We start from the raw sequence: 41160 nt of genomic DNA, 5'->3' as shown, positions 1-41160 counted from the left end.
TCTGGTTGGCTAAACCTTGGATAAACCGGAATCCCACCGGCTTGACTACACACCCTTAGCTGGGCGCACAACTGGAATTGAACAAAATCGCTGCGCGATGGCCTACCAAGGCTATGGCATAGCGATTTTCTTTTTTCTATAACAAAACAGTGGAAAGCAAGTCCTAAAAGTAGTATTGTTAAGTCACCACAACGAAACAATCAAACAGGATCGACCTTCCCACTGCCTATGAAAAGAATACCACCCTTCCGCTTGGTTGGCAAGCGGTTTTATGACCCAAATGCACCTCCATATAAAGCAGTGTTCTGGATAACTACTGATTTTATATGGAGGATTTTATTATGTATGAAAAATATTTAGAACAGCTTGAGGAAGCCGGAAAAATCCGTAACCTTAAAGAACGTTCCATCAACTGCTATAAAAACTATGTCTCTTATTTTCTGAAATATCAGAATAAGAATCCTGAAGAGCTTACCTGTCAGGATGTCAGGACTTTTTTGCTTGCGAAAAAAGAGGAAGGACTGAAAGCCACAACCTTGAATCTCTATAATTCTGCTATCCGTTTTTTCTATCGGAATGTCCTGCATATCCTTTGGGATGATATCACGGTTCCGCGTATGATCCTGGAACATAAACTTCCGACTGTACTGACCGCCTCTGAGATTGACCGTTTGTTATCTGCTGTTGACGATATCAAATATAAGGCTATGTTCGCAATCATGTATTCTTCTGGCATGAGGGTTTCTGAAGTGATCCATCTTCACTATGATGACATCTCACGTTCAAATATGCAGATCCATGTCCGGGATACGAAAAACCGGATGGACCGCTATACCATTCTCTCTAAGCGTTGTCTGGATATCCTTACACAATACTGGTTTGAGAAAGGTCGTCCCCGTGGCATCCTGTTTCCAAATAAATTTACCGGTAATTACCTGACAGTCAGTACTTTGGAACAGGTCATGCGGCGGGCAGTAGCTGATGCTGAACTTCCGAAGACAGCAACCCCGCACTGTCTGCGCCATAGCTTTGCAACCCATCTGATGGAACAGGGCATAGAACGGCAGAACATTCAAGCTCTACTTGGACACCGTGATCCGAAATCCACGGAAGTATATCTTCATGTCAGCAACAAATCCCTGATGGGCATTCAAAGCCCTTTTGACAGGAAAGAAGGTGCCGGCCATGAATAAACCCACCGTCCAGGATATTTTCCGGCATTTTTATCCGGCATACCTTGAAAGCTGTTCCCCATCCCCGGAACAGGCAAAAGTTGCCCGGAACATCCTGAAGTGCAAAACAGGAGCTTATGGTGCGAATGTCAGTGTATGCGAAGACTGTGGTGCTGTCCAGATCCATTATAATTCCTGCCGGAACCGTTGCTGTCCCATGTGTCAGGCTGTTCCGAAGGAAATGTGGATGGATGCTCGCAGAGAGGATGTGCTTGATGCCCCTTATTTCCATCTGGTGTTTACAGTCCCTGATATTCTGAACTCTGTCATTTACAGTAACCAGAAACTGTTATATGACACGCTGTATCATGCGGCTTCCGCTACCATTCAGGAACTGACATCCGACCCAAAGCACCTCGGGGCTTCTGTTGGTTATATCTGCATCCTGCATACATGGGGCTCAGAAATGAATTTTCATCCCCATATCCATACGATACTGCTTGGCGGCGGCCTGACACCGAAAAATGAGTGGAAAGACAATGGTACGGAGTTTTTTCTACCCATATGGGCTATCTCCAGAGTCTTTCGTGAGAAATATATGGATGAGTTGAAAAATCTCTGGAATACAGATCAGCTTGAGTTTCATGGAACAGCAGAAAAATACCGTAATCATTATGCTTTCAAAAAGCTGATAGATTCCTGTTATGATATAGAATGGGTTCCTTACTGTAAGAAAACTTTTAACGGTGCACAATCTGTGATTGATTATCTCGGAAAATATACCCATAGGATCGCTATCAGCAATCACCGCATCATCCATATGGACAATGAAAATGTTACTTTTTCTGTTAAGGATTACCGGAAGGAAGGACAATGGAAGGAACTGACCCTTTCTGGTGTTGAATTTATATGGCGTTTTCTGATGCATGTGCCACCCAGACGTTTTGTCAGAATCCGGCATTATGGGCTTCTATGTTCCCGCAGCAAACACAAAAAGCTCACTTTATGCCGAAATCTCCTCGGATGTAAAAAATATCTTTCAAAGCTCAGGGATAAGGAGATGCCAGAAATATTGAAACAGCTATACGGGATAAACATCTATGTATGTAAATCCTGCGGTGGACATCTTGGGAAACCACAACTGAGAATACCGCAAAGGTGTTAAAATCCAAATCTTTTATATGTTTTCTAAGCCTCAAAATCCTGAGGTTTAATTGTTATACCTATTTATCTGAAAATCCTTGATTTTTGTAGCGTCAGCATAGGAAATCCTGTATAATCATGGATAAGAACAAAAGATTAAAAGTCCATAGGTAGTAGCTACTCGGACGCTCACTTTGTTCAATTAGGTCAAATCGAAAATGGAGTAAACGAAGGGGCAGTTCACTGAAATGTCAAAACTGCTTTTTCGTTTACTCCATCATCGATTCTAACCTAAAGAATTTGGCTATTTCGTTGCAACAATACTTATCCAATGATTTTTTGCATTTGAATACGTTTTGATCTCTGTAAAACCCGCTTCTTTCAAAGCGGCAACAAGTTGTTTAGATGTGTAAATCTTCATACCATTGATCATCTTTGTCCATTTTTCATCTGCGGCATTCGTTCCGTCACTCTCGTTACAAATCAGGAATATGCCTTCGCTTTTCAGCACACGGTTGACCTCGGAAAAGCATTTTACTAATCCTGGCCAAAAGTAAACTGTTTCGAAGGCAGAAACATAATCAAAAGTCGCGTCAGAAAAGGGTATAGCAGATACATCTCCTTGAACTACATTACATTTCCCTTGTTTAATGGCGAGGGCGTTCAATTTTTGAGATTTTGCCACACTAACCTCAGAATAATCCATTCCTGTCACGTGGCCATTTCTACATCTATCAAGCCAGACCGCAATATTTGCTCCGCCGCCACAGCCGACGTCAAGAACTTCAGCATCAGACTTCGTGGAGATATTTGAGAATCCCCATTGCGATAATTTGGCGTGACCGCTGTTCATCATCTTCGTCATCAATTTTCCGCCGAAGCCTTGTGGCTTACGGGTATTTTCAAAAAATCTCATTACAGAATTCCTCCTCCACAAATACCGGTTTTCTTAATTCGACAAACCGGTATTGCTCAATCGTTTTTCTCCGTTAGGAAAATATACAATCCATAAATAAAAAGAACAAGGAATAAAACCGTAGGAATCAATAATCCATTTTCTAAAATACTTATAATCATTCTTCCAGGTGGCGTTACCCATGCAGTTGCTGGATTTTGCATTGCCGCTATTATCATTCCTACAATACCAACAACACTACTTAATGTTAAAAAACCACCTTTTATATTTCTACTCATAATCATTACCTCCTCGTTAAATACCGATTTATCTCTTACATTTTATCATATTCTATCCCAAAACTCTATTCTTAGATTGCCAAAGAGCAGCCTTCCGACTGCTCTTTCTGGCTCCCCAGGCAAGTCTTTCGTGAATACTTCCTGTTGGCATTTGCTCCATTTGTCGCTTTTCTTCTAATGCCTTCTGCTCCTGTATATCCTGTTGTACCGCATCATCTACAGCATTTTCTCCAAGAACACGCACTACCCGGTCATATCTATCAGAAACATCCTGCAATTGTTGTTTTTCATCAAATAACTGCTCTTTTTCTTCACGCACTGCATCTAACTCTCTTTGTATTTGGTTATATGCTTGCTTTGTTTTCTGATATTTGTGTTTCCATTTTTCTACTTCTTCGGCAAGTTCTTTAACCTGTGCAGCCATCGCAGCAATTTTATTTTTCACCTGAGTAAACAGTGGTTTTATTTTCTTATCCCGGTAGGTTGTTGCACGTTCCAATGCACCAGCTTCTGGAAGTAGAGTTTTCACTGTTCCATATTCCTTTATTTCTTTGCTGACATTATCCATTACCGGCTGTAACCGTTCTCTGCGTTCTTCCAGGCTATGCAGATCTTTCTCGGCTTTTTCCGCACACTTCTCAGCTTCCTCTTTATCTTTAACTGCCTGCTCCTTGTCATCTTTTAAAAGCTGGATATTGTGGTAACAATCCGTCTGAAACTGCAATATCATCGTGATCCGGAACGTGCTGAACAGATCAAACAGATCAAAGGCTGGTAAAAAAATTACTCCTGTGAATAGCAAACATTCGCAGGAGTTTTTTTGGCACCGTTTTGGCACCGCTGGTCTTATTTTTCAATTTTAAATTTATCTTTACTTAGTCTTATTGATAAATTTCCTTTAATCTCCGCATTGAAAATTCATAGATGATTTTACTTTCCACCCAACAGAAAAACCCCGGAAACCTTACGGTTCCGGGGTATCTTACGTTTGGACACAATGTACCTTGCGGTACTCAATATATATTAAATTAGGATGTTATACTAATTAACGATTACTCGATGATTGTAGCAACACGTCCTGATCCTACAGTACGTCCACCTTCACGGATAGCAAATGTAAGACCCTGGCTCATAGCGATCGGATGAATCAGCTCGATTGTCATCTCGATGTTATCTCCAGGCATGCACATCTCTGTTCCCTCTGGAAGGTTGCAAACACCTGTTACGTCTGTTGTTCTGAAATAGAACTGCGGACGATAGTTGTTGAAGAATGGTGTATGACGGCCACCCTCGTCTTTAGTCAGAACGTAAACCTGAGCTGTGAATTTTGTATGGCATGTAAGTGTTCCTGGTTTAGCAAGAACCTGTCCACGCTCGATCTCGTTTCTCTGAACACCACGAAGAAGTGCTCCGATGTTATCACCAGCCTGAGCCTCATCAAGAAGTTTACGGAACATCTCGATACCAGTTACAACAACTTTACGAGTCTCCTCTTTGATACCAACGATCTCAACTTCCTCAGATACGTGAAGAACACCAGCCTCAACTCTACCAGTTGCAACTGTACCACGTCCTGTGATGGAGAATACGTCCTCTACAGGCATTACGAACGGTTTATCTGTGTCACGCTGTGGGTCCGGAATGTACTCATCAACAGCATCCATAAGCTCCATGATCTTGTCTCCCCATGGGCCAGCCGGATCCTCAAGAGCTTTAAGAGCAGAACCCTGGATAACCGGAATGTCATCTCCTGGGAAGTCATACTCGGAAAGAAGATCACGGATCTCCATCTCTACGAGCTCAAGAAGCTCCTCATCGTCTACCATATCACATTTGTTCATGAATACAACGATGTAAGGAACACCTACCTGACGGGAAAGAAGGATATGCTCTTTAGTCTGAGCCATAACACCGTCTGTAGCAGCAACAACAAGGATAGCACCATCCATCTGAGCTGCACCTGTGATCATGTTCTTAACGTAGTCAGCATGTCCTGGGCAGTCAACGTGTGCGTAATGTCTACGCTCTGTCTGATACTCAACGTGAGCTGTAGAAATTGTGATACCACGCTCTCTTTCCTCTGGAGCTTTATCGATATCCTCAAAGTTCTCTACTACGTTTCCTGGAACTCTCTCTGCAAGAACTTTAGTGATAGCTGCTGTTAATGTTGTTTTACCATGGTCAACGTGTCCGATGGTACCAATGTTACAATGCGGTTTTGTTCTCTCAAACTTAGCCTTTGCCATTTTAAAATGTCCTCCTTAAAACTTGGCTCTATCAAAATTAGAGCATTTTTTCAGATTTAAACTTGCTAACCTTGATTATATTGCAAACCAAGGTTATTTGCAAGCATTTTATTATTTTATATCAGATCAGTCCTTTTTGGAAAGGATCTTCTCCTGTACAGACTTCGGAACCTGCTCATATTTCTCGAAGAACATAGAGTAGTTACCACGTCCCTGTGTTCTGGAACGAAGGTCTGTAGCATATCCGAACATCTCGGAAAGCGGAACATATCCACGGATCATCTTACCGCCGCCGATATCTTCCATACCCTCGATACGTCCACGACGGGAGTTGATATCACCGATAACGTCACCCATGTAATCCTCTGGTGTAGTAACTTCGACCTTCATGATTGGCTCAAGAAGAATCGGAGCTGCTTTCTGCATAGCATCCTTGAATGCAAGAGAACCTGCAATGTGGAATGCCATCTCAGAAGAATCGACTTCATGGTAAGAACCATCGTATACATTTGCATGTACACCAACTACCGGGAATCCTCCGAGGATACCAGCTTTCATAGCTTCCTCGATACCTTCGCCAACTGCCGGGATGTATTCCTTCGGAATAGCACCACCAACAACTGTGGACTCGAACTTGTACAGCTCTTCTCCGTTGGCATCCATAGGCTCGAATTTAACTTTACAGTGGCCATACTGTCCACGACCACCAGACTGTTTAGCATACTTGCTGTCTACATCAACAGGCTTGGTGATTGTCTCTTTGTAAGCAACCTGAGGTGCACCAACGTTAGCCTCAACCTTGAACTCACGAAGAAGACGGTCAACGATGATATCCAGGTGAAGCTCACCCATACCAGCGATAATGGTCTGTCCTGTTTCCTGATCTGTATGAGCACGGAATGTCGGGTCCTCCTCAGCAAGCTTAGCAAGTGCCTCACCAAGTTTGCCCTGTCCAGCTTTTGTCTTAGGCTCGATCGCGAGCTCGATAACTGGCTCCGGGAACTCCATGGACTCAAGGATTACCGGATGCTGCTCGTCACAGATTGTATCACCTGTTGTAGTGAATTTGAATCCGATCGCTGCAGCGATATCACCGGAGTAAACCTTATCCAGCTCCATACGTTTGTTAGCGTGCATCTGAAGGATACGTCCAACACGCTCTTTTTTATCTTTTGTGGCATTCAGTACATAAGAACCGGAGTTCATTGTTCCTGAATAAACACGGAAATAAGCAAGTTTTCCTACGAATGGGTCAGTCATGATCTTGAATGCAAGAGCGGAGAACGGCTCATCATCAGATGAATGTCTCTCAACTTCGTTGCCGTCAAGGTCAACACCCTTGATAGCCGGGATATCTGTAGGAGCCGGCATATACTCAAGGATTGCATCCAGAAGTTTCTGAACACCTTTGTTTCTGTAAGCGGAACCGCAGCAAACCGGTACTGCTGTACACTCACATGTAGCTTTTCTGAGGACAGCTTTCAGTCTGTCTACAGAAGGCTCATCTCCCTCAAGATACTCCATCATGAGGTCATCATCCAGCTCGCAGATCTTCTCGATCAGCTCTGTATGATAAAGTTCTGCATCTTCCTGCATATCCTCCGGGATATCAACGATAGAGATATCGTCGCCCTTGTCATCATTGTAGATATATGCTTTCATCTCGAAAAGGTCGATGATTCCTTTGAAGTCATCCTCTTTTCCGATCGGAAGCTGAAGGCAGATAGCGTTTTTACCAAGACGAGTCTTGATCTGCTCTACTGCACCGTAGAAGTTTGCACCAAGGATATCCATCTTATTGATGAATGCCATACGAGGTACATTGTAGGTATCAGCCTGACGCCATACGTTCTCTGACTGCGGCTCAACACCACCCTTAGCACAGAAAACGCCGACAGCACCATCAAGTACACGAAGGGAACGCTCAACCTCAACAGTGAAGTCTACGTGTCCTGGTGTATCAATGATGTTGATACGATGCTCAAGAGCACCTGGCTTTGGTTTGCAGTTCTCCTCAAGAGTCCAGTGACATGTTGTAGCAGCGGATGTGATTGTGATACCACGCTCCTGCTCCTGCTCCATCCAGTCCATTGTCGCTGTACCTTCATGAGTATCACCGATCTTGTAGTTAACACCTGTGTAATAAAGAATACGCTCTGTAAGAGTTGTTTTACCAGCATCGATATGCGCCATGATACCGATATTTCTGGTTCTCTCTAATGGATATTCTCTTCCTTCTTTTCCAGCCAATGAATTTTCCTCCTCGAATTAGAAGCGATAGTGAGCAAATGCTTTATTTGCCTCAGCCATCTTGTGCATGTCTTCTTTTCTCTTAACGGATGCACCTGTGTTGTTCATTGCGTCCAGAAGCTCATTAGCCAGTCTTTCTTCCATTGTCTTCTCGCCTCTCTTACGTGAGAACATTGTAAGCCAACGAAGAGCAAGTGCCTGACGTCTGTCTGCTCTTACCTCGATCGGAACCTGATAAGTAGCACCACCGATACGTCTTGCTTTTACCTCGAGAACTGGCATGATGTTGTTCATAGCCTCTTCAAATACTTCAATTGCTGGTTTACCAGCTTTTTCCTCTACTCTGGTGAATGCACCGTATACAATTTTCTGAGCAACACCTTTCTTACCGTCTAACATGATGTTATTGATAAGCTTGGTAACCACTTTGTTATTGTACATCGGGTCAGCCAGAACGTCTCTTTTCTGAGTATGTCCTTTACGTGGCACGTTACTTCCCTCCTTAATCATATTGATTATATCATCGGTACTCACGCAGTAAAACTATTGCATGTTCGCACTGGTAAGGTCCTATATTTAACCCGCAACCGACAGGGTATATGGAATACCGTACAAATCTTTATAGTCTTCCGCTGTAATACATTAGATGAATAATATCTTTGTAATCCTCCTGATTATCTGCAATCAGGAAGCGGCGTAGATTTCTGATCTACAAAAATTATTTTTTAACTTTAGGTCTCTTAGCTCCGTATTTGGAACGAGCCTGTTTTCTGTTAGCGACACCTGCGGTATCAAGAGTACCTCTGATGATGTGGTATCTTGTACCAGGTAAGTCCTTAACTCTTCCTCCACGGATAAGAACAACGCTATGCTCCTGAAGGTTGTGACCCTCTCCTGGAATATAACTTGTTACCTCGATACCGTTGGAAAGACGAACTCTGGCGATCTTTCTAAGAGCTGAGTTAGGCTTTTTAGGAGTAGCTGTTTTAACAGCAGTACAAACACCACGTTTCTGTGGAGCAGCCTGATCAACTGCTTTCTTTCTTAAAGAGTTGTATGTTTTCTGCAGAGCCGGTGCTGTAGATTTTTTAACAGCTGTCTGACGGCCCTTTCTTACTAACTGGTTGAATGTTGGCATTCCATTTCACCTCCCGATTTATTTCTCCATGGGCTTTCCCATGGGGCCTTGCGGTTGCTATTTACAAATTACGGCATGCGAAAATATAACGTTTCATTCGCACGCTTGCTCATTATAGACCGTAAATACAGGGCTTGTCAAGGTGTTTTATAAAGAATTTTTGCTGATTTTACAGGGGTTTTACACGGTTTTCTACATAGATGTCACAACCTGCCGGAAATACCCATTTTTCTTCTGCTGATATACCAGAGTATTCCCAGTATTCCTGCTATTAATATAGAAAGAACTGCTCCCGCCTGCAGCCCCGGAGTCCGATATTTCATAGTAACCGTATGTGTCCCGGCCGAAAGCTTTACACCGGTAAGCCCCTGGATGCTTTTCCCATTGACCTTTTTCCCATCTACATAAATCTGCATATCAGGATCATAAAATATGCTGAGAAGGAGCATTCCATCCTTTGCTGCAGCTATGGTACCCTTTCCATTCTTCAGATCCATCTGCCGGGAAGAAAGCATTTCATAGATCTCATCCAGGTCCGATTCCCGGTAAGTTCCCAGAACCGCTTCCTGCATTCCGGTTTCCGCAGTTACATGCACAACCGTATCCGTATTATAAGTGCCAAGATCCAGGAAATTATTATTCCAGTAATCGGATTTCTGCTCCTGGCCGTTGATCGTTACAGTTTCCGGCTCTGTTCCCGGGATATAAAGATACCCATGCTCTCCTTCTTTCAGCGAAATATCAAAATCCACAGTCCCGGCCCATACTGCTTCTGAAGACACCGTCTGCATTTTGTACAGTCTTTTTCCCGCAATACCGCTAAGTAGCCGGTTCTGAACCTCAAGTGGATCTGTTCCTTCCATTGCATAGTCCAGTACGGAATCACTGACCATATATCCTGCTTTCAGTGCTCTCGAATTCTCATAGAGATCAAAGGACTGGCTTTCTCCGATTTTTTTATAAACAGTATGAAGCTTTCTTGTATTCCTGCAAAACAGATATCGTATTCCCAGAAGCATATCCGTCACTTCCGTGGATCCTGCATACTGAAAACGATTTTCCAGATTTTCAAAGCCCATGTTTTTTACAAAATCCCACATTTCCTCTGTATTAGTAGAGGAATACATAGATATCCCGTTCAGCTGATACAGCATCTCTTCATTCCTCACAAGAGGATTTACGATGGCGGCACGGTAATCCACCTGATCCACACCGGCAGATTCCAGTAATCCACAAACCTCCTGCTCACTTTCCACATAAATATCACGGTTTGCGGTTCCATTATCTGTAATACTGACGATTCCGTGAATTCCTGTCTCTGCAAGGATCAGCACTGCCAGCACCAGACATCCCAGCTTTCGGATCTCCACACAGCAGAAGGCATGACCGGACAGTTTTCCACAGATACACCGTTCCGTCCACATAACCAGAAAGAATACTGCAAGAACCCCTGCTGTAAGCAGAAGTCCCCAGATATTTCCACTTTTGATCCCCACAACGATACAGAAGCCCTCTGCAGCGATCAGTCCGGCAAAAATTCTTCCTGTGCTTTCATTTTCCACATTTCCCCATGCATCACAGGACATTTTCAACAGCAGAAATATCAGGATGAACACAAAACGATTGGGGATTCCCACAGGTTTATGCAATCCGTGAAAAAGCAAATTCAGCGCTGTGATATGGATCCCCGCAAAATACAAAACGATCAATATACCTGTTACGATTTTTTCTGCTGTGCGGATTTCTTTATTCAGAAAATAAATTCCGGCAAAAAGCAGCACTGCACAGCCACAGTAAAGGTTCACATCTCCCTGGTCGCCGGATTTTACAAAGGACAGGGAATCCTCGAATAGTGCGCCCAGCTGTTTCCAGATATCTCCGTACACTCCCGAAAGTCCGGTGCCTGCCTTTTCCGCCGCTGCAGTTCTGGATACCGCAGCAATTCCGGGGATCAGTGTGATTCCTGCAAGTCCGGCTCCGGCAACAGACGCCCCGGCAAATTTCAATAATGAAAAACGGATTTTCTCCGGCCGCCGACCGGATTCTGCCGCAGCCAGCTCTGCCAGATAATAAAAAGCAGCAAATGTGCATAACATAAATCCCATATAATAGCTGGTTAAAATACAGTACCCCAGCACCAGACAATACCCTCGCCATTTTCCGGTATGCACCAGCTGTTCAATAAGATATGCAAGCACCGGAAGAAGCATGATACAGTCCAACCACATCACATTGTTGTAATAGCCTATAAGAAAATCAGACAGTGCGTACATACAGCCAAGAGAAACTGCCATACTTCCTCTGCCCGGATATTTTTTTCCGGAATACCATGCCATGGATACGCTGCAAAGCCCTGCCTTGATCAGGATCACCGCAGTGACAGCCTCGTTTACATACATGAATTTCATAAACAGCAGTATTAGGAAGCTGAACGGACTGCAGAGATAATAGCAAAACAATCCGTAAAAATTATATCCCATGGCATGTGCGGACCAGGTCCAGCCCGTTCCCTTTCCAAGCTGCTCTGAAAGTTCCCTGTAAAAGGCTGTATACTGATGGACTCCATCTACCACCAGCGCCGAATTCTCTCCAAAAGGATAAACACCCTTCAATGCAAAGCCCAGCGTAAAGATCAGCACCGGAAACAGAAACGCCAGGAGATAGATCCACCCTCTGTTTCCCTGTTTTTTGTTTTTTTCCGCTTTCTGTATTCTTATTGGTCTCATTTCATTTCCTCGTCTGTCTGCAGTAATTCTAGGCCGTTCTGTTCTGGACAGCTGAATTATCTATCGGCTGTTATTTTCTGAAATACTGTTATTTCTTTTCCGTCGTTTTTTCCTACTGTATCATGTTTTTGTGAAATTACTGCGAATTTTTCAGAGCAAAAGAAAAAAGCTGTCACATCATTGGAGACACAGAAAACTCCGCCGACGTAACAGCTTCTTTCTGAAGGAATCTGTGTACGCTGATCCACAGATCTCTTCATGGGTGTAATTATTAACTTTATGTGATGAGTTTTTTAGTTCCCGGCCTGTATGATACGGATATTCACATATCCTGAGGTGGCTGTTTACAGGTTAAGAACTATTATGGATATATGATAGCATGGCCATATACATTTGTAAAATTGATATTTCGTGTTTATAATATAGAATATTTTAATATTTATCAAACGGATAAAAGCCTCTACCACACGGTAAAATCCTGTTTTTATAAAACGGTATAGCCTCTGGATTTCAGGCAGGATCTCACTTCCATGATATCCTCGGTATGGAATACCATGATCGGCTTGCCGGAATCACGGTTAAAGGAGAGGTACAGATAATCCACGCTCACATTACTGTCCTTCAGTGTAAGAAGCAGATCATTCAGATTTCCAGTCTTATCCTCAACCTCCACTCCGATCACCTCGATCACGTGGCAGAGATATCCTGCAGCGATCAGAGCCTCCATTGCCTTATCCGGCTCCGAAACTACCATTCGTACGATTCCGTACTCTGCGCTGTCATTGGTCACAGAGCCCAGAATGTTGATATCCTCGTCCTTCAGGATACCGGTAATGTTCTGCATAACACCCTTTTTATTTTCTGCATAGATGGATAACTGTTTCAGCATGATAAAATCCTCTCTTTCCTATGTGCTTTATTTTGCTGTTCTATCGTATGATAAATCTTCGCACATCTTATCAGGTATGTCAACCAGAGCAAGCCGGATAATAACACAGACATTCATATTTTAGTTTACCCGGCTCCATAAACACTGATATTTTATGATCAACATTTAACCCGGCCCGCCTGTTCACCGCATGTGAGCATGGAGATATTTTTCCCTAGTAGCGATACCTCCCCGGATATGTCGCTCCTGCTTGTTTACATCCAGTACCTTGCGAACTTCTATGGCCAGAGCCGGATTGATCACTTTCAGGCGTTCTACGCAATCCTTATGTACCGTACTCTTACTGATTCCGAATTTCTTAGCTGCCTGCCGCACCGTAGCCTTTGTTTCAACAATATATCCTGCGATCTCAACTGCACGTTCTTCAATATAATCCTTCACTGCCAAGCCCCCGAAGACGCTTTTTTACAGTGTATGCGGAGGCTTTTTCAGGTATGAGCCCTATTCTGCGCAAAGCTCCTTATAATAATTTAATTCTTTTTCGCCTGCTTATAAAGCACAAGACAGACGATCACAAACACAACCGTAACCGCTACGGTAAGCGGAAGGATCATAGAAGAGCCCGCCCCAAGCAGAAGGCCAAATCCCTGTCTCAGCGTCAGGATTCCAAAGATGGAAAAAATAACAAATGCAACTATATTGAGGATTCCCTCCGGTGCCTTGCTTTTCAGAAGATATCCGATCAGAAGTCCGATCACATCCGCTGCAAAAAGTCCCAGTGAACAGGCAAGCCATACCAAAACCGCTGAACTCAGTCCCTCATTGGCACCAAATGTAATTGCGGTAAGCTGTGTCTTATCCCCCAGCTCCGCAACAAAAAATGTGCAGAATACAGACAGCGGTGCAAATCTGATCTTACGATCCTTAACATTCTCTTCCTCATCATCGTCACCCTTCAGCGTTGTCACCGCAAAAAACAGGAACGCTGCACCTGCGATCAGACGGATCAGCCAGGTAGGGACCACGGTACTGATAATACCTCCTGCAAGCACTGCCAGTCCGTTGAGCACCAGGACAGCAACACCGGTTCCAAGCAAAATATCCTTCAGCTTGAACCTGGAAGTCATTGCCACCAGCATCAGCTGTGTTTTGTCACCCATTTCCGCAATAAACTGGGTAAAAAGCACTTTCATAAATAACAGCATTTTTCTTCTCCTTTGCATATTCATCCGCTCCGGAGCCATAAAAAAAGACCCACGTATACTCTATCTCTGTAACAGAAATAAAATATACATGAGTCTCATTCTTTAAGATTTGCCAGGTGCATGCACCAGTATGTTGACAAACCACGTCTACACGCGAATTACTCCCTCACGGAATTGATTTTCGTCATTGTAGCAAAGTTGAGAAATTTTGTCAAGAGCATTAGAAAGCTCCGCCTGTGCTGTACAAGAGAACCGGCGATTCATGCCGACACCACTAGAAATCCCTGCCTGCACCGCCACCGCCGAAGCTTCCTCCGTCTCCGGAGCTTCCGCTGTCGTAGCTGTCATAATCATCATCTCTGTCATCGTCATTACCGGAACTTCCGCCGCTGCTTTTTCCCCCTCTTCCCAGGAGCCAGCTCAGCGGAAACAGGGAATTAAAGAGCCGGTGCAGTACACTCATACGGCTGAAATTCTTTTTCCAGTAGTCTGCGGTATCCTTTCCCGACAATTTCATTATCAGGCCCTTCAGAACCAGAACCATAGTTACGATAAGAAATACAGGCAGCATCACGCACAGCAGATATGCACCCACCATGAGCAAAACGATCATCACAAGCCCCAGCGCGATCTCCTAGACAGTTCCCTCATCGTCGTCCACATCCTGCTGCACCTTCTCATACCTGGGAGCTGTTATTTTCTCCAGACCGTATTCCTCACGGATCTCATTTAGCAGTGCATAATAAAGCTCCACGGTACCTTTTTCAAACTGATTGTCTTTATAGGAAGGAACTGCATATTCATCCAGAAGTCGTCCGGTCTTTGAATCAGGCAGCTTTCCCTCAAGACCGTAGCCGACAGATACCCAGACTTTACGGTCCGAAACCGAAAGGACGATCAGGACACCATTATTTTTCTTCTTTGAACCAATTCCCCATTTGCGGCCGGTTTCCACTGCATAATCACTGATGTCTTCCCCATCGGTGGTATCCACGGTAAGGACAACCAGCTGCGCTGTGGTATCCTCATACAGCTGCTCACCAGCGTTGCAAAGCTCTTCCTTCCAGGTATCGCTGAAAACCCCTGCATAATCATTAACATAGAATTCTTTTGTGGCAGACGGGATCTTCCCGAAAGCTGCCAGCGTACTTCCGGACAGCGTCAATACAAAAGCCAGCAGCACAGCCATCCGTCCGATCCATTTTTTCATAGGATATTCTCCCTCTATCCGTTCTTTCATTTCATCAGAACAATGGTCTGATCTTATCACTCTGCCAGCATATCCCCTACATCCGGCGTATCTGCTGCTGAATCATCGGCCTCAAAATATAACGCCTTCTCAAAGCCAAGCATGGAACCAAATACATTCCCGGGGAATTTCACAAGCCTTGTGTTATAAGCTTTCACAGCCTCATTATAATCTTTTCTCGCCACAGAGATCCGGTTTTCGCTTCCGGACAGTTCATCCATCAGGCCCACATAAGTAGTATTGCTTTTCAGTTCCGGATAATTTTCCACCACAACCTTCAGACCGGAAAGTGCACTGTCCATCTGCTGATCTGCCTCAGATTTCTCTTCCACGGTATCTGCATTCATCAGCTGGTCCCGCGCCTCCAGAACCCTGTCAACAACCCCCGTCTCATGCTTCGTGTAACTTTTTACCGTGCTGACGAGATTCGGGATCAGATCTGCACGTCTCTGCAGCATGGTATCCACATCAGCCTCTGCAGTTTCCACAGCTTCTTTACTTCCGGCAAGCCCGTTGTAACTGAGCATAAGTCCTCCGGCAAGGACCACGATCACTGCAATAACAGCCAAAAATATTTTCTTCATCTCTTTTCCTCCCTTCCGATATCACAGATAACCTTTCAGCCTGCGATACAGGATTTTTTATATCCCCATTGTACCAGAGCATACAGGATTCCACCAGGAAAACTCACCTTTTCGGTCAGAATTTTTCTGCCATTTCCATAAGTCCCTGATATATTTTTTCGGAAAGCGGAATGGAAACACCAAGTCTCTTCGCTTCTTTCACAATATAGCCGCTGAAGGTTTCCAGCTCCGTCTGTTTTCTCCGGATGCGAAAATCTCTCTGCAGGGAGCTGGTTGCATTATCTGCATGTACATGGCGGAATTTATGAATCACCTCATTGATGTGCTCATCCGTCAGCGCAACCCCCTTGGCCTGACCTACACTGGCAGCTTCCCATACAAGCTTCTCATACTGCTGCGCTTTCACCGGATCTCTGCGGAGCTCCCCGATGGTATTATCATAAAAAGCAGTCATCACATTAAAGGCACAGTTGAGGATATACTTTCTCCAGATCTCCACCTCAATATCCCCCTGATCCTTATAGTCAATATCCGCACCTTTCAGGATCCCTGCCACTTCTGCAACTTTCTTCTGCTGCCGTTCATCCGCATCTTTGATTCCAATACAAAGCCACGTAAACGTATCCTGCTGGGAAATGGAAAAATCCTCATTGGCAAAAGCCACCGTATAGATCAGCGAATCCACAACCGTTCCCTTACCAACCAGACGGCGGATGTTTTCTCCCGGGTCCACACCATTCATCACAGGAATGATCACGGTGTCATCCGTGACCATGTCCCGGATACTTTCGCACACCTCAGCCAGAGAATAATTTTTTACACAGATAAAAATATAATCCTGCTGTCCCATATCCTGAATTGGAACTACCCGCTCTGGCTTTGCCACGATCTCACCCTTATAATCACTGTGAAGCACCAGGCCTTTTTTCCGGATGCTCTCTGCCCTGGCGCCACGTGCAACCATCGTCACATGCGGATACGCCTTCGCCAGCAGCCCGGCTATGTAGCCGCCAACACCACCAATTCCGATCACTGCGATCTTTTTCTCTTCTGTATTCATATTTTCTGTTTCCTTTCCTGCTGTTTCTCCCTGAAAACTTACCCGCCCCGGGAAAAATGTGGATATTCACGGTCCACATTGACAAACAGCATGGATATTCACAATCCGCATTCGCTACCTGCTCATTGTATCAAATATTCCCATACATTTCCAGAAAGCAATTTTCAGTAATATCCTATTCGAAAAAAATACAGAAACTTTTTATCTCGTCTTTTTTTGTCCCGGATTCTGGTGTATACTGGATATAAATTTTTTTCGAAAAAAACAAAAATGTGAGGTGACAAAAATGGATACCAAACCCGTTTTTCACGGAAGTGATATAGAAAAGATCTGCAGCTACTACAGTCTGAAAAAAGAAAACATCGTCAAATTCGGTGCAAATGTCAATCCACTGGGACTTTCCCCAAAAGCCGGCAGAGCCATTGCAGAACACGTGGATATCCTTTCCTCCTACCCGGACAGAGAATACACATCCCTTCGGAATACGATTTCCAGCTACTGCAATATTCCCGCTGATTTCATCCTTCCGGGAAACGGCTCCAGTGAGCTGATCTCCCTTCTGATCCAGGAGCGTGCCCCGAAGCACACTCTGATCCTTGGGCCTACCTATTCTGAATACTCCAGAGAGCTCTCCTTCTCCGGAAGTACCCAGGAATACTACCACCTTCAGGAAAGCAATGATTTCGAGCCGGACATTCCGGATCTCTGCCGAAAGCTGGAGCAGGGCTATGATTTTCTCATCCTCTGCAATCCCAACAATCCGACCTCCTCTGCCATCACCCAGGAAGAGCTTCGCAGACTTATCGGTTTCTGTGCAGAAAAAAATATCTTCGTGATGATCGACGAAACCTATGTGGAATTTGCCCCGGATATCAACGCCATCACCGCAGTTCCGCTGACACGGGAATTCACCAATCTCATGGTACTCCGCGGCGTATCCAAATTCTTTGCTGCTCCCGGAATGCGCCTGGGCTACGGCATCACCGGAAATATGGACTTTCTTGCAAAAATGCGCGAAAAACAGACACCATGGTCACTTAACAGCCTTGGTGCCTTTGCAGGAGAGATCATGCTGCAGGATGAAGATTATATTAAAGAAACCAGAAATCTGATCCTTTCCGAACGCGACCGGATGATCCGAGAACTGAGGGATACAGACACCTACAAAATCTATCCCGCCTATGCAAACTTTATCCTGCTCAGGATCCTGAAAAACGGACTGACCTCCTATGACGTATTTGAAGCCTGCATCAGACAAGGCATGATGATCCGTGACTGTTCTTCCTTCCAGTGCCTGGACGGGGAATTTGTACGATTCTGTATTATGATGCCGGAGGATAATTCACGGCTTGTTAAAGTGCTGAAATCGCTGTAAAAGCTGTACAATACGATCCGGGATTTCTGGATCACCTGTTTTATGCCTCCGGTGCCTGACAGACATTTCTGTCAGGCATTTTTTACCTGCATATTTTTCTGTAAGGATCACTCCAATATGGTGCGCTCATATATGCGCACTTGTCATTAATTTATTTTTTCTAAATATAAAAAAGAGTTGTTTCCGAACAGATGATCACTCACACCTGCCATACAACAGCTCTTTTTTCATTTCATATCTTCAAAATCAATCCGTCATTCAACTATTTGCTCATAACAAAGCGCTTTTTCCCGAGTTTATCAAATTAAATTCAACACCTTCATCGCATTACTCTCCGTCACAGCCACAACCTCCTCGCAACTGATTCCCTTAATCTCCGCAATGGTCTTCACAACCTCCGGCAGATACAGGGAGCTGTTTCTTTTTCCACGGTTCGGCACAGGTGCCATGTAGGGGCAGTCGGTTTCAAGCAGGATCTGATTCAGCGGCGCATACTCTGCCACCTCTTTCAGCTTCCGGGAATTCTTAAAAGTAACCACTCCGCCGATTCCAAGATAAAGTCCCATATTCAGATACTCTCTTGCAATTTCCTTACTATAGGAAAAGCAATGGATAACTCCGCCGTACATCCCATCCTGCATATATTCTTTCACAATATTCAGCGTATCCTCTGCTGCATCACGGCTGTGGATCATAAACGGGAGCTTTTTCTCACGGGCGATGTCCATCTGCTGGCGGAATACCTTCTGCTGGAGAAGATGCTCTTCCTTCTCCTTATGCCAGTAATAATCCAGGCCGATCTCGCCTACAGCTACCGTTTTTTCCATGTCACAATATCTGCGGATCTCATCCAGCACAGCTGCATCCACCTTATCCGCATCATCCGGATGAACACCCACTGCGCCATAAACAAAAGGATACTTCTCAACCAGATCATAAACCCGGTCAAAATGTCCCACAGAAGCACACACATCCACAATATGCCCGATCCCGTTCTCCTGCATACTATCCAGCATGGCAAAACGATCCTCATCAAAAGCCTCATCATCGTAATGTGCATGAGTATCAAAAATCATAGCTTTATCCACAGTCATCTCGTCACCGACGGAAACTTTTCCACCTTTCAGCACTCTTGTAAACACACCTTCCCGGGGCATGATGCACTCACCCATCTTCTGAAAAATAGCACAGCCATTGTGGCACTCCTTTCCGATCTGAGTCAGCTCCAGCACAACCTCACCACAACGAAATCTGGTGCCAACCGGAAGCTTTGCAAACTCAATCCCTTCCACAACCAGATTCTCACCAAAAGCACCATCCTCAACCTCTGCGCCCTTTGCACGAAATGCATCGATCTTTTCACCGGAAAGAAGACTCACCTGCCGATGCCACTTCCCAGCATGAGCATCCCCCTCAAGCCCCCAGTCCTCCACAAAAACCGCAGACCCGACATTCTTCTTCTGTGTTCCTTTCTTCTCACTGATACAAACCGCAAGTACTTTTCCCATAGCAAACTCCTATTAATCACACATCATTACCAAATTTATTCCTATATCACACCAGCAATATTGATTTCCAAAACCTACCACATGTAACTCTCAAGCCTCAGGAATTATGAATCGCTGGAGATGAATTTTAATCATAAAACCTACCACATCCAACAACCAGCCCAACGGAGGCAGGGCCAGTACGGTGACGTTAGCGGAGCGGCCGTCGAGAGGCGAGTATAGCTGCTGCCACCGAGCGCCCTGTTTGAGCCGCAGGCGAGTTGGCGCGAATGGCAGCAAACCAGCGACGCAGCCGAACAGGCCGCGCAGCGTGTCACCGTACTGGCCCTGCCTCCGTTGGGCGTCCGTTCGTTAGTCTAAGTATACCCCACACACTACCGTCCGCATTCTCCAGCATCGCCGGTCAAAATCTCAATCCCATGCCCCAACGCCTCAATAATAACCTCCAGGCACTCCCTGACAGCCTTAGGGCTCCCCGGCAGATTAACAATCAACGTCCCCTTCCGGATCCCGGCCGTAGCCCGGCTCAGCATCGCCCGCTTCGTGATCGTCATACTAAACGCCCGCATCGCCTCCGGAATCCCCGGCACACGCCGCTCGATCACATCCTCCGTAGCCTCCGGTGTCACATCCCTCTGAGAAAACCCGGTACCACCCGTAGTCAGGATCAGCTCCGCAAGCCCCCGATCTGCGATCTCAGCCATCCGGCTTCCAAGCATCCCACGGTCATCCGGCAAAACATCCACAGAAACAACCTCATACCCGGCCGCCTCCATAATCTCCTTCACAGCAGGACCACTAAGATCCTCCCGCTCTCCTCTGTACCCCTTATCACTAGAAGTGATCACAGCAACTCTCTTCATCACTCAACCTCCGATCTGAGCCATACAAAGCTTCTCCGTCTTATCATCCTTCTGTTTCTCCAGACCTCCGCCAAAAACATGCCCGTCCGGTTTCTCCGCCAAAGCCTCCAGGATCACAGCCTTCAGCACCTCATCCGAACCACCACTGCGGATCACCTCCCGAAGATCCCTTCCCGCCGCATACTGCAGACAGGTCTTCAAAAAGCCCTGAGAAGTCAGCCGGATCCGGTTACACTCCCCACAGAACTTATGGCTCACCGCGCTGATAAACCCGATCTTTCCGGAAAAACCATCCACATCATAATAATGACACGGTCCATTCCCAAGGGGCTCCCCAACATACGGCGAAAACCGCGGAAGCTTTTCCCCAAGGATCCGAAGCAGTTCCTCCTCCGACACCCCATGAAATTCTTTTCCCATCCCAATGGGCATCATCTCAATAAACCGCACATGCACCCTGTGATCCCTGGCCAAAAGCGCCACCCGGCAAAGATCCTGCTCCGGGATCCCAAGAGGCACACAATTGATCTTCAGCGAAATCTCCGGATACTTCATTGCCTCCGAAATCCCTTCCAGCGTCCGCCCCAGTTCATCCCGCCGCGTGATCCGCCTGCTACAGGCCTCATCCAGCGTATCCAGGCTGATATTCAATCCGTCCAGCCCCGCCCGGGCAAAATCACTCATCTGATCTTTCAGAAGCACACCATTTGTAGTCAGAGTCACCTTCTCGATCCCCGGCATATTTTTCAGTTTTTCCACCAGCTGAGGCATCCGCGGCCGTACAAGCGGTTCCCCGCCGGTCAGCTTGATCTTCCGGATACCCAGCTCTGCCATCACCCGGCAGATCCTCAAAATTTCCTCTTCCTGCAAAATGAGGGAGCGCTCCACATGCTGCACTCCCTCCTCCGGCATACAATAAATACACCGCAAATTACATCTGTCAGTTACGGAAATCCTGAGATAATCAATATTTCTTCCGCACCTGTCTATCATTATTTTTCCTCAAAACGGAAATCTCCGCTTTTGCCTCCTGTTTTTTCTTCCAGATGGATATCAGACATGACCATGTGCTTGTCAATTGCCTTGCACATGTCATAAATGGTAAGAAGCGCCACCTGAACACCTGTCAGGGCCTCCATCTCCACGCCTGTTTTTCCCTCTGTTTTTACCGTGCAGAATACACGGATCACTCCCGCATCCTCATCGGTCTCAAAATCCACAGAACACTTCTGGATGGGAAGTGGATGGCACATGGGGATCAGCTCAGAAGTACGCTTCACACCCATGATACCTGCCACACGGGCCACACCAAGTACATCACCCTTTTTCACATTTCCGCTTTTTACCGCGGCCATGATCTCCGGGCTTACCTGAATGGAACCCGTGGCTGTTGCCGTACGGTGAGTGACCGGTTTGTCGGACACATCCACCATAACAGCATTGCCGTTTTTATCAAAATGATTCAATTCCATATCTGTCTATACTTAGCAGATCTCAGCGCCTGCAGGCATCTCTTTCTCCGGTACCATCAGGGAAAGATTTCCGTCTGCATCCTCTGCACAGAGGATCATACCCTCGCTGAGGATTCCTGCAAGCTTGGCAGGCTTCAGGTTTGTAACGACCATAACCTTTTTGCCCACCATTTCCTCTGCGGAATAATGAGCCTTGATTCCGGATACGATCTGACGAACCTGGCTTCCGATCTTAACCTGAGAGCAAAGAAGTTTTCTGGATTTCTTAACCTCCTCACAGGCGATGATCTCACCAACCTGGAACTGCAGCTTCTCAAAATCATCGAAAGTGATCTCCGGCTTTGCCTCGATATCGATCACATTCTCTGTTTTCTCCTCTTCTACCTCTTCCTTCGGCTCTTCTTTCTTCGGATGAAGCTTCTCAATCTTCTCAAGAACCTCTTTCAAGTCAAGTCTCGCAAAAAGGATCTCCGGTTTGTCGGTTACGCGGTTTCCTGAAGGATAAAGACCAAACTGCTCCATCTCCTCAAGAGTTCTCTCGTTTGCGTTGAGCTGTACAAGAATACGCTCTGTTGTACGCGGCATAAAGGATTTCAGAAGAGATGCACCGATGCAGATTCCCTCAACCAGGTTGTAGAGAACTGTTGCAAGACGATCCTGCTTTGTCTCATCCTTTGCAAGTGCCCATGGCATTGTCTCATCGATATATTTGTTGCAGCGTTTGAACAGAGAGAATACCTCTGTGATAGCATCTGCCACACGAAGCTTGTCCATTTTTGCGGAAACGTTCTTCGGAACCTGAAGGATGAAGCTCTTAAGATCCTCATCAACCGGCTCAGTAACATTCTTATTCTCAACGACTCCGTTAAAATATTTGTTGGACATGGAAATTGTACGGTTTACAAGATTTCCAAGTGTGTTTGCAAGGTCGGAATTCAGTCTCTCAACCATCAGCTCCCATGTGATCACACCGTCATTCTCAAATGGCATCTCGTGAAGTACGAAATAACGGACAGCATCTACACCGAAGAACTCAACCAGCTCATCTGCATAGATTACATTTCCTTTGGATTTACTCATTTTTCCATCGCCCTGAAGCAGCCATGGATGTCCGAATACCTGTTTCGGAAGCGGAAGATCCAGAGACATCAGGAAGATCGGCCAGTAAATGGTATGGAAACGAATAATATCTTTTCCGATCAGGTGAAGATCTGCCGGCCAGTATTTGTTGAATTTATCGCTGCTGTTTCCGTCGCAGTCATAGCCGATACCTGTGATATAGTTTGTCAGGGCATCCAGCCATACATATACAACGTGCTTCGGATCGAAATCTACCGGGATTCCCCATTTAAAGGATGTTCTGGATACACAGAGATCCTGAAGTCCCGGAAGAAGGAAGTTGTTCATCATCTCGTTTTTACGGGACTCCGGCTGGATGAAATCCGGATGTGTGTTGATGTAGTCAATAAGCTTGTCTGCATATTTACTCATTTTGAAGAAATATGCCTCTTCCTTAGCCGGTACGCATGGACGTCCGCAGTCCGGACATTTGCCGTCTACAAGCTGGGACTCTGTGAAAAAGGACTCACATGGTGTACAGTACATTCCTTCATAATGACCCTTGTAGATATCTCCCTTTGCATACATTTTTTTGAAGATTTTTTTGACCTGCTCTTCATGGTCTTTATCTGTTGTACGGATGAATTTATCATAGGATGTGTTCATCAGATCCCAGATGCGTTTGATCTCACCGGAAACGTTATCTACGAATTCCTTTGGTGTAACACCAGCTTCCTCAGCCTTCAGCTCGATCTTCTGGCCATGCTCATCAGTACCTGTCTGAAAATATACGTCATAACCCTGCTGTCTTTTAAAACGTGCGATCGCATCCGCAAGAACGACCTCATAAGTATTTCCGATATGCGGTTTACCGGATGTGTACGCAATGGCAGTGCTGATATAATATCTCTGCTTTTCCATCTTTTCTTTCCTCCATAAATATAAAAATAAATTGTGTACTTACTCATAACGGACTGAAAATATATTCCGTCAAAACAGGAAATTTCCTGTCCGGGGACATTGGAAGATTACCAAGTAATTCTCAGCGACATAAAAAAACGCCTTCTCATACCATAACGATATGAGAAGACGAGTTATTACCCGTGTTACCACTTCTTTTCGTTCCTGCCTCGCGGCAAAAACCTCATCAGGTACAGCAAGCTCTATACCCTTCCGCTATAACAGGCGGTCCTGTCACTGCCTGCCGGTGTCCGTTAAATCGGACATTCACATTTCGCTTATCGCGTTTAAACCGGTTCAGCAATGCCTCTCCGAAGCCATCTTCCATCTGTGCCTGCACATCCCTCTCAGTCTCGGAACTCCTGCATAAAGTGAACCTTTACCATTCACTCTGCCGCAGATCTATGACCGCAACTGCGTCACAGCCTGCATCTAAAAAGTCCTCCGGGGATTTCCCTGTAGTACGGTGTACACATGTACTCTCTTCTTCCATGAGTTTTCCATATGGGAAAATCGTAACACATTTCCGATGGTTTGTAAACGGGGAATTTCGATACTGTATTACATTCTCCTCTGCCTGTACATCCACCGCCACGCCATCCGGAACGCAATGGTTGTCAGCGTCATTCCTGCTGCCATGCTCACCGCAAAAAGGATCGTATAGATTCCGTCTTTCTGGAATTTCGCCCAGTCCTTCATCAACATCCAGTTCATTGTCCGGTAAAGTGCTGCTCCCGGAATCAGCGGAATTGTCGCGGAAACCAGAAATACAGTTACTGGCGTTTTATGAATTCTTGCCATACATTCTGCATACAAAGTAATAGCTACTGTTGACCAGAAACCGCACACATACGGACTTGGCGTTATGAACTCTACTGCCAGATATACAGCCCAGGACAGACATCCACCCAATGCCGCAAACCAGAGTTTTTTTCCATGGATATTAAATAATGCCGCAAAGCCGAGGGATCCTGTGAAGGATACGACCAGCTGTATGATTTCCCGCATATTTTCCTCCTGAATAAATCATAACTACTATCAAATGCTCCCATTATCTGCTGCATTTCGCTACTCCGCAATTGATACAGTATGTAAACTCCTCATTCACTGCTTATTGCTTTTCGTAACCTTCAAGAGAACTTCCCTGATTCGGTTAAAACAACAGATTCGCCACCGTAAAACCAAGGCCCACGACCAATGCCAGCAAAAGTGCCTCCATACATCGGATCAAACCTGTAATGGTATCTCCTGAAAACATATCACGCAATGAATTGGTAAATGCAATTCCCGGTATCAGAAGCATGATATTTCCGATACTGATCAGATCCGCATGATGTCCAAGCCCGATTAGAACTGTAAGATTGGAAAGTACTCCGCCGGCTCCGCAGCAAAGAAGCACTGTCAGTAGCGAGTTTAATGCACCTTTTTTTACAAAAGCCTCAAACAGCTTCAGGGCGATACCAATCAGCGCAGAAGCAATCATATCGTTGACATCTCCTCCAAAAAACACGGAAAAAGAACCTGAAATTACAGCATAGATCAAAATCTGCGTTTTAAAAGAATATCCTTGTTTATCCCGGATCTTTTCCAGCCCCTTCTGGATCTCCTCCGGCTTCGGCCGATACTCACAGATGTATCTGGAAAGCTGGTTCAGGTCATCCAGCCGTCCCAGATCATTGGACATTCCCGGCACACGCCGCGTCTGGGTGCAAATACCGAAATCCTCTCCATAAATAGTCGTCACAATACTGGATGTGATAGAAAAAACATCTGCCCGGGTGGCTCCATATGCCAGGCAGATCCGCCGTATGGTATCTTCCACACGTCCAACCTCTGCTCCGCAGCAAAGAAGCTGTTCACCAATTGTCATCGCATAATATAAATACTGTTCCGCTTCCTCCCGCGTCATCCGGCATCCCTCACTTTCCTGCTTTATTTCATTTTTATCTATTTTAGGACACGTAAATATTAAAATCAACAAGGATTTTTTGTCTTAATATTCATTTCTTCTATATTTCCTCAAAGTAATAAGCAGATATTTTCACTCAAAATAAAACACCACCCGGACAAAAAAGATATCTATCCCTTCTGTCCGGATGGTGTTTGTGTTTGAAAATCCAATGCTCTGCTCAGTTTTTATTTATTTGAAATCTAATAGATCTTATGCAAGTTTTCCGCCAAGTTCACGGCAAGCTGCAAGTCCTTCATCATCAGGTGTGTTGTTTACAATGAGTCCTTCATCATCAACAAGCTCTGCGCCTGCGTCTTTTGCTCTGCCGCACCATGTTCTCATCCACTCTCCGTCGCCCCAGTCATAGGAACCGAAAAGCGCAACTTTCTTACCGGAAAGTTTGCCTTCCAGATCAGAGAAGAATGGCTCGAACTCACCCTCCTCAAGCTCCTCATCTCCCATTGCCGGACAACCAAGTGCCAAAACATCATAAGAGAGAGCTTTATCTACATCTGCATCTGCAACTTCCATGATCTCAACATCCGCACCAGCTGCTTTTGCACCTTCCTCAACAGCCTGTGCCATTGCCTCTGTGTTGCCTGTGGAAGACCAGTAAATAATTCCTACCTTGCTCATCTTAAAAACCTCCTGTTTTTAAACTTTATATTATACGCACATCTGAGATGTACAGAGATGCTTCATACCAACAACCTGCAAAATCGAATACCCCGCACGGATCTGCGCCGCAGTAAACTCCCGGCACTTATCATAGCTGTCAAAAATCCTGCGAGCCTGCTCCACATCATCATAAACCTTCCAGTAACCACACATCTTGCAGCCACTGCCTCCGAACTTCCGGAAGCCCTTCACGTCTTCAATGGGATAACCCAGGAAAAGTCCGATCTCATGAGGAAACTCCGTCTTATGAAAAAATCTCTCCTTCAAACGGGCGATCATCTCATCCAAAGAACTATCTATATTATACCCATCCTGAAGCAAAAGTTTCCTGACTTCATCCTGCTTAAGATATTCCTGCAGCATATCCGGCCGGTACACCAGAAGAAGATAATGCTTCCTGCATCCACAGATGATCTCCATACGGATGCCTTCCCGTTCAAGACTCTCCTCATAATCCGAAATGATCTCCGGCAGCTCCGGCATTTTTTCCTTGGAAAAGGAAACAAGATTCGCCGGTTTCATTCCCATTAATACAGGGGAACAATGATAACCCATGACAGATTCAAATTTTTCACAAGTCATTTGCATTCTCCTTTACATATTAGTTAGATTTCTCTAACTGTTGTAAATATACTACTAAAGTTAGTCTCTGTCAACTTATTTTTATAAATTTTCACCGAGAATTTTTACTGATAAAATCCTATCATTAAGGGTACAATATTCCTTATAACAAACACTCTGTCAGACATCCGACTGCCAGTTCTCACCATTTAACCGAATCAAGTAAGTCCTCTGCAGGGTTGCAAATATCCCCTACACCTGCAGCGTAAAAATACTCATTTACATCCAACTCATAAAATGAAAATATTTCAGGATAATCATATCCAAACCTCTTGACAAATCTCCCTCTGTCATGTATTATAATATCAGTAATAATTACTATTACTGATAGGAGGAAACATTATGGCAGCACTTAAATACAGCCGTCAGCGAGAGTCCATCAAGGAATTTCTGAGATCCAGAACAGATCATCCAACGGCAGATACAGTATACGAGAATCTTCGACAGATCTACCCGAACATCAGTCTCGGAACTGTCTACCGTAATCTTTCTCTTCTCAGTGACATCGGTGAGATCCGGAAGCTGACCAATTTCGGAAGCGCAGATCGCTACGATGGAAGGGTCGCACCACACTCACATTTCATGTGTACCAGATGCAACCGGGTGATCGATATGCAGTCAGACAGCCTTAACGGAATTCTTGAACAGGCAGCTGCAGAATTTATCCACGGAAAAGTCTTTGACGTAGATGCAAGCTTCTATGGGATCTGCAAGGAATGCCTGAAAAAAGAAGAAAAACAAGCTTGACAAAACAAAGATCACATGATATTATAAAATAGTAATAATTACTATTATTAATTTAGAAGAAACAAAAACAAACAATATATTTCAAAAAAGAAAAGGAGATCATTACTATGGCTAAATGGGTATGTACAGTATGTGGATATGTTTATGAAGGCGAGCAGGCACCGGAAGCCTGTCCAGTATGTAAAGCACCAGCTTCTAAATTCCAGAAACAGGAAGGCGAGCTCTCATGGGCAGCTGAGCATGTTGTAGGTGTAGCTAAAGGCGTTAGCGAGGACATCCTTGCAGACCTGAGAGCGAACTTCGAGGGTGAGTGCTCTGAGGTTGGTATGTATCTTGCAATGGCTAGAGTTGCTCACAGAGAAGGATATCCGGAAGTTGGTATGTACTATGAGAAAGCAGCTTACGAGGAAGCAGAGCATGCAGCTAAATTCGCAGAGCTCCTTGGTGAGGTTGTAACAGACAGCACAGAGAAGAACCTTCAGATGCGTGTAGAGGCTGAAAACGGCGCTACAGCAGGTAAATTCGACCTTGCAAAACGTGCGAAAGCAGCTGACCTTGACGCAATCCATGACACAGTACATGAGATGGCTAAGGACGAGGCAAGACACGGAAAAGCATTCGCTGGTCTGCTTAAAAGATACTTCGGCAAATAAGAAATCCGCATAAAATAAGGATTTTTTAAGGGGGAATCACAGAAGTGATTCCCCCTTTTTTCGTACAATTTTTATTTAACTGTAACTTTACAGGTTGTCCTCTTTGAGCCGCTTCGGATTGTGATCGTTGCGTTTCCTTTTTTCAGACCTTTGATCACACCACCGGATGTTACTGTCACAATTTTTTTGTTGGATGATGTGTATGTAACTTTTTCCTGGCTGGTTACAGGAGTAACTTTAACTGAAGATGCCAGTTTACGGTAAGTAGTTCCTTTTTTGAGTGTCACAGATTTAGTGCTTACAGTAATTTTCGAAGTTTTTACTACCCCTCTCTGTACGGTAACTTTAAAAGATGCTGACTTTTTGCTTGCAAGAATAACCTTAACTGTAGTACTTCCTGCCTTTTTACCTGCTGTCAGTCTGAAAGTTCCCTTCTTTGTCACAGAAGATACTTTTACGATTCCTGTATTTCCGGATGTCACTTTTGTAACATAATCGCCTTTCGCCAGTCCGGCTGCTTTAAATACAGTGGTAGACTGACCTGCTTTCATTTTTAGGGAAGATGCAGTCAGGGAAATCGTCGGTTTCAGTTTGGCAACTGAAGCTTGTTTTCTGAGCACTTTGCCGCACACTTTACAATGACTTCCTTCCGTCTTTCCTGCTTTAAATACTGTCGCTGCAACTGCTGCATCTTTTACAGCGGTATGTTTTGCCGGAAGTGTTACGGTTCTTACACCATCACAGGAAGTACATTTATCGGTTCTGCTTCCTTTTGACGTACAGGTTGCCTGAACAGTTTTTACTGCTTTCCAGCTGTGACTGTGTTTTGAACTGTTTTCTCCAATCTCAAAATGTTTTCTTACAAGCCGCTCCCACTCCCCGTTTTTGTTTTTTCGCATGGCAGACAGTGCAAGCCTTGTATTATCATCGGACTTTCTCGTCATGATCGGAAGCTCCTGGCCGGAAACTTTCTGCATGTTCCATGCTTCATCATCGTAATCATATTGCAGTTTACCGGATTCTGTATCCTTCCAGCTCATCACTACGATTTTTATATCATTTCCTGTAATCTCAACGGGATCACCTTTTCCGTTTATATACTGAACCAGTTTTACTTTTAAATTGGCGAGATTAATGGATTCTCCAACAGCCGGATTAAGCAGCTTTCCATTCTTATCTGTCAGATTCTCCGGTAACAGCATAAATTCGCTGACTTCAAACCATATATCTTTTCTGAAGGCTTCTTTATATTCACCGGTTTTATCCAGAAGTTTTACTGCTACATAACAGCAGCCAACACCGGTTTTATCGTTGGATTTAATTATAAGCTTCTTTCCATCCGAAGAAACTGTAGCTTCTGCCAGTTTTGATTGTTCTATGATTTCCAGCTTATAATCTTTTACCGGATGCTGGCCACTGGTTTTATCCAGTATGTCTGTCACAATGGTCGTTTCATTGTTCGGCAGCATGGCTTCATTTCCTGCTGTGCCTTCCAAATCATATGTCAGATTATAAAAGCTTTTTTCCTCACTATCATCACTGTCATGACCACTGTCACCGAAGTTTCCACTGTCGTCGCCATTATAACCGGGCAAAGTATCCAGCTCATACATCCGTCTTGCAATCTGGTGCCAGTTTCCATCTGCACTTTTTTCCATTGCAGTAAGCCCAAAATATGTACCATATCCTGATGTTCTCTCAAGGATTGGGAGCTCCTGGCCTGGAACATCGATCCATTTCCAGCCGTCTGTATCATAATCATGGTACACTGTGCCTGTACTTTCATCTGTCCATGAAGATATTACGATTTTATAATTATCTCCTGTTACCGGAATCGGATCTCCTTTTCCATCTTTGTAACGGACAAGCTGCGGCTTCATGTCCTTTGCTATATCCAACTGCTGACCTACTTCAAGGTTGATTTCATTACCACTTGTATCTGTGATTTTTTCCGGCAGGATCACATACTCACTGACGCTGAACCACATATCTTTTCTGAAGGCTTCTCTGTATCCGCCTTTTCCATCCGGTATCTGTACAGATATGTAACAGCAGCCCTGACCGGTTTTATTGCCAGATTTAATAACAAGTTTTTTTCCATCTGCAGAAACTGAAATATCTGCCAGCTTTGACTGTTCCAGAATTTCCAGTTTATAATCATCTACTCTCTGATAATCCTTTGTTTTGTCCTCCAGATAAGTGGTAGCTGTCATCTGACTGTTCGGCAGCATGGCTCCGTTTCCTGTTGTATCCTGATAATCATATATCAGTCTGTAGGAGCTTTTCTCTTCGCTGTCATCATTATGACCATTGTCATAATCGTTGCTGATCAAAGAAGTAAGTTCATAATGATGTCGGGTAATATAATGCCAGTCTCCATTTTCTGATCTCTCCATAGCCAAAAGTGCAAACCATGTAGAATTCTCTGTTGTTCTCTCCAGGATTGGAAGATCCTGTCCCGGAACCTCTATCCATTTCAGGCCATCTGCATCATAATCACGAAATTCTTCACCTCCAGGACCTGTCTGTGACATGACGATCTTGTAATTGTCCCCTGTTAACGGAATTGGGTCTCCTTTTCCATCTTTGTAACGGACAAGCTGTGGTTTCATGTCTTTTGCTATATCCAGCTGCTGACCTACTTCAAGGTTGATTTCATTACCACTTGTATCTGTGATTTTTTCCGGCAGGATCACATACTCACTGATGTTAACCCAAAATTCCCTTTTTGCCACTTCAGTTCCATTTATGAATGCCGTTGCGGAAATTCTGGCGTCTCCGGTTTTATTGTAAACATCCAGCACAATATCCTGGCCATCTAATGATACGTCTGCCATTTTGGCACCATTTCCACCCGTTACCGGAGCAACTTTCAATTCATATGCAGAAACATCACTATAGCCAATTGTATCAACCAGACGGGATTTTATTCTGACACGGCTGTTCGGCAGTAAATCCTGGCCTCCACTGGCACCTTCAAATATCAGATTAAGCTGATATTGTTCATTTGCTGCGGCAGACTCTCCACCTTCTGAACCGTCATTGAAAACCTCCTGATTTTCGGTGTTATCCCCGAATAGCTCCGTAATTTCTGATGTGTTTTCTTCTTCTGCAATTTCTTCTTCCGCATTCTCTGCATCATCCTGAAGACTTAATTCCTCATCGTCTTTCAGATCAGGCACTGAAGCTGCTTCCCCTGTTGTTTCCGAGTCATCGTTCTCCTGAACTGATTCTTCTGTCTCTGCAGTTTCCTGTCCGGTATCTGCTGTCAGTTCCTCAGCTGCTACCGGTATGACCGCGCCCATACTCTGTGAAAACGTAAGTGTTGCGACCAAAAGCATTGCAATCCTCTTTTTCTTCATATGATTCTCCCATTTTCGTTTTTTCTGCCATAATTATACTATATTCACTGAAGCACTGGCTATCATATTCTTCCTTCTACTGGTTTAAAAAAATATACTCCTAAAAAATCACCCAGTGTGCTAATATAAAGCAAATAAAAACATTCCAAAAAGCCTTGAAATACCAGCACTCAGAGATGTTCTGAAATCACCAAAAAAGGAACCGGTCTCCCGGTTCCTTTTTTCGTCATCTCTACATACTATATCCATCCAGATATACCGATGATACATAATTTTTGCTGGTATTCTTATACAATATCTGCAGATAATGTTCTCCATCCAAAATGACTGTGCTTCCATTTTTGATCTTTCTCTGTCTTCCGGTTCCGTGTTCACTGTAATATATTGCAACTATCTTGTAGCCCTTCTTTGCAGTGATACATACTTTTGCCTTTCTGGGATAACCTTTTGCAACCGGGACCATGGTCTTTTTATCAAAGGATTTTTTATAATCTTTTCTTCCGAATTTGCACACGTTTAACGGATTTGAATAATTATGTACCGTAACTTTAGATTTGAAAGAATATGTTTTTCCATTCTTTCTTTTTACTTTGAAGGATATGATAGAAGTTCCTGTTTTTTTTGCCTTCAGCGTAAGGGTATAATCATCCAGAAACGGCATTTTTTTTACTGATACCACACTGGTATTACTGGATTTCAGTCCCAGAACTTTGTCGGATCTGACGGAGTTTATGATTCCATATCCGATTTCCTCACCTTTCATAAGAGCAACAGACTTAGTAAATTTGAGTGTACCCGCCGCCTGCGCTGTGACCGGTGCTACTGCAAGATCTGTCACGATAAATGTAAGTGCCAGAAATAACACCAATAATCTCTTTACTGCTTTTTTCATTACTTTTTCCCCCTTTTATAAGCATTTTGGACTTATTCCATACATATTAGTATACATGAGTTATTCATATTCAACAACCTTTTTTCTGAATTTTCTGTATACTATCTTCCCGAACCTTTGCGCGAAGCTCTGTCAGATATTCTGAGAATTTCACCTGCTCATTTCCGTAAATCATCTGCAGATCATACTCCAGCGGAATCCAGGTTTTAATATCGGATTCATTGTGCTGAATCAGGGCTTCCAGCTTGTCCAGCGCTTTATAAATCCTGGCCTCCAGAGTTCGCTGCGCTTCCATCTCCTGATATAGTTCCGCCATCTCTTTATCGAACGGCTCCGGCAGAGTCTTCACCCATTCTCCCAGCACATCGGCTTCTTTCTCCGAATCCTTATCCGTTTTTTCAAAGGCTGGGATATCCCCGGTAAAAGCTTCTCCCAGATCATGGATGAGGCACATTTTCATAATTTTCAGAAGATCTGCCTCAGGAAACTCATCACTGACAAAATATGCCATCAACGTGATCCTCCAGGAATGCTCTGCAACGCTCTCCCGCCTGCCACCGGAAGTATAACTATGACGCACTGCATCCTTTAACCGCTCTGCAACGGAAAGTACTTCGATCAGTTTTTCTGGTTTCATATATATTACGCTCCTCTTCTTTTTATTATGTCAACCATCTAAATCAACTATTTTCAGCCTATCTTATAGCTGTCCATAAAACCGTTATAGCGTTTTCACTTTACTATACCATAATTTCCCAAAGAACAGACCCCCAAAAAACATTCTCCTTACTTCTGCGCGCTGACATTTCCCATCCCAAATAAATTTGTCCAAGCTAATTTCTAAAAAAACTATAAACCATATTGCATTTTTCTCCATAATCGTCATAATGAAATTATAAACAAAAGAAAGAAGGTGATTGCCGATGGATATCACGGTGTCGGATGAGGTCTCACAGGAATATCATACGCTTGTGAAGAACATCCTCTGTAACAGAGAGTTCCTGAAGCTGAGCCTGTACACCCACCACCAGTGGACCACACGGCTCATGCACAGTATCAATGTTTCTTACCTCTCCTGGTTCATTGCCAGGAAGCTGGGATGTGACGAGAAAGCCGCCGCAAGGGCAGGACTTCTCCACGATTTCTGTCCCTATGACTTCAGGGCGAAGACACCGACCGGTGAGCATCAGGCGTTTTATCACCCGAAGGCTGCCGCAGACAACAGTGCCGCACACTTTGATGTCACAGACAGAGAGCTGGATGCGATACTCTCACATATGTTCCCTCTGGGACCTCTTCCACGCAACAGGGAAGCCTGGATCATCAGCTTTGCCGATAAAGCCTGCGCCATCGCGGAAGGCTGCCATATCGCCATTGCACTGGCCAGGCGGAACCGGATCGTCATCAATCCGGCATAATTTCCACACAAAAAACAGGGCCGTCGCCACTTCTGACGCGCCCTGTTTTTGTGTGGAAATTTATTTTATAGTAATACTTTGCAGATTACTTTCTATATCTTAGTTCTCTTTCACAACAACCTTATCCAGATGCCAGATATCATCTACATACTCCTGGATAGTTCTGTCGGATGTGAACTTACCGCTGCATGCTGTATTAAGAAGTGCCATCTTAGCCCAGCGTTTCTCATCCTTATATGCTTCCTCAACACGCTTCTGTGCCTCTGCATAGGAACGGAAGTCGCCAAGGATGAAGTACTGGTCAGGTCTCGGCATGTTGCGTTTGTCGAGAAGTGAATTGTAGATATCACGGAACATCTCTGTATCGCTGGAGAAGGTTCCGTTGATCAGCTGCATCAGTACCTGACGGATCTCCGGATCTGTGTTGTAGATGAAGTCCGGATCGTAACCGCCGTTGTTCTCATAGTTGATGATCTGGTCGGAGCTCATACCGAAGATAAATGCATTCTCCTCGCCAACCTCCTGTACGATCTCAACGTTAGCACCATCCATGGTTCCAAGTGTCGGAGCACCGTTCAGCATGAATTTCATGTTACCTGTACCGGAAGCCTCTTTACTTGCTGTGGAGATCTGTTCGGAAACATCTGCTGCCGCAAAAATGATCTCAGCGTTGGATACACGGTAGTTCTCGATGAATACAACCTTCAGCTTGCCGTTGATGGAAGCATCATTGTTTACAACATCTGCCACACAGTTAATCAGCTTGATGATCTTCTTTGCACGTGCGTAAGCTGCGGAAGCTTTTGCACCAAAGATAAATGTTCTTGGATAGAAATCCATCTCCGGATGTGCCTTGATCTGGTTGTACAGATAGATCACATGCAGGATGTTAAGAAGCTGACGTTTGTACTCATGAAGTCTCTTAACCTGGATATCGAAGATAGAGTGCGGGTCAACCTCAACACCATTGTGCTCCAGGATATATTTTGCAAGACGCTCTTTGTTCTTGAACTTGATGGTCATGAACTCCTGAAGAGCCTTCTCATCGTCTGCGTAAACTTTAAGCTTGGAAAGCTGGGAAAGATCTGTGATCCAGTCCGGTCCAATCTTGTCTGTTACCCAGTCAGCCAGAAGCGGGTTTCCATGAGCAAGGAAACGTCTCTGTGTGATACCGTTTGTTTTATTGTTGAACTTCTCAGGCATCATCTCATAGAAATCCTTCAGCTCCTGATTCTTGAGGATCTCGGTATGAAGGCGTGCAACACCGTTTACAGAGTAGCCTGCAACGATCGCAAGGTGAGCCATCTTAACCTGTCCGTCATAGATGATCGCCATCTTCTTGATCTTCTCGAAGTTTCCAGGATATTTCTGCTGGATCTCAAGAATGAAACGACGGTTGATCTCCTCGATGATCTGGTATACACGCGGAAGCAGTCTGGAGAACAGCTCGATCGGCCATTTCTCAAGTGCCTCGGACATGATGGTGTGGTTGGTGTAAGCACAGCATTTTGTTGTGATATCCCATGCCTGATCCCAGCCAAGACCTTCCTCATCGATAAGAATACGCATCAACTCTGCAACTGCAACTGTCGGATGAGTATCATTCATCTGGAATACAACCTTCTCATGAAGCTTGGTAATGTCGTCGTGTGTTTTTTTGTATTTGGCAATCGCTGCCTGAAGGCTGGCAGATACGAAGAAGTACTGCTGTTTCAGACGAAGCTCTTTACCTGCCATATGGTTATCATTCGGATAAAGCACCTCTACGATAGTACGTGCAAGGTTCTCCTGCTCTACTGCGTTGTGATAATCACCCTTGTCAAAAGAGTCAAGGTTGAAGTCTACGATCGGCTCTGCATCCCAGATACGAAGTGTGTTTACAACATCGTTGTTATAACCTGTGATCGGCATATCGTAAGGAACAGCCTTAACTGCCTGATATCCTTCATGGATGAATTTATTCTCGTTCTTCACCGGATCCCACTCAACGCGTACATATCCGCCGAAATGAACCTCTTTTGCATACTCCGGACGACGGAGCTCGAAAGGATAGCCGTTCTTCAGCCAGTTATCCGGTGCCTCTACCTGATAACCGTCACGGATCTCCTGCTTGAACATACCATAACGGTAACGGATTCCGCATCCGTATGCACAGTAGTTGAGAGTTGCAAGAGAATCCAGAAAGCATGCTGCCAGTCTTCCAAGTCCACCGTTTCCAAGAGCCGGATCCGGCTCCTGGTCTTCGATGCAGTTAATGTCAAGTCCAAGCTCCTCAAGAGCCTCCTTAACCTCGCCGTATGCACCAAGGTTGATCAGGTTGTTTCCAAGGGCACGGCCCATAAGGAATTCCATGGACATATAATATACGATCTTCGGGTCCTGTTTTTCATACGCCTTCTGGCTCTTGAGCCAGTTGTCAATGATCACGTCCTTCACAGTGTAGCTTACAGCCTGAAAGATCTGCTCCTGTGTAGCCTCTTCCAGTGTTTTTCGATAAAGGAATTTTACGTTTTCTTTTACACTTTTTTTGAATTCCTCTTTCTCAAACTGCTTGTCAATCATTAGTTTTCCTCCTGTACTTTGGATACTCCCAGTGTTACAGCCTCTTTGTTGATGTTCCACTCCTTGGTGTAACCCTCTGCTTCTCCCAGAATAATGTTTTCTGCCAGTACTTCACGTTTGATCTCATCCTGGTTTGCTTTCATGATATCCATGATCTTATCGTTATCTTTTGCATAGACAATGATCTTGTCCATGACTTCGAAACCAGCCTCTTTACGCATGGTCTGAACCTTGCTGATAATCTCGCGGACAAAGCCCTCCTGGATCAGTTCAGGTGTAAGGTTTGTATCAAGGACAACGGATGTCTCACCGTCTGTCTCTGTCACATAGCCCTCGCTCTGGGCTGTTTCGATCAATAAGTCTTCCTCTGCAAGCTCGACTCTGTTTCCGTCAATGTCAAGAACGAGAACACCATTATCTCTCAGCTCTTTCATTGCTGCGGTTCCGTCGATCTCGGAGAGTGCGGTACGGATGCCGTTCAGAAGCTTGCCGTATTTCGGTCCTACTGTACGAAGCTGCGGCTTGAAGCTGTAGGAAATGAAGGACTCTACATCATCTGCGAATTTCACTTCTTTTACGTTAAGCTCATCTGCGATGATATCTGTGTAGAATTTATCCATAGCTTTCTCAGCCTTTACATACATGGTTCCGATCGGCTGACGGTTCTTGATGTTTGCGGTATTTCTGCATGCACGTCCGAGAACAACGATCTCAAGAAGCTCTTCCATGTTTGCCTCAAGATCCTTGTCGATCCATGCCTCGTTTACCTCCGGGTAATCGCAGAGATGGATACTCTCCGGAGCGTCTGCATCAATGCTTCTTACAAGGTTCTGGTAGATATCCTCAGTCATGAACGGGATCATCGGAGCTGCAGCCTTAGCAACTGTTACCAGTGCTGTGTAAAGTGTCATGTAAGCATTGATCTTATCCTGCTCCATGCCCTTTGCCCAGAAACGCTCACGGCTTCTTCTTACATACCAGTTACTCATATCGTCAACAAATTCCTGGAGTGCTCTTGCAGCCTCCGGAATCTTGTAGGAATCAAGATCCGCATCGACAGTCTTCACCATGGTATTCAGCTTGCTAAGCAGCCATTTATCCATAACCGGAAGCTTATCGTAATTTAAAGTATATTTAGTTGCATCAAAATTGTCAATGTTCGCATACAGTACGAAGAATGCGTAGGTGTTCCACAGAGTGCTCATGAACTTTCTCTGTCCCTCTACAACTGCCTTGCCGTGGAAACGGTTCGGAAGCCATGGAGCACTGTTGATGTAAAAATACCAGCGGATCGCATCTGCGCCGTATTTGTTCAGTGCATCAAACGGATCTACTGCATTTCCCTTGGACTTACTCATCTTCTGTCCGTTCTCATCCTGTACATGTCCCAGAACGATTACATTCTTATACGGAGCCTTATTGAAAAGCAGTGTGGACTCAGCAAGAAGGGAGTAGAACCATCCTCTTGTCTGGTCAACAGCCTCGGAGATGAAGTCTGCCGGGAACTGCTGCTCGAACAGGTCCTTATTCTCAAATGGATAATGATGCTGCGCAAAAGGCATTGCTCCGGAATCGAACCAGCAGTCGATTACCTCCGGTACACGGTGCATAGTCTTGCCGCAGTCCGGACACTTCATGGTGATATCATCAATGTATGGACGGTGAAGCTCGATGGTCTTCGCACGCTCGTCACCACTCTTCTCATAGAGATCCTGGCGGCTTCCTACGGATTCCATATGTCCGCACTCACACTGCCAGATGTTCAGTGGTGTTCCCCAGTAACGGTTTCTGGAAATACCCCAGTCCTGAACGTTCTCAAGCCAGTCACCGAAACGACCCTTACCGATGCTCTCTGGAATCCAGTTGATAGTATTGTTGTTACGGATCAGATCATCCTTTACTGCAGTCATCTTGATGAACCAGGACTCACGTGCATAGTAGATAAGCGGTGTGTCACATCTCCAGCAGTGCGGATAATCATGCTCGAATTTCGGTGCGTCAAAAAGCTTGCCCTCTTTGTCAAGGTCTGTGAGGACCATCGGGTCCGCTTTCTTTACGAATACACCTGCGTATGGTGTCTCTTTGGTCATGTTGCCCTGTCCGTCTACGAACTGTACGAACGGAAGGTCATACTCACGTCCGACACGGCTGTCATCCTCACCAAATGCAGGTGCGATATGAACGATACCGGTACCATCACTCATGGTAACGTAGTTGTCACAGGTTACGAAATGAGCTTTTTTGCGCTGTTTTGCTGCTGCCTCTCCTGCACATGCAAAAAGCGGCTCATATTCTCTGCGCTCAAGGTCTGTTCCTTTATATTTCTCAAGGATCTCATATGCAGGCTCATCATCCTTTGCAAGCTTGCCGAGAACCTTGTCCAGAAGTGCCTCTGCCATGTAGTAGGTGTAGCCGTCTGCTGCTTTTACCTTGCAGTAGATCTCATCCGGGTTTACACAAAGTGCAACGTTGGACGGAAGTGTCCATGGTGTTGTTGTCCATGCCAGGAAGTATGCGTCCTCACCAACAACCTTGAAACGTACGATCGCAGAGCGCTCTTTAACAGTCTTGTAGCCCTGAGAAACCTCCTGTGCGGAAAGCGGAGTTCCACAGCGTGGGCAATAAGGAACGATCTTAAAGCCTTTATAAAGAAGACCTTTTTCCCAGATCTCTTTCAGCGCCCACCACTCGGACTCGATGAAATTGTTGTCATATGTTACATACGGATGCTCCATGTCAGCCCAGAAACCAACGGTAGAGGAGAAATCCTCCCACATTCCCTTGTATTTCCATACGCTCTCCTTACACTGCTGAATGAACGGCTCCATTCCGTACTCCTCAATCTGCTCCTTGCCGTCAAGGCCAAGCTTCTTCTCAACCTCAAGCTCAACCGGAAGTCCGTGAGTATCCCATCCTGCTTTTCTCGGAACCATGTACCCCTTCATTGTACGGTATCTCGGGATCATATCCTTGATAACTCGTGTCAGAACGTGTCCGATATGTGGCTTACCATTTGCGGTAGGCGGTCCGTCATAGAATGTGTATGTCTCGCCCTCTTTACGGCTGTCCATACTCTTTTCGAAAATCTTGTTGTCTTTCCAGAATTTCTCGACTTCTTTTTCACGGTCAACAAAATTCAGATTCGTGTCAACTTTACGATACACAATATTTACCTCCTGTGTCTGATTACTGGCTGCTGCCTCATCTGTAAGGCCACAGCGGATTGTTTCTTCACAGATACCTGTTCGTGCCAATGCTTCGGGCACTTATAAAAAAAGACCCCATCCTGTAAAAGGACGAAGTCTGATTCGCTGTACCACCTGTTACATTATACGGGCCTGTGTCCGGATCCCTGCGTCTTCTGCTGTGTTCTTATGCTCTGTGTTATGGCGCGGGCTGTTGTTCCATGTCTGTTCATGGCGGACAATTCTTTGTATCTGCCGATATATGTTCCCTGTAACGGAGGAAATCCGTCAGTTCTTACTTAAAGATCATCTGTATATCAGATATTCTTCCGGCTGCTGCCGGACAACTTCGGAACTGAAGCTCAGGAGTGATATTCCGCCATATTTACTCGTCCCAGGCTCCCACCATCCCCAGTTCGCTGCAAGCTTTCCATATGGCCTACTGTCTCCATCACAGCTTTTTCTATATACGCTGTCTATTATAGGTTGGGGAAAATCCATATGTCAAGTGTTTTCATGGATTTTTCTTATTATATGTATGTTCACTTCTTCTTAATGGAATTTTCACAGACTGCAAGTGGTTTTTCCGGGAGGAAAGTGGTATACTACTACAGAATCTTGAGGGCAAAAATACAGCGTTTCATTAATACAATGCTATAATTAATGAAATACTGCACCTCATCACAAAACGGGCAAGAGTTTTTTCGGTTACTGATTTCCAGATAAATAATAACCTTCTCTCCCGGATTTATCACTGAAAGGTATCTTGTTATGAAAAATATGAAAAAACAATCCTTGCGTCGGATCTTTGCAGGCATTCTCGGCATAGGGATCCTGCTCACAGGCGCAGCTCCCTGCGCGGCGGCTGCCTATGGATACGATGAATATGGTGATCCTATCGTCACTGCCACACCGGTTCCTGATGGTCAGGCCGCAGCAGTCACGCCTGCTCACTCCAGCTATTATTCACAGGCTGCCGACACCGATTCCATTGACGG

37 protein-coding genes and 1 pseudogene (1 of these 38 cut by a window edge) are annotated in these 41160 nt (G+C 44.9%); 7 read left to right on the top strand and 31 right to left on the bottom strand.

The annotated features are described in order from the left end of the window. The first annotated feature begins 341 nt into the window (after positions 1 to 341). Positions 342 to 1193, top strand: coding sequence for a tyrosine-type recombinase/integrase (locus EAI83_RS09905; protein WP_118753252.1), 852 nt, complete (start codon positions 342 to 344; stop codon positions 1191 to 1193). Then, on the top strand, positions 1186 to 2337 hold the full coding sequence (locus tag EAI83_RS09900; protein WP_118753251.1) for an IS91 family transposase: 1152 nt from the start codon (positions 1186 to 1188) through the stop codon (positions 2335 to 2337). The genes EAI83_RS09905 and EAI83_RS09900 overlap by 8 nt, the downstream gene beginning before the upstream one ends. 282 nt (positions 2338 to 2619) lie before the next feature. Here the strand turns inward: EAI83_RS09900 and EAI83_RS09895 are convergent, their stop codons facing one another. The 15 genes from EAI83_RS09895 to EAI83_RS09825 form a co-directional block, all read right to left on the bottom strand. Next, complete coding sequence (locus EAI83_RS09895; RefSeq protein ID WP_021650335.1) at positions 2620 to 3231, bottom strand: class I SAM-dependent methyltransferase; 612 nt, start codon at positions 3229 to 3231, stop codon at positions 2620 to 2622. A 56-nt stretch (positions 3232 to 3287) separates the two neighbouring features. Then, positions 3288 to 3509: a peptidase M50 gene (locus tag EAI83_RS09890; protein WP_129975257.1), complete on the bottom strand. Its 222-nt coding sequence runs from the start codon at positions 3507 to 3509 to the stop codon at positions 3288 to 3290. A 52-nt stretch (positions 3510 to 3561) separates the two neighbouring features. Beyond that, a complete protein-coding gene (locus tag EAI83_RS09885; RefSeq protein ID WP_227945552.1) occupies positions 3562 to 4233 on the bottom strand; it encodes a hypothetical protein in 672 nt (223 codons plus the stop codon). 328 nt (positions 4234 to 4561) lie between these two features. Next, positions 4562 to 5755, bottom strand: a complete 1194-nt coding sequence (tuf, locus tag EAI83_RS09880) for an elongation factor Tu (RefSeq protein WP_015526359.1) — start codon at positions 5753 to 5755, stop codon at positions 4562 to 4564. A 126-nt stretch (positions 5756 to 5881) separates the two neighbouring features. After that, a complete protein-coding gene (gene fusA, locus EAI83_RS09875) occupies positions 5882 to 8005 on the bottom strand; it encodes an elongation factor G (protein WP_276505122.1) in 2124 nt (707 codons plus the stop codon). An 18-nt stretch (positions 8006 to 8023) separates the two neighbouring features. Then, positions 8024 to 8494, bottom strand: a complete 471-nt coding sequence (gene rpsG / locus EAI83_RS09870) for a 30S ribosomal protein S7 (protein WP_059086633.1) — start codon at positions 8492 to 8494, stop codon at positions 8024 to 8026. Positions 8495 to 8723: 229 nt separating this feature from the next. Then, positions 8724 to 9143 (bottom strand): 30S ribosomal protein S12, encoded by a 420-nt coding sequence (rpsL, locus tag EAI83_RS09865; protein ID WP_015526360.1) that lies wholly within the window; start codon positions 9141 to 9143, stop codon positions 8724 to 8726. Positions 9144 to 9346: 203 nt separating this feature from the next. Beyond that, a complete protein-coding gene (locus EAI83_RS09860; RefSeq protein WP_129975255.1) occupies positions 9347 to 11869 on the bottom strand; it encodes a YfhO family protein in 2523 nt (840 codons plus the stop codon). A gap of 484 nt (positions 11870 to 12353) precedes the next feature. Then, entirely contained in the window at positions 12354 to 12758 is a 405-nt protein-coding gene (locus EAI83_RS09855) for an ACT domain-containing protein (protein ID WP_022426578.1), read from the bottom strand. 183 nt (positions 12759 to 12941) lie between these two features. Next, on the bottom strand, positions 12942 to 13199 hold the full coding sequence (spoIIID, locus tag EAI83_RS09850) for a sporulation transcriptional regulator SpoIIID (protein WP_021653046.1): 258 nt from the start codon (positions 13197 to 13199) through the stop codon (positions 12942 to 12944). 89 nt (positions 13200 to 13288) lie between these two features. Continuing rightward, positions 13289 to 13963, bottom strand: a complete 675-nt coding sequence (locus EAI83_RS09845) for a TMEM165/GDT1 family protein (protein ID WP_129975253.1) — start codon at positions 13961 to 13963, stop codon at positions 13289 to 13291. A 274-nt stretch (positions 13964 to 14237) separates the two neighbouring features. After that, entirely contained in the window at positions 14238 to 14579 is a 342-nt protein-coding gene (locus EAI83_RS09840; RefSeq protein WP_129975251.1) for a hypothetical protein, read from the bottom strand. Positions 14580 to 14597: 18 nt separating this feature from the next. Then, positions 14598 to 15173 (bottom strand): TPM domain-containing protein, encoded by a 576-nt coding sequence (locus tag EAI83_RS09835; RefSeq protein WP_161206359.1) that lies wholly within the window; start codon positions 15171 to 15173, stop codon positions 14598 to 14600. A 56-nt stretch (positions 15174 to 15229) separates the two neighbouring features. Next, positions 15230 to 15796, bottom strand: a complete 567-nt coding sequence (locus tag EAI83_RS09830) for a LemA family protein (protein ID WP_129975247.1) — start codon at positions 15794 to 15796, stop codon at positions 15230 to 15232. Between the two features lie 115 nt (positions 15797 to 15911). Beyond that, positions 15912 to 16856 (bottom strand): ketopantoate reductase family protein, encoded by a 945-nt coding sequence (locus EAI83_RS09825; RefSeq protein ID WP_129975245.1) that lies wholly within the window; start codon positions 16854 to 16856, stop codon positions 15912 to 15914. Between the two features lie 286 nt (positions 16857 to 17142). On the opposite strand from EAI83_RS09825, the gene EAI83_RS09820 reads away from it, so the two are divergent. Further along, positions 17143 to 18231: a pyridoxal phosphate-dependent aminotransferase gene (locus EAI83_RS09820; RefSeq protein WP_129975243.1), complete on the top strand. Its 1089-nt coding sequence runs from the start codon at positions 17143 to 17145 to the stop codon at positions 18229 to 18231. 299 nt (positions 18232 to 18530) lie between these two features. Here EAI83_RS09820 and EAI83_RS17880 read toward each other — a convergent pair whose 3' ends face one another. From EAI83_RS17880 to EAI83_RS09770, 11 genes and pseudogenes are all read right to left on the bottom strand, one after another. Continuing rightward, positions 18531 to 19307: a TatD family hydrolase gene (locus EAI83_RS17880; RefSeq protein WP_243113471.1), complete on the bottom strand. Its 777-nt coding sequence runs from the start codon at positions 19305 to 19307 to the stop codon at positions 18531 to 18533. Positions 19308 to 19331: 24 nt separating this feature from the next. Next, positions 19332 to 19739 (bottom strand): annotated as a pseudogene (locus EAI83_RS17875) (MOSC domain-containing protein); the annotation flags it as partial. Positions 19740 to 20113: 374 nt separating this feature from the next. Further along, on the bottom strand, positions 20114 to 20602 hold the full coding sequence (locus EAI83_RS09810) for a MogA/MoaB family molybdenum cofactor biosynthesis protein (RefSeq protein ID WP_129975239.1): 489 nt from the start codon (positions 20600 to 20602) through the stop codon (positions 20114 to 20116). 3 nt (positions 20603 to 20605) lie between these two features. Next, positions 20606 to 21595 carry a GTP 3',8-cyclase MoaA gene (gene moaA, locus EAI83_RS09805; protein ID WP_114002703.1) on the bottom strand — a complete coding sequence of 330 codons (990 nt, stop codon included), beginning with the start codon at positions 21593 to 21595 and terminating at the stop codon, positions 20606 to 20608. Further along, positions 21595 to 22074, bottom strand: coding sequence for a cyclic pyranopterin monophosphate synthase MoaC (gene moaC / locus EAI83_RS09800; protein ID WP_021653088.1), 480 nt, complete (start codon positions 22072 to 22074; stop codon positions 21595 to 21597). Before moaC ends, moaA begins: the two co-directional genes overlap by 1 nt. A gap of 12 nt (positions 22075 to 22086) precedes the next feature. Further along, positions 22087 to 24054, bottom strand: coding sequence for a methionine--tRNA ligase (gene metG, locus EAI83_RS09795; RefSeq protein WP_129975237.1), 1968 nt, complete (start codon positions 24052 to 24054; stop codon positions 22087 to 22089). A gap of 418 nt (positions 24055 to 24472) precedes the next feature. Beyond that, positions 24473 to 24682, bottom strand: a complete 210-nt coding sequence (locus tag EAI83_RS09790) for a hypothetical protein (protein ID WP_059086609.1) — start codon at positions 24680 to 24682, stop codon at positions 24473 to 24475. Continuing rightward, positions 24655 to 25101 carry a threonine/serine exporter family protein gene (locus EAI83_RS09785; protein ID WP_021653090.1) on the bottom strand — a complete coding sequence of 149 codons (447 nt, stop codon included), beginning with the start codon at positions 25099 to 25101 and terminating at the stop codon, positions 24655 to 24657. The genes EAI83_RS09790 and EAI83_RS09785 overlap by 28 nt, the downstream gene beginning before the upstream one ends. A gap of 145 nt (positions 25102 to 25246) precedes the next feature. Continuing rightward, the gene (locus tag EAI83_RS09780; RefSeq protein ID WP_021653091.1) at positions 25247 to 26002 is read right to left on the bottom strand and encodes a threonine/serine exporter family protein; all 756 of its coding nucleotides are present in this window, start codon (positions 26000 to 26002) and stop codon (positions 25247 to 25249) included. A 252-nt stretch (positions 26003 to 26254) separates the two neighbouring features. Next, positions 26255 to 26680, bottom strand: a complete 426-nt coding sequence (locus EAI83_RS09775) for a flavodoxin (protein ID WP_015526387.1) — start codon at positions 26678 to 26680, stop codon at positions 26255 to 26257. Positions 26681 to 26710: 30 nt separating this feature from the next. After that, the gene (locus EAI83_RS09770) at positions 26711 to 27304 is read right to left on the bottom strand and encodes a DUF3793 family protein (RefSeq protein WP_161206358.1); all 594 of its coding nucleotides are present in this window, start codon (positions 27302 to 27304) and stop codon (positions 26711 to 26713) included. A 381-nt stretch (positions 27305 to 27685) separates the two neighbouring features. On the opposite strand from EAI83_RS09770, the gene EAI83_RS09765 reads away from it, so the two are divergent. Together EAI83_RS09765 and EAI83_RS09760 are read left to right on the top strand one after the other, a co-directional pair. Beyond that, positions 27686 to 28090, top strand: coding sequence for a Fur family transcriptional regulator (locus EAI83_RS09765; RefSeq protein ID WP_015526389.1), 405 nt, complete (start codon positions 27686 to 27688; stop codon positions 28088 to 28090). Between the two features lie 107 nt (positions 28091 to 28197). Beyond that, complete coding sequence (locus EAI83_RS09760) at positions 28198 to 28743, top strand: NADH peroxidase (RefSeq protein ID WP_015526390.1); 546 nt, start codon at positions 28198 to 28200, stop codon at positions 28741 to 28743. 71 nt (positions 28744 to 28814) lie between these two features. On the opposite strand, the gene EAI83_RS09755 is transcribed toward EAI83_RS09760, so the two are convergent. The 3 genes from EAI83_RS09755 to EAI83_RS09745 form a co-directional block, all read right to left on the bottom strand. Continuing rightward, complete coding sequence (locus EAI83_RS09755; RefSeq protein WP_129975233.1) at positions 28815 to 32105, bottom strand: Ig-like domain-containing protein; 3291 nt, start codon at positions 32103 to 32105, stop codon at positions 28815 to 28817. Between the two features lie 232 nt (positions 32106 to 32337). Beyond that, a complete protein-coding gene (locus EAI83_RS09750; protein WP_129975231.1) occupies positions 32338 to 32997 on the bottom strand; it encodes a hypothetical protein in 660 nt (219 codons plus the stop codon). 70 nt (positions 32998 to 33067) lie between these two features. After that, on the bottom strand, positions 33068 to 33634 hold the full coding sequence (locus tag EAI83_RS09745) for an HD domain-containing protein (protein ID WP_015526394.1): 567 nt from the start codon (positions 33632 to 33634) through the stop codon (positions 33068 to 33070). A 286-nt stretch (positions 33635 to 33920) separates the two neighbouring features. On the opposite strand from EAI83_RS09745, the gene EAI83_RS09740 reads away from it, so the two are divergent. Further along, positions 33921 to 34415 (top strand): HD domain-containing protein, encoded by a 495-nt coding sequence (locus EAI83_RS09740; RefSeq protein WP_129975229.1) that lies wholly within the window; start codon positions 33921 to 33923, stop codon positions 34413 to 34415. A 99-nt stretch (positions 34416 to 34514) separates the two neighbouring features. On the opposite strand, the gene EAI83_RS09735 is transcribed toward EAI83_RS09740, so the two are convergent. Beyond that, positions 34515 to 36977, bottom strand: coding sequence for a glycogen/starch/alpha-glucan phosphorylase (locus EAI83_RS09735; RefSeq protein ID WP_021650270.1), 2463 nt, complete (start codon positions 36975 to 36977; stop codon positions 34515 to 34517). After that, positions 36977 to 40141, bottom strand: coding sequence for an isoleucine--tRNA ligase (gene ileS / locus EAI83_RS09730; protein ID WP_129975259.1), 3165 nt, complete (start codon positions 40139 to 40141; stop codon positions 36977 to 36979). Before ileS ends, EAI83_RS09735 begins: the two co-directional genes overlap by 1 nt. Positions 40142 to 40933: 792 nt before the next feature. Between ileS and EAI83_RS09725 the strand changes: the two genes are divergently transcribed. Then, positions 40934 to 41160: the 5' portion of a D-alanyl-D-alanine carboxypeptidase family protein gene (locus EAI83_RS09725; RefSeq protein WP_129975227.1), read on the top strand. The gene runs 1063 nt beyond the window's last position; the window shows 227 of its 1290 coding nt (coding positions 1-227); the start codon lies at positions 40934 to 40936; the stop codon falls past the right edge of the window.

Source organism: Blautia sp. aa_0143 (assembly GCF_004167315.1).
Classification (GTDB): domain Bacteria; phylum Bacillota; class Clostridia; order Lachnospirales; family Lachnospiraceae; genus Blautia_A; species Blautia_A fusiformis.
The sequence above is the reverse complement of the archived record's forward strand: the minus strand, read 5'-3'. Positions and strand labels throughout refer to the sequence as shown.

Bases quoted from the DNA above. Each gene is read 5' to 3' on its own strand.
- EAI83_RS09855 (WP_022426578.1), bottom strand. From the start codon at position 12,758: ATGCTGAAACAGTTATCCATCTATGCAGAAAATAAAAAGGGTGTTATG.
- moaA (WP_114002703.1), bottom strand. From the start codon at position 21,595: ATGATAGACAGGTGCGGAAGAAATATTGATTATCTCAGGATTTCCGTA.
- EAI83_RS09780 (WP_021653091.1), bottom strand. From the start codon at position 26,002: ATGACGCGGGAGGAAGCGGAACAGTATTTATATTATGCGATGACAATT.
- EAI83_RS09735 (WP_021650270.1), bottom strand. From the start codon at position 36,977: ATGATTGACAAGCAGTTTGAGAAAGAGGAATTCAAAAAAAGTGTAAAA.
- EAI83_RS09845 (WP_129975253.1), bottom strand. From the start codon at position 13,963: ATGCTGTTATTTATGAAAGTGCTTTTTACCCAGTTTATTGCGGAAATG.
- EAI83_RS09890 (WP_129975257.1), bottom strand. From the start codon at position 3,509: ATGAGTAGAAATATAAAAGGTGGTTTTTTAACATTAAGTAGTGTTGTT.
- metG (WP_129975237.1), bottom strand. From the start codon at position 24,054: ATGGAAAAGCAGAGATATTATATCAGCACTGCCATTGCGTACACATCC.
- EAI83_RS09755 (WP_129975233.1), bottom strand. From the start codon at position 32,105: ATGAAGAAAAAGAGGATTGCAATGCTTTTGGTCGCAACACTTACGTTT.
- EAI83_RS09775 (WP_015526387.1), bottom strand. From the start codon at position 26,680: ATGAGCAAGGTAGGAATTATTTACTGGTCTTCCACAGGCAACACAGAG.
- EAI83_RS09860 (WP_129975255.1), bottom strand. From the start codon at position 11,869: ATGAGACCAATAAGAATACAGAAAGCGGAAAAAAACAAAAAACAGGGA.
- EAI83_RS09895 (WP_021650335.1), bottom strand. From the start codon at position 3,231: ATGAGATTTTTTGAAAATACCCGTAAGCCACAAGGCTTCGGCGGAAAA.
- EAI83_RS09830 (WP_129975247.1), bottom strand. From the start codon at position 15,796: ATGAAGAAAATATTTTTGGCTGTTATTGCAGTGATCGTGGTCCTTGCC.
- EAI83_RS09750 (WP_129975231.1), bottom strand. From the start codon at position 32,997: ATGAAAAAAGCAGTAAAGAGATTATTGGTGTTATTTCTGGCACTTACA.
- EAI83_RS09770 (WP_161206358.1), bottom strand. From the start codon at position 27,304: ATGACTTGTGAAAAATTTGAATCTGTCATGGGTTATCATTGTTCCCCT.
- EAI83_RS09760 (WP_015526390.1), top strand. From the start codon at position 28,198: ATGGCTAAATGGGTATGTACAGTATGTGGATATGTTTATGAAGGCGAG.
- EAI83_RS09785 (WP_021653090.1), bottom strand. From the start codon at position 25,101: ATGCGGGAAATCATACAGCTGGTCGTATCCTTCACAGGATCCCTCGGC.
- EAI83_RS09825 (WP_129975245.1), bottom strand. From the start codon at position 16,856: ATGAATACAGAAGAGAAAAAGATCGCAGTGATCGGAATTGGTGGTGTT.
- EAI83_RS09835 (WP_161206359.1), bottom strand. From the start codon at position 15,173: ATGAAAAAATGGATCGGACGGATGGCTGTGCTGCTGGCTTTTGTATTG.
- EAI83_RS09905 (WP_118753252.1), top strand. From the start codon at position 342: ATGTATGAAAAATATTTAGAACAGCTTGAGGAAGCCGGAAAAATCCGT.
- tuf (WP_015526359.1), bottom strand. From the start codon at position 5,755: ATGGCAAAGGCTAAGTTTGAGAGAACAAAACCGCATTGTAACATTGGT.
- EAI83_RS09820 (WP_129975243.1), top strand. From the start codon at position 17,143: ATGGATACCAAACCCGTTTTTCACGGAAGTGATATAGAAAAGATCTGC.
- EAI83_RS09810 (WP_129975239.1), bottom strand. From the start codon at position 20,602: ATGAAGAGAGTTGCTGTGATCACTTCTAGTGATAAGGGGTACAGAGGA.
- EAI83_RS09740 (WP_129975229.1), top strand. From the start codon at position 33,921: ATGGATATCACGGTGTCGGATGAGGTCTCACAGGAATATCATACGCTT.
- moaC (WP_021653088.1), bottom strand. From the start codon at position 22,074: ATGGAATTGAATCATTTTGATAAAAACGGCAATGCTGTTATGGTGGAT.
- EAI83_RS17880 (WP_243113471.1), bottom strand. From the start codon at position 19,307: ATGATTTTTGATACTCATGCACATTACGATGATGAGGCTTTTGATGAG.
- EAI83_RS09900 (WP_118753251.1), top strand. From the start codon at position 1,186: ATGAATAAACCCACCGTCCAGGATATTTTCCGGCATTTTTATCCGGCA.
- rpsL (WP_015526360.1), bottom strand. From the start codon at position 9,143: ATGCCAACATTCAACCAGTTAGTAAGAAAGGGCCGTCAGACAGCTGTT.
- EAI83_RS09745 (WP_015526394.1), bottom strand. From the start codon at position 33,634: ATGAAACCAGAAAAACTGATCGAAGTACTTTCCGTTGCAGAGCGGTTA.
- EAI83_RS09765 (WP_015526389.1), top strand. From the start codon at position 27,686: ATGGCAGCACTTAAATACAGCCGTCAGCGAGAGTCCATCAAGGAATTT.